The organism is Fusibacter sp. 3D3 (assembly GCF_001748365.1).
GTDB lineage: Bacteria > Bacillota > Clostridia > Peptostreptococcales > Acidaminobacteraceae > Fusibacter_A.
Genome location: NZ_BDHH01000001.1, coordinates 288,358 through 346,028 on the forward strand (window position 1 = coordinate 288,358; position 57,671 = coordinate 346,028).

Sequence of the window (57,671 nt, forward strand, 5' to 3'; positions counted from 1 at the left end):
TTACTGCATAAGAAGCTGCATCTAACTTAACTTCTGTAAAACTACCTTCTCCAACTTTAATTTTGAAAGTTGAATTGGCCTCAATTGAAAGTTTGCTAATCGCATCGCCAACATTTGTTGTATCAACATTAGCAGCATCTAATATTCCAAAATGATCTGAATCAGAGTCATAATTAAACTTCTGTTCAGATACAAATTTAATACCGCCGCCTTTATCATAACTTTCTAAAACATCATTAGCTTGAGCTTTAACAACATCCACACCAAACGTAGCATCAAGTTTACTATTGATGTACTCAATCATGCCATCAGCATTATCAAAATTCTGACCATTCAGATCAATTGTTGCTGTTTTTACCGCACCGTCTATAGTTGTTGAAATAGAGAATGCTGCAGCAGCAGTAAAGTTAAATGCATCATTTTTCCCAGCTGTTAAGCCAACTTCAGCAACATCACCACTTAATGTGATATCTTGATAAGCTTTATAAGATATTGTTGCGCCCGCAACAGTTACTTTAACAGCATTAACGCCTAGAGCTTGATCAATCTTACTTTGTAATGCCACGCCAAGTGCTGCAGTAGTTGCGTAGTCTTCATCAAGAACAATCTCTCTGTCATTAATTCTAAATGATGCAGAATTATCATCTGCAAAGTTTAGAGTCGCACCACTCACGCCTGTTGCTGCAAACGAAACCCCTGCAGAAGAAGCAGTAGCATAACCCATAGCAGTTCCCACTGTTGCTATAGCAAGTTTTGATTTATCAAGTGCTAAAGCAGCTTCATTCCCATACTTAGAAATGGTTGAAGATGCACCTGTTGCAGATGTTGTACCACCATTTGCTGATGTAAAAGTCAACACGTTAGCCGTATTGGGTTTGCCTACATCAACACTAATATTTGCAGTATCGCCAGTGCCTTTAGTCGTAAAGCTTAAAGTAGATCCAACAATTTCAATATCAATGACATCTGATAATTTTGTATCACCAGCAGTGACATTTTCAAGCGCAGCCTTAATATCTTTAATTGTGCCATCAGTGCCCGAACCATCAATATCAGTCCAGTCTTTGCTTAAAGCATCATGCAAGTCAAATGTCGTGTCGCCAACAGTGATTTTTGCAAATGCGCCTTCCTTAGAAAGGTCTGTCGCAACGAAATCTATAGTACCACTTACAGAAGCTGTTGTTGCTTTCGTTAAATTTTGGCTATCAGCAGAATCCGTACCACCATTCAAAACTTTCTTAGCATTGAACTCAGTTGTATTACCAATTCTATTGATTTCTGAAGTCAACTGGTTTAATTCTGATTGAAGTGCATCACGGTCGATTTCTTCATTTGTACCATTTGCTGATTGTACTGCAAGTTCTCTCATTCTTTGTAAGATCGAGTGAGACTCGTTTAAAGCGCCCTCAGCAGTTTGGATTAAAGAAATACCATCTTGAGCATTACTTGAAGCTTGATCCAAGCCTCTGATCTGTGCTCTCATTTTTTCGGAGATAGAAAGACCAGCAGCGTCATCGCCAGCGCGGTTGATTCTATAACCAGAAGACAATCTTTCGATTGATTTTGCCCCAGCATTAGAGTTGATGCCTAATTGTCTGTGGGTATTCATTGCCATCATATTATGATTAATTCTCATATCAATTCCTCCTTGAAATTTTAAATGTCATTGGCATCCTTGCCAAATCAGTATTTTCAGCCTTTACGCTTCTGCCGGCCGTCAGAAACGTTCTTGCCTCTAATTGTATTATCGGCGAAAATAGAAATTACTTAACCTTATTATAGAATATTTTAGAATATTTTAAAAACTTTTTTTTTATTCTGCGGATTTATTCTTAATCAAATCACTTAAAGCTTTTAACTGAGCGGGTGCCTCTTTTGCCATTCTGTTTTCCGCTTGAATCTTTTCAAAGACTTCTTTTCGATAAATCTCCACCTCTTTAGGGGCTTCTATCCCCAATTTTACCTTGCCATCTTCCGATGAGATGATTTTAATCTCAATATTGCCATTGATAATCAAGCTTTCATCCTTTTTCCTCGATAAAATCAACATTATTCAACCTCTTCATTGAGGCTCTTATCAAAGATAAAATGTTTGAGCCTAAATTTTTCATCCATTAAAACTTGTCTTGCCAATTTGGTTTTCATATTGATCACAAGAGGCGCTTTTAAATTAATTGAAGTCTTGAGCGTTTCAGCAGGAATCACCGTTAGACAATAAACCGTCACATCTTCAATCGCTTCAATTTTCAACTCATCAATCACGGATTGCGATAAATTAAAATCATAATCCTCAACGAAGAGATAAGGAGAAGTCGCTATAAACATAAGTTCATTGTCCTCTACGGACTGGAGATAGTGAAAAGGTAATGCTTCATCCGAATTCAACACAAAAATGTAGTCATGTAATTTTTCAAAACCTAAAATCCCCTCTTCAAAACGAATGATATCTTGAGATTCGTATTCCAAATCTCCTAAATAAGGTGTCTTAACTATCAAAATAAATGCCTCCTCTCAACGTACGGTGTATTTTTAAGCTTTTACATCTAAAGCATTTCCCGTAAAGGAAATACTAATGGATTGATATTGTTTCATAAAACGTTCCACTTTTCCTGGCGTGTAACTGACCTCTAGCTTTTTAAGTTGGGTTTCATTATTGACTTTCCCCTCTTGAAACTGTACATCTACCGTTCCCCTTGTAAAGTCAATTTGAGGACGCGATTTCGGAATTGTCGTATAGACAAATTCATGAACAAACAGATCATATGCATTAGAATACGCTTGATCTGGAATGGGATCATAGCCTGTCTCTATGGCAGCGAGCTCATTGCCTTGATCTACGATTCTAGCGATGCCCTCAGAAACTTTTTCTTGTGCATACGCCGCATTATCGGCGATCAAATCTGGGATGCTCATAAGACCCGCTTCAGCAAAACACTGTGATTGATCAATCTGAATCTGAGGTTTTTCTGTTTTCAAATTCACCACCGGTTTCGTCGTGGACATCTTCAGAATATGCGCTGCACCATTCCCGCTGATATTCACTTTTGCATTATGGGTATTCCAATCTAAAATGGCTCTCTGTGAGGTTATTTGAATCGACATATAATCACCTCCGCTTCAAAATTTATGCCGTCACAGCTTCAGCGATTAAAAACGTTTTAACCGCCTTGCAAATTTCATCAACTTCTGCCTCCGTTAAATAAGGATGCATCGGCAAAGAGAGCACTTGATCACATAAATCCGTGGTCACTGCACAGGACTCTTCGTCTGTCTGTAGCATTTTAAAAGCCTCTTGCTTATGCAGTGGCTTTATATAATAAACCATCGACGGAATACCAAGGGCACCTAAATACAGCTTGAGTCTTTCTCTCTGCTCTTTGGACTTAAGCTTTACCGTATACTGTGCGTAACTGGAGATATATTCCTCTGGAATATAGGGTGTCACCACCACCTCTTTGAGCCTGTCATCATAAAGCGCTTTGATGTGATTTACATCGGCAAGTTCACGATCAATAAACAAGTCTAATTTGACATTTAAAATCGCAGCTTGCAGGGTATCCAATCTAGAGTTAACACCGATTTGTATGTTATCGTATTTATTTATACCCTTTCCATGCACTTTTATAGATCTAATTTGATTTGCCAGCACATCGTCATCTGTGAAAATTGCACCACCGTCGCCATAAGCCCCCAAAGGTTTAGCTGGAAAAAAAGAAGTTGTTGCCACATGCCCAAAGCTACCCGCTTTTTTATCACCAATGCACCCGCCGAAGCCTTGGGCGGCATCTTCTAAAATCCTAAGATTATGCCGATCTGCAATCCGACCGATTTCGTTATGTGCTGCGGGTAGACCAAATAAATCCACAGGGATCACGACTTTTGGCGTCCACCTTTTTGCGTTCAAAACACTTTGAATACACGCCTCAAGTTTAATCGGATCCATATTAAAAGTGTTTGGATCCACATCTACGAAAATAGGGGTTGCACCTCGAAAGGCAACGATTTCTGCTGTGGAGAAAAACGTGAAATCAGGTACAAACACAGCATCCCCTTCGCCTATATCCCAAGCCATCATCACCATAGTCATGGCTTCTGTGCCATTCGCACATGTAATACAGTGTTTAACACCAACATAATCCTCTAAACGACGCTCCAATTTTTCAACCGCGTCACCACCTATAAAAACGCCTTCTTCCATGGTTTTAATCACAGCGCAGTCAAATCTTTCTTTATGCTTTTGATATTGTTTTTTGAGATCTCTAAATTCCATCCCAGCCTCCTGCTAATTGGCCATATGTTATCCCACATTCAGGACAAGTATACGCCTTAGATAAGGTCTTGCCGCATTCACAAACCCAGCCGATCTGCTGAGCAGGGACCCCCACCATCAAAGCGTGATCTGGCACATCCTTTGTGACCACAGCACCTGATGCGATCATGGCCCATCTTCCTATCGTATGACCACAGACAATAGTCGCATTAGCCCCGATTGAAGCGCCTTCCTTAACCTTTGTTCTAAGATAACCTTCTTGCCCTTTAGGGTATTTGCTTCTCGGCGTCAAATCATTGGTAAACACCATGGACGGCCCGCAGAATACATAGTCCTCAAGTTCTACACCCTCATACACAGATACATTGTTTTGTATTTTAACGCCATTGCCTATGATGACATTATTGCCAATGCTCACATTTTGGCCCAAAGAACAATTTGCACCAATAGAAGCGCCACCAAGCACATGTGTAAAGTGCCATATTTTTGTGCCATCCCCTATCTTTACACCTTCATCAATATAACTGCTTTCATGAACAAAATATTTCATAGGTTCTGCCTCTACTTATAATCCATAGTTTTTAAATGTTGAAGTGGCAATTTTACGGGCATCCCCCTTTTAGAGGATTCATAAATTGCAAGGACGAGCTCCAATGCTTTGCGCCCTTCAAGTGCCGATACATAGGGTTCTCGATCTTCTGCAATTGCGTTTATAACATCTAAATAGAGTCTGCTGTGCCCAAATCCATATACATCTGGTGGATTTTCCATACACGAGCGCATCACAGCCTGTGCATCATCAAGCCCATCCGCGAATCGCCATTCTTCAATGAGATTAACCGACTTGCCTCCTGCTTTAATCGTGCCCTTTTCCCCAAATAGATATAGTGTTTCTTCCAGATTACTCGGGAAAACATTCGTCGTCCCTTCTATGATACCCATGGCGCCATTTTTAAATCTAACAACTGCAACCCCGAGATCTTCAGCTTCAATATAGGGATGATTAAAGTTATCGGTCAACCCATAAACGGTATCAATTTCGTCCCCCATCATCCATCTCAAGAGATCAATATTGTGAATGCACTGGTTCATCAGAGCACCACCATCTTGCTCAAAAGTCCCCCTCCAAGGGGCTTGCTTGTAATACGACTCATCCCTGCACCATCTGATGTGTGCCGTCCCGTGAAAAAGTCTTCCGAAACGTTTCGCATCAACTGCTTTTCTGATTTCCTGAATCGATTTGTTAAAGCGATTTTGATGACAGGCGCTGACTTTTAAATTCAGTCCTCTTGATTTCTCAATGATGGCATCTGCTTCATCTAACGAAAGGGCTATGGGTTTTTCAATAATAAGGTTTGCCTCGTAATCCAAACACTTGAGCGCAATTTCCCCGTGTATGCCGCTTTCAGTTGCAATCGCGATTAAATCCAGGCGCTCATTTTTCAGCATTTCGTGGTAATCCGTATAAACCTTAACCGGCTCTGGCAAGTTAAAATCTTTTTTTATTTTTTCTGCTTTGGAAGCCTCTAAATCACAAAGTGCCACAATTTTGAGTTTGTTCTCCACTGCTGCCGCTATATGATTTACCGAAATTCGGCCACAGCCAATAATGGCGTAATTCAATAGCATTACGAATCTCCTTCATAAAAATATGTCTTTATAACAATTCAATGTTATCACGCATTTTGACATCTTTCATCGCATTTTTAGTATCGAATATAACGCGCGCCTGCTTTTGAACGTATTCATAATCCACAGTCGTATGTGCTGTGGTTATAACGACCACATCGGCTTCTTGAATCAAACTCGTGGTAAGCACCAACTCGCTTTTTTTCACAATACCGCTTTCTTCATACTCAGGTACAAAAGAATCAAAGTACTTGACTTTTGCCCCGAGTTTTTCAAGTTCATCGATCACTCGAATCGCAGGGCTCTCTCTGTAGTCTTCAATATCTTGCTTATAGGCAACACCCAGTGCCAAAATACGAGCCCCATTGAGCGCCTTCGCACTTTTGTTTAAGAGCTTCATAATACGTTCTACGCAATACGCCGGCATGCGATCATTGATCATCATCGAAGATTCAATCATGGACGTATGAAAGCCATATTCTCTGGCCTTCCAAGACAAATAATAAGGATCCAGCGGTATACAGTGTCCGCCAAGCCCTGGCCCTGGATAAAAGGCTTGGAAGCCATAAGGCTTTGACTTTGCAGCCTCAATGACTTCCCATATATTGATGTCCATTTTCTCGCAGAGCATCGCCAGCTCGTTGATCAAACCAATATTCACATTGCGGTAAGTATTCTCTAGTATCTTCTCCATCTCCGCGATCGCGGGAGATGAAACCTGCTTAATAGGGGCTTCCAATATGGCTTCATACAATGCTGCCGCAACTTCTGTGCACTTAGCCGTTACCCCGCCCACTACCTTGGGCGTATTCTTGGTTTTATAAATTAAGTTGCCTGGATCTACACGCTCTGGGGAAAACGCCAAATAGAAATCTTCACCGCATTTCATCCCTGTGGACTCAAGTATCGGTCTGAGCAATTCTTCTGTTGTTCCAGGATAAGTGGTCGATTCAAGGACAATGAGGATGCCCTTGTGCATATAGGGCAGAATACTCTCCGCAGAAGCTTTAACATAACTGATATCAGGCTGTTGGTGTCGGTCTAAAGGCGTCGGCACACAGATGCACACACAATCCGCACCTGCGACCTGACTGATCTCTGTGGTGGCTGTGAGCAAACCACTCTTAACAATTTCAGAGAGATCTTCGTTTACAACATCCCCAATGTAATTTTCACCCCTATTAACCTTGTTTACTTTTTCTTCTTGGACATCAAACCCTATGGTTTTATAACCTGCTTTAGCTTTTTCAACCGCTAGGGGTAGGCCCACATAACCGAGACCAATAACCCCGAGCACCGCTTCTTTGTTCTTAATTTTCTGTATGATTTTATTCATCGTTCCACCTGTCATCTGCTTTTATCCTACTGAATAAAATCCACTAAAGTAGGTTGAATCACTTTGGCGCCTACACTGAGCGACGCTTTGTATATGCTCTCTAAACTCTTGAAATAAAGAATTGTTTCTGCATAATCAATATCTTGCGTGTTGGAAAGCAGTTCTGTAAAAGACAATATATTTTCTTCTATTCTGGAGGAAATAAAGGTTAAGCGGTTTGTTTTGCCCCCGACCACGCTGGCCGATGTAATCACTTGATCTAAGTGCTTATCTAGCTTTGTGATCATACCCTCTATGATCGCATCGTCTTTATCATTAAGCCCTTTAATAAGATCTTCAAGATCAGTCATAAGCTTACTTTCAGTCGCCTGAACGCTATCCACTTCCAGTGTCGTCTTACTGCCATCATTGACACCTGTCGTCGTAAAATCAATCGTTGTACCATTATCCGCCTTTACGACGATGGTACCTGCTGGTGGAAATTTGGAGTCTAAGCTTGATTGCATTTCCGTTTTAAGCGCCGCCACAGTGGTGATGCCCTCCATGTTGATCTTTATCGTTTCAGAATGTCCATTGTATTTGACGACGAAAGTCTGAATGCCACTTTGCGCTGCAACATCTGCATCGTACACTGGATTCTTACCCGATAAAGCGATCCCATCTCCGTTTGTTCCCGCTGTAACCACTGGTGTGTACAAGGCTGAAGGTCCAGCCATGGAAACCGTTGAAGCCGATCCATACGCCTTAGGTTCAACGACCAAATTGCCACCGCTAAAATAGACCGTTGCCACATCGCTCAAATGACCACTGCCGTCTGTCGCATTGTGAAAAGCACTGATCACTTGTGCCTCCGTTAATGGTGTTGTGGTGCCGTCTAGCGTTGACACATCCACTGAGTAAGTAACACCATTCACTGTGATATCTAAATTATCCGCTGTATAATCCGCACTTAGGCCAAAAGCACCCGTTGCATTTGTTTTTGTACTGGTGGCTCCGTTGACGTTCACCCCCGCTGTAAAGCTTGGCGTATAGCCCGCCGAAACAGCGACTGCCATAGTCGATACGGTACCTGTGCCATAGCTCTTAGCTTCTATAACCAATTCATCTGATGTGTTAAAATAAACGTTAGCAACATCTCCTAATTTCACGGTCCCAAATTGAGCACTCTGATAGGCTTCGATGACGCTTTGTTTGGATATTGGTTTTAAAGCGGTCCCGACCAATTCTGTTGTATCCACCGCAAAAACGTCTGTTCCGTTTATCGTAACATCCAGATTAGTTGGCCCCACCGCATAGTCCAGCGTCAAATCAAAATTGCCCTTTAAGGCTGAATGTGTCGCTGGTTGATACGCTCCAGAAGCATATGAAATACCATTGGAGATCACAGTATCCAGCTGTACGATTCCAAAAACATCTGTCGGATACGTGCCTGTATCTAAAAACTCTCCTACGGCAACCTGAACTTTCATCGTGTCCTTATTCAAAAGCCTTTGACTGGTTAAATTAATGTTGTAAGTGCCATCCTCATTAAACAACTTCGAATCGGTTTCTAGTCCCGAAAACAGATACTTCCCCGCCATACTTGAATTTCCAGAAATGATGAGTTCTTTTTTGAGCTGTTCGACCTCTGCGGCCACCTTTGAGGTTTGTTCGTCAGTAAGTGTACCGTTCGCTGATTGTACAGCCAGTTCACGAATTCTTTGAAGCATGTCTTTAATCCCCGTAAGTGCACTTTCCGTCATATCCAAAACACCTTGCGCATCTTTAGCATTTGTTTTAAACATCTCAAGTTCAGAAATATCAGACTGATATTTTAAGACCTTGGTAATCCCAACTGGATCATCAGAGGGCCTGTGAATCCTTTTACCCGTTGACAGCTGTGTTTGTTTTTCAGACATTGAAACCAAGTTCCTGTTTGCATTCCAAAGCATATCTTTTATCAGCATTGTATTTGTTACTCTCATAATATATCACTCCAATTTTGGTAATAAACACATTCACCTTAGGAAGATGTGATTATCTTCCACCTGTTCCAAGTCTATTGACCACAAGATCTAACATCTCATCAAACATATTGACCATTCTGGCATTGGCATTATATGCGGTTTGAAATTTAATCATATTTGCCATCTCTTCATCTAACGAAACGCCCATGACAGAATCACGACTGGTTGAAAATTCGTTGAGCAACACCGCCTGATTCGTCGCCATCCTTTTAGCGGCGGCAGAATCCACCCCTAAATTGGAAACTAAAGATTTAATATAATCCTCTGGCGCCCCCCAGCTGTACATCGTTTCGTCATGACGCGTGTTGAGCATCTTTGTAATATTGCTTGCATCCCCCGTTAAATCTTCGGTTTTTGTTGCTGCTGCAATCTTATTGACATCCTCAAGATCTTTCGCGATCGTCATCTCTTCTGCTTTCATCCTATCCACAACCAAATACTGGTCATCTACTTTGCGTATAAACTTCTCCTCATACTGAGGATTGTTCGCAAATATCTTTGCCTTGTTTGCGCGTATGATGTCATCATTTTGTTCATCCGTATTGGTGTCTAAAACACCCTCTAACACACTTGTCGTAACATCTACGGCTTTTTTTCCATCTAGGCCTTCATTGATCAAGTGATTCTTGTATTCGGCAGTGGTCATATTGTTAATGGTGAACATGTAGTAGCCCGTATCCCCAGTTAGACCAAAGCCCTCTGAATGAATCTCGTTAAATGTATCTGAAAAAGTATCCACAAAATCATTCAACATGGAAACATAGTACGGAATACCCTTATTATCCCCCTCTATGTTGTCTCTTACATCCATTAAACCCTTAAGAGATCCCGAAGTAAGATTAACGGTATTGCCATCTTCCCATTTAAGATCCACAATTCGGTCCGAATCATTTGAATTGAGTTTTTCAGTTCTCTCCTCAAGTTTGAGGGTATCTCTTCTAAAATGCGACACTATATTGTGTCCTCCAATAGAAACATGCAGGCGCTTTTGATCATCTTCATAGTAATCTATATTGGTGAGTTCTGACATCTTATCGAGAATCAACGCTCTTTGATCTCTGACATCGTTCGCTGTGCTGCCTTCAAGTTCAGCTTCATAAATCACTTTATTTAGGGATACAACCTGCTCTGCATAGCCGTTGAGTTGATTGACGGAAGTTTTAAATTGGAAATTTAAATCAGATTGCATGTTTTTGAGTGCACTCGAGATGCTGTCTATGCCTTCTGAAAGCGAGATCGCGGTTTGTCTTACAAGCGTTCTTGCGGTTAAATTTTCTGGATTTTTAGAAAGTGTTTCTAAATTGGTATAAAAAGTGCTCATAAGTGTTGAAATACTGGAGGTCGATGGTTCATTAAAAATACTTTCAATCTGTGATAACACATCTCTTTTAGCATTCCACTCTTTTGAAAGCGACGTCTCGTCTCTAATTTTAAAATCAAGGTATGCATCCCTGATTTGCTTAACTGCTGTTACGTCAACACCTACGCCTAAAGTGCCCATGCCACCGGTTAAAACCTGTGGTTTGTAGGCCTGCATATTCATCACTTGTCGTGAATAACCTTCTGTATTTGCATTTGCAATGTTGTGAGAAACAACGCCAAGCGCTCTCTGATTGGCAAATAGTCCCGATAAAGATATGCTTAATCCCATAAAACCTGATGACATATGATCGCTCCTTTCATTGCCTCCCTGCAAATTAATCATCATCGTAATTTAATTGTCACTATAAAACGAAACTTTTGAAATCTCACAGAATTCAAAAGTTAAATCGCCTAAATTCTGGCATCAAAGATATTCTTTCTCTCCGAATCATCTGTGATTGCTTTTTTATTGTATTGCCCGCTTTCATCTGAAACTTGAGTCAACAGATCTAAATTGAAATTGATCATATTGAGTTTTTCTTCAATCAGTTTTGAATTGAATTTATTTTCGTCAGCCACATTTTTAACCAGTACAACCAAATTGTTTTTCGCCTCTAAAACCAGTTTTTTTTCATTAGGGTCTAAAAATTGTGCAAGTTGAGTTACATTTTCAACGAACTCCAAATTATGCTCTCGCATCACGAGATCCACAACTTTTTCGCGAATTTCCTCAAGTTTAAACAGAGTTACAACAAGACCCTGCTCTTCGCTCACAAATTTCTCAAGGTCAGAAATGCGCTGTTCCTTTATACTCGCTCTCTTTTTTTGAGATATTTCAAGGACATCCTGATATACTTCTCTCTCTTTTTCAAGCGTTATAATCAATTGCTCTACACTTTTACTCATTAAAACATCTCCTATTCCTTGCAAAAATTTGTGCTTTAAATCCAACTTCTGTGTACACACCTCTTTAGCGTTCTAATATAAGAACCGGACAAACGTCCGGCATATGTAGGGGCTAAGAAATCGGCGTTATTTTGTTAATCCCTTTAAAATATGGTCTGCAATTTGCTCTGCATTTGGTTTGTAGCTGCCAGAGCTAATTTGTTCTTTAATCGCATTGACTTTCTCGCTTCTCACTTCTGGAACCTCTTTAAGGGCCTGCATTGCCACTTGATAATCTCTCGCTGCACTTGAAATTTCAACTTTGTCGCTCTTAAAGCCAGTCTTTTCTGTTTCCTCAGTCTTCTTAACGTTCTTTCCATAAGTCTTTAGAACGTTTTGAATATTTGGACTACCTGTAATTCTCATATAAAAACACCCCCGTTCGTGCCGATTTCTCTACTAGAGCTATCGGCATAAACAGGGGTAAGTTTAGTACTTTTCTAAATTATTTTTTTTCTTTAATATGCATCCCTACTCGAGTTCTATACTGGTCGTTTTCACCAATACCCGCTTTAAGACCATCGGTGAGATTGCGAATACACTTAGGACAAAAACGGCCTCCACCTTCTGCAGGTTCTCCACAGCGTTCGCAAAATGCAATAATCGTATTTTCCCCGAGCACTATTTTACCATCGCGTATCCACTTGAGGATTGCTTCTGTTGAAATTCCAGTGCCTATACTGACATCTTTTACGCCTGAAGTTGGATTGTCGTAAATGTATTCTCTCACTTTTGTAAAACCATCGTCAATATCCTCATTGCATCTAGAACACAAAAAATCATGTCCATTTACAGCAGCAAACAAGCGATTACACTTCTTGCAGTTTTTTAAATTGCCCATTTTATTTTCTGTCATTCTTAAAGCCTCCCAAAATGGATCTATTGCCCCATGGCAAAAGTGATACAGTAAATTGCCTCGGCACCTGCCTCGTACAACACCTTCGAACATGTATTAACAGTTGTGCCCGTCGTATAGATATCATCTATTACAAGTACAACTTTGTTTTCAATCTTATGGCGTTCTTCTTGCTTTATTATTATAGCATCTTTTAACATCAGCTTCCTAGCTTCTTTGTCCAATTGCTTCAGTTTTTTTGTCCTCTTATGCCGCTTGAGCTGCACCATCTGAATGTCTCTCTCAAGCATTGTTTTTATCATCTTTGCAATCAATTCACTTTGATTAAACCCTCTAGCCCACTTTCTCGTCCAGTGAATCGGCGTGGGCACGACGACCTCAATTTTGTCTAAAATATGCTCTTCGATTAAGCGTTTGATCATGAGCTCAGCGATCCCCTTGCAATACTCCGTTTTGCCTTTGTATTTCAGTCCCAAAATCATCTTTTTGGCAAGCGTATCGTAATGTGCACAGGAAATATGCCTTGTGTAATAATGAAATTGCTCTTGGCAAGTCTTGCATTTATATTGATAAATGTCCAATTGATCGTAGATTATTTCAACAGGGCGATCACACTTTTGACATCTCGTGGTATCTATCTTAAGTTGTTCTAGACAGGCATTGCAAAAGAAAGATTCAGTCATTTGTGGATCATATTCTGCGTCACACCCAAGACAATTCAGTTTTTCTGGAAAAAATAGATCTGCTACATGCTCTAACATCTAAAAACACCACCTCTCAATGCCTCATTAAAATTTATACACCGCACCTAATCGCTTTGATCCGCAAGTGTCTCCCAAACCTTTTTAAAATGGACGAGCCGCCCTTTTAAGTTCGAGAGCCTGCGCTCTTCATGCGTTTGATGAATCATGTGATTTAGATATTTTTTATCCCCAACCAGCACGACCAGTTCCCGAGCCCGCGTTATTGCTGTATACAAGATATTTCGGCTCATGAGCATTGGCGGTCCGTAGCTCACAGGCATGATCACCACTTTAAACTCACTGCCCTGGCTCTTATGCACGGTCACCGCATAGGCTAACGCGAGCTCATCCAGAGATGCATAATCATAAACGACTTCTTTCTCTTGATCGAACACTACCGTAATTTCTCTATAGACCTCATCAATCATAGTAATAAAGCCAATATCGCCATTAAAGACCCCTTTGCCTTCTTCACCAAATCGGTTTGTCCAATCTATATTATAATTATTCTTAATCTGCATGACTTTATCGCCCCTTCTAAAGAGCTTATAGCCTATTTTCTTTTCACCTTTTTCTGGTGATTCCGGATTTAAAACACTTTGAAGCATCGTATTTAAGGCATCTACCCCCACACCAGTGCCCTTCATGGGTGCCAAAATCTGAAGATCTTCCATGGCATTAAACCCATAGTAATTGGGCAGGCGGTCTGTTACAAGTGCTTCAATCTCTTTTAAGATTTGATCTGCTTTCGTATGTGAAATAAAGAAAAAATCCTTGTCTTTTTTATTGAGGACAGGTGCTTCTCCACGATTGATTTTATGCGCATTTTCCGCGATCAACGAAGTTTCTGACTGCCTATAAATCTCATCCAGACATACCGAAGGAATCACACTAGACTCTAGGATCTCCTTTAGCACACTTCCAGGACCCACAGAAGGAAGCTGATCTGAATCGCCCACCAAGATCAAGTGACTCCCTTCCTTTATGGCGTCTAGTAGACGGTACATCAAAAGGATGTCCACCATGGAAATTTCATCTATGATGATCACATCTGCTTCAAGTGGATTCTGGTCATTTCTTTGAAATTCCATATCACCTTGAAACTCTAGGAGTCTATGAATCGTCTTGGATTCTCTTTGTGTGGCTTCTGTCATTCTCTTCGCAGCTCTACCAGTAGGTGCCGCAAGTAACACTTTTTTACCTTGCACTTCAAAGGCGTTTATCACCGTATTGATAATGGTTGTTTTTCCTGTTCCCGGCCCACCCGTTATAACGAAAACCCCGTTTTCAAGGGCTTTTGCCACAGCAAGCTTTTGCTTTTCACCTAAGAGGATGCCCCTTTCCTCCTGATATTCTTCAATAAAACCATCCACAAAGGTTTGAAGCGGCTGATTGTTCATCATCATGAGTTTGACAAGTTTAAGGGCAACTTGTTGCTCTGCGAAATACAATGTAGGCAAGTAAACTGCTAAATCAGTGATTTCATCCCCGCTACCATCAGCTTCTGGTTGAATCTGCTCCACTTGCACATCACCTTTGACTGCAAGTTCTGCAATCATTTGATCTACCAAGTCACTGGGAATGCCAAGTTCACGTTCCGTTAAATAACAAAGTGCTTTCTTGCCCAGAAAGCTGTTACCACTTCCCGCTTCTTTGTTCAGTATATAAAGTATCCCAGAGGCAATTCTAAAAGGAGACTTAGACTCAATGCCCATTTTTTGAGCCATTTGATCGGCAAATTTGAACCCGATACCGCTGATTTCATCCGCAAGAATGTAGGGATTTGTTTCAATTTTTTCTATGGCCTCAAGACCGTACTTCCGATAAATCTTCATAGCCATATGCACGGTTATATTGAGATTCTGAAAGTACATAATAAAATCTCTGAGTTCATATTGTTCTTTATACGACAAGACAATTTGCTCTAGTTTTTTAGGCCCAATGCCTGGAATTTCAAGTAGTCTTTCTGGATTTTCATGAATGACTTCAAGCGCTGAGTCCCCAAACGCTTGGATCATGAGTTGAGCGGTAGCTTCTCCGATCCCCTTAATCACACCAGAACTCAGATATTTATAAAGCTCTTCTCGTTCTTTAGGCTTCACATGTTCTAAATACTGAACCGTTAGCTGCTCGCCATAGATCGGGTGAATCTCAAGTTTTCCAGAAACGCGAAGCCTATCACCAGACTTAATAAATGGGAGGGTTCCTTTAATACAAATATAGTCTTCATGTGTATTGAGATTGGCAATCATAAAGCCCGTTTCATCATTTTGATAAATGATTTCCTCTATGACCCCTTCATATAATAAAGCCTCTGACATTTTATGTAGTCTCCCATTCTGTTTAGGTGCAATTAGAACTCACGTTCATAGTTTATCATAGTTTATCATAGTTTTTATAGTGACCGATATGATTTTTTCATAAAATCTATATTTCTCAATTTAATGCGGGTGCTATGCATTGCCCCTAAAGCATTTTACAAGTCTAATGTATAGCATTTTTGTTATTTACTTTCCAAGATACAAATACATTAATATTCTTTAGATTTTAGACAATATTATTAGTGCAATTATTATTCACAGATAGTAGAATTAAAAATGAACTATATTTAACAATTAACTTTGGGAGGTTATATGAGAAGACAATCTTTACTTGCGTTCATCATTATCTTAAGTCTATTTTTGACGGTTGGGTGTCAAAAAAGCGAAGCAGAAATCAGAGCAGAGCTCAAAGCCGAAATGGCATCAGAAACAAAATCAGCTGAAAATAATGCAGCGGATACAAATGCACTTTTAGGCACTGCAAAATCTGAAAACGATGAAATCGTATATCCGTATTTAAAATCAATTTATCCAGAATTAACACCTGAGGCATTTAATTTAAATTGGAATTTAACCTACTCAGATATTACCAGAGAAGGACATCTAGATGTTGCAATCGTTGATACATCAGGGTATTCCGCCGCGATCTTCTTAACTTCAGATTCTGGGAAAATTGAGCCCATAAAGTCTGATGAGATTTTTACAGAAAGTAACACCACAATTGAAATTAACGGTGACTTTATCATTATACACGGAACACCACATGGTTCAGGTCTTAATGGCAATTACATCGATATTGCTTATTTCGACGGAAACAAAGTTAAATTGTTAACGCATGAGTCACTCTATACTGACTATCGTGCCGGAAATCAAAGTTATCAAGAAGGTGCAGGGACTATTACACTTAATAATGGCTATTCTGATTTCAACTATAGCTATCAAGTTAAAAGTGTCGATGCCAATGGCGCAGAAAAAATTATCAGTGTGATCAATCTAAACTATGCCTTTAATCCAGACACTGCAGAATATGAGCGTGGCCAAATTGGGGAGAATTTTTCTGAACTCGATGCGAGTCCATCCACAACCTCTGAATCGACATCATCCACTTCTATTACAAACGATTACCATCAAGGTTATGATGTCCATGTAAAAAAGGATCAACTCTACATCACTTATCACAATACAGGAAACGAAGAAGTGCTTTTAACCCCTATTGAAATAGATTATGCAACACCTTCTTCATTTGATCCTTCAAGAATATATTTCACAACGAAAGCCAAGCCTTACCAAACTTATTATTACAATTTGAACAGCATGTCTACTGTCTATATAAATGATGGTCAGTACGTTACTGATTTAAAGGATTCACCATACGAGCATTTTGTAGTCCTCGCTCAGCTCAAAGACGGATCAACGGTTAGAGATGTATTTGATGATCGCGGACAATTTTACTGTACATTGGGCGTCCGACTAGATAAAGACTTAAACAATCAAATCAGCCTAGCCTATGAAACTGCAAATTCTGATTTAACATTAGGCAGCATGAAATTAACTGGCTTTGAAAATGAAATTGTCAATGACACCCCTCTATCTTATGAAAATTATAGTTTTGTGCTCATGCCATGGTATACAGGTATAAATCAATCTAAATTGACAACAAACAACATCAGTTTCAGCGATAATCCCAATAATACCAAAATTACTTTTGCTGTTTTAGGAACGCTTAAAAATGTAAGCATCACTTATTATGGCTCTATGGATTCAATCGGCGAAGTTGAAAACGTTGGCGACGTAAGCAATCAACTCATCAATGCCTTTGCACTTTATAGTTCAGATGTTTCCCACATAAAAATCAAAGGCACGGTAGATCTAGGCGAAGGATTTACAAGGGATGTTGATTATGTAATAGATACAGTCAGGGATTATGATCAATATGAAATCCTTGCATTTGAATAAGGGAGGTCTCTATATGAAGGCTCAATCAAAAATCATTTTATCCATTTTGCTCTGTTTAAGCCTGATACTCTTTTCTGGGTGTGCACGGAAATCAGAAGAAGTCATTCGTGCTGAAATTAAAGCTGAACTTGAAGCTGAAGCTGAAGCAAATCAATCCAACACAAATACTGAAATTAATACAGACGCTCAAGTCATCACAGGGCTCATCACGATTAACCCCAGTCCCTTTGAAGAGGGTATCCTACTGGATGAACCTATCGTCTTTAATGGAAAAAGTTACTCCGAGATAGGGTTTCAAGATGCATACTTTTCAAAATATTTAGATCGAACGCTTTTCGAATATTCTCCAGATGGCCCCATTTTATCAGGACAATATTATAACAATATCCCTATCTCCGTCTCAATAACAAAGGACTCCCTTCGATTAGATGACCGGAATCTCCTGAGCGCACAGATTGATAAAATCATTTCAATTAACAATCATTCCGATCTTATTGATCGTACTCAAGAAGATTATAGTCTTGAATTCTATGAAACTGTTTTCAACACAATGATAGAATTCAGTATGGATATAGCGACTTATCCTGAGGACATTCACGAATTTATACTCTATCAAACAGATTCAATGTTTAAAACTGCCGTTGATAAACTCATTGATTCTGGAAAATTTATCATCACTGATGGCGATCATTATGTTTTATCTGATGTATCTAATCCAAGCGAAGATCAAGGTCAGAGTATTGAATACAATCTTCAAGATCTTAAAAATGGCACTGCTATAGCTGGTTTAGTTGTAAAGGGGAATCAATTTAAAGCAGGCGATTCTACGGTTGATTATACACTAGAAGGTTCGACCAGTATAAGCGGTGAGTTATTTTATGATGCTGAGTTTTGGGAGGCTTATATATTTGTTTTTCAAGATACCGAGCTTTTGAATTATAAAATCAAAATTGAATTCCCAGATCAATATATTTTTGACCAAACTTTTTCTTCATGCGTCATTAGAAATCAAGAGGAACTTGAAGCAAATTTAACCGCTGAAGAAATTGAACTGATTAAATCAGGACAGTCTTTGAAGGTTACCATGCTCCTTAAAGACATTTCAACTTCCTATATGTATCAGTCAGAAGGTGGCATTGGTGCTGATTTTATAAGCCTAAGTAGAATACAATAAATTTTGATTTAAGATCCAACGCCAGTGTAGCTGTAAGGCATCAAAATCCAAAAGATAAGCAACCCTCTATCCTATGATGTCGTTTACGGGAAATTCGCGATACAGCATAGGGTAGAGGGGTAACTGTTTTTTTGACACTCTAATCTTATATATAATAGAAATTTCATTCATATTATGCTATTATTGTTAACATACGGATGATGCTCAATCATTTCCTATTCGGAATGGAAAAACTATTATAAGGAGGTCAAAACGCATGGAAGATATGAAAAAAGATTTTGACGACGTCAAGAAAGAACTCCAAAAGGAAGGGCTTGTCAAAACATTTCTAAGTTTTGATAAAATGATTACCCCTACTTTAATTAAAATTATTTTCTACATCGGCATTTTATTGTCTACCCTCACTGGACTAAGTATGATATTAAGCGGTATGAGATCACATTTTGGCGGCGGCATACAAGTGCTTTTAGGATTATTAACACTGGTGATATCGCCAATCGTCGTTAGAGTTTACTGTGAACTTTTAATTGTAATTTTCAAAATTCACGATTCTTTAAACGAAATAAAAAATAAGTAAAGCTATTATTAGACATATTTTGAATTGACATCTTTACATAAGGCATCGGGTTGACCATTCCCAACTCTGTGCCTTATTTTGCGTTTAAAATGGACGATGTCCATCAACCTGTAAAGTAATTTTATACACTACAAAGTTGAAATCCCCCCACCCTATATATATGCTGGATGAACAATCCGCAGGCGGAAACCGCCGAGGACTCTTGTTCAGGAAGCATATAGTCCATCAACCTGTAAAGTAATTTAATACACTATAAAGTTGAAATCCCCCCACCCTATATATATGCTGGATGAACAATCCGCAGGCGGGAACCGCCGAGGACTCTTGTTCAGTAAGCATATATATAGGGTGGGGGGATGCCCTTAATCTAGTGAATAAAATTACGCCCCAAAAGCGTCTTTCTTAATCGCTTCTGCTCTATCCGTTTTTTCCCAAGGTAAATCGATATCTGTTCTACCAAAGTGACCATAAGCAGCCGTTTGCTTGTAAATAGGTCTTCTGAGGTCAAGTTCTCTAATGATTGCACCTGGTCTTAAATCAAAGTGTTTTGCAACGAGCTCTATGATGCGCTCATCGTCAATTTTACCTGTACCAAAAGTTTCAACCATGATCGAAACAGGATGTGCAACGCCGATTGCGTAAGCAAGTTCAAGCTCACATTTATCCGCAACGCCAGCTGCAACAAGATTTTTTGCAACATACCTTGCTGCATAAGCAGCAGAACGGTCCACTTTTGTAGGGTCTTTTCCAGAAAAAGCACCACCGCCATGTCTAGAGTAACCACCGTAAGTATCTACAATGATTTTTCTACCCGTTAAGCCTGCATCTCCTTGAGGTCCACCAATTACAAATCGACCCGTTGGATTGACTAAAATTCGCGTATTGATCAAGAGTTCTGCTGGAATAATGGGGTTAATTACATGCTTAATCAAATCTGCTTCTATTTGATCTCTCTCAACCTCTGGTCCGTGCTGAGTCGAAATTAACACAGTATCCACTCTAGCGGGCTTTCCATTTTCATCATATTCAATGGTCACTTGCGTTTTACCGTCTGGTCTTAAATACTCCAAAGTGTTGTCTTTTCTAACATCAGTCAATCGCTTCGCAAGTTTATGAGCCAGTGAAATTGGAAGCGGCATTAATTCTGGTGTCTCATTACAAGCGAAACCGAACATAATCCCTTGATCTCCTGCACCCACTTCATCTTCCATATTGCCCTCTTTACTCTCAAGTGCTCTATCAACACCCATTGCAATATCATCAGATTGCTTATCTATCGCCACGAGCACACCACAGGTATCCCCGTCAAAACCAAACTTAGCTCTGTCGTAACCAATGCCCTTAATGGTTTCTCTAACCACATTTTGAATGTCTACATAACAGTTTGTTGTGATTTCTCCAGCAACCAAAACCAAACCTGTTGTCACAGATGTTTCACAAGCAACTCTTGCATTTGGATCTTGTGCAAAGATTGCGTCTAAAATTGAGTCGGAAATTTGGTCACAGATCTTATCTGGATGACCTTCAGTTACAGATTCAGAAGTAAATAATCTTCTTGCCATTCTACGACACCTCCATTAATCATTATAGTTTTGATAATCCTTTTATATCTCATTGATGAATTCTAGTCGCAAAAAAACCTCTTCATAAGAAGAGGCGAGCATTCTCACAACCTCATCTTCCAGATATTTATCATATCTGTAGGATTTAGCACCGTGTAAAACCGGTTGCTGGACTTCATAGGGCCTATTCCCTCCATCGCTCTTGATAAGGATTACTATTAAATTTACTAGATCATAATAGCACATGATTATCAATAACGCAATAGCTAAATTGCGAACAAAATTTAATTCACTTGAGACATTACAGCCATCTAGCCCCTCCAATTTTCTAAAAAGTCAAAAATATTGTCATAGGCACTGTTCATAAAAGAGTACAGGACAGGATGATCTGTTTTGACTTCGCATATAAACTGCATACTCTCCTCATAGACTAGATTGTCACTAAAAGCTTGATCTACCGCCGCTAAGGCTTCCTTATTCAACGCCCCCACAACGAGTTGTCCATCGCTTGTGAAAAAATAGAGCGCAAATAAATCGCCGTTTAAATAGTAGGGATTTTCACCGACATGGTCATTATGTGGATTAAACTCGCTGTAAAGCCTACCATTATAATACTCAAAACACATCATTTCTGGATTTTGATCGTGAAATCTTCTTTCAAAAAAAGCATCCTCAAGCGTTAAAATCATCATATATTCAGGCTTGTTTAGATTAAACGAAGCTTCAATACTAGAGATTTCCAAACTTTCAATAACCCCAGCCTTCTCAACCTTCATAACGGCTTTATCAATCTCAATTTCGATGACGACGATTTTATAACGCGTTTCAAAATCGATAAGCGCTTCACAGTGATAGATTGCTTTTTGATCCGTTTCAGACATACAAGTTGTAGTGTTTTTTAATAAGCTGCAGGGTTCATCCACAATTTCAAAAGCTTCATCTATTAGACCCTCTTTCCACAAAAGCATCGTAGGGGGATAATCACAGCCTACCGTCCGCATCACAAAGTAATTCAGAAGTGATATTTCATGCTCTACATCTGGGCAAAGTCTTTGATAAAGCTGAATCTCCTCATCTGTTGTAAGACCTGTATAAAGCGTTTCAAAATCCAATTTAAAGCTTTCAAAATCTACCAATAACTCAATTGAATTCGGATCTACAATATAGGCAGACTTAATCAAGAATACAAATTCTTCATAGTTTATCTCTACAAAGATACCCCCGAGCCCGCCTGTGACCCCTAAAATGGTATTTTGAATCTCTCTGGGGGCGCCTTCTAGAAAATGATAAAACCCATCAATGCCATAGGCCTCATAGTCCAGATGAAAGATTTGAGTAATCCGCTCATTTTGTGTATTTTGCCATTCGCACACAAGACCAACAACACCCATTAACCTGGTGTTGGTGGCCTTTGCATTTAGAAATTTTAATTTTGATCGATTCATTAAGAAACGACCTCGGCAACAATGAAGGATTTATAATATTCCAATTTTTGTTTTGCTTCCTCTGGTGTCTCCGCTTGAATTGAAAAATAAATTTTAAGCTTCGGTTCAGTTCCAGAAGGTCTTAAGACAAACCAAGAATCTTCATCTAAATAGTATTTAAGCACATCAGATTTCGGAAGCCCTGTATCATCATTTAAAAAGTCGATGATCCGCTCAAATTCAAAATGATCCGCCGCATGCGCTCTGAATCTCGCCATAATGGACATCATGACAGAATGTCCCTCTTTACCTTCAAACTTCTTAGAAATGGTCTCCTCTATGAAAAAACCATGTTTCTTATAAATTGAGTCGAGCTGCTCTAACAAAGAACACCCCTTTTGCTTAAAATATTCTGCCATTTCAATCGCAATGAGGGTTCCCATAACAGCATCTTTATCCCTCACATGTGGATCGAATAGATAACCGTAACTTTCTTCATAGCCCATGACAAAATGAGGTTCATCTTTTTCGATCTGTTCTCCTATAAATTTAAAACCTGTCAAAGTTTGAATCAATTTTACGCCATAATGATCAGCCTGTCTTTTGGCAAGATCTGATGAGACGATTGTATTGACCACATAATGTTCAGGCGTTAAATCGCCTCTTGATGAGAGCAAGTATTCCATGAAAAGAGCGCCGATTTGGTTGCCATTTAATACACGATACACGTTTTTATCTTTAACGAGCAAACCAATGCGATCACAATCTGGATCGGTTGCGATCACTAAATCTGCACCATGCTTTTCAGCATATTCTATCGCAACTTCAAAAGCCTCATACTCTTCTGGATTTGGTTTTTTACAGGTTGGAAACTCACCGTCTGGTTGCATCTGTGAACTCGCTTCTATCAAATTTGAAAAAGCCATTTCCTTGAGAACGCGTTTTATCGTTGCGCCGCCAGTCCCATGAAGAGGGGTGTACACCACTTTAAGCGTTGAGTTCTTTAGGAGCTCTGGTCTTACAGAAACCTTTTTGACCATTTCTATATAAGGCAAATCCACATCTTCACCGATCATTTTAAAAAGTCCCTCTGCAAGTGCCCTTTTCTTATCCGTTCGCTTAACTTGCTCAAAATCCGCTACTTGATTAACATGCTCTATAAGCGCATCTGCTAGATCCGGTACCAACTGACACCCTGTTTCATCATACACTTTGTAACCGTTGTATTCCGGTGGATTGTGACTTGCGGTAATCATGATGCCGCCTATGCAGCACAACTCTCTTACAGCAAATGACAGTTCCGGTGTAGTCCTAACTTCATCGAACAAATAAGCTTTTATGCCATTCCCTGCCATCACAAGTGCAGATTCCAGTGCAAACTCATACGATTTTCGTCTTGAATCATAGGCGATGACAATTGACTTTTCAAATTTACCCTTAAGGATTGCAGCATCTCTTTCAAGTAAAAAATTTGCAAATCCCTGAGTTGCTTTTCGCACAACGTATTCATTGATTCTATTTGTGCCTGCACCTATAACGCCTCTCATCCCTGCTGTTCCAAATTCCAAATCTCTGTAAAATCGATCATCAATTTCATTTGGACGATTTTCAATTGCCTTTAATTCCGCTCTAAAATCTGCATCAAAATAAGTATTTTCAAGCCACTGCTCGTATTTTTCTCTAACAGTCATATTCATCTCTCCCATCTTCTATTCAATCTACTTCGTTATATCTTATTATATCTCTTTTTATAAATCAAGCCATTGCGCTATGTTTCTATAGTGGGATTTCCCCATCTACTAAAAAGCCCGTCTCAAATAGCATAAAAAATAAGTGTTTTAAAGTTTCGGCCTTTAACTTATGAGGGAATAGGGCATTCGTTTTAACAGACAATATCCCAATCAATTTTTGAGTGAGTTCACCTCTTCCAGAAGATAAATCGATTTTATCTTCACGGTAACGTCTATGAACAAGGCCTACAAGTTGCTCAAACGACAAAATTCTAAATCGATCTATGCCGAGTTCTTGCGCTAAAAATTCATAAAGTGCCAGTGCGATTTCACCATAAGTCGCATTGTCACGGACACCTAAAAGTTGTTTAATCAACGGAATCACGTCTTCAAACAAAAGGCGTTTTGCGGGTTTATCAATGCCCAGAAGTTTCCCCACTTCCTTTAATGTGCGATCCGAAAGGCCAATTAATTCATTAAAGACTAAATCTTCATCAATATCGCCTTTGATATAATACATTTTGCCTTTAAGCGTCTTAAAAACGCGATACGTATCATAGTATCCCATTTTTATGTTATAGGCAGCCTTTTCTCTACTGACTTCTAATGTTTTGCCCAAATTCTCAGAAGGCTTGATCATGGTTATAGCCACATTTTTTTTGTTCTTAATTTTGCGCTGTCTGCCGAGTCCCATTACCCTTATGGCTATAATGTGCTCATACCCTTTTTCTATGAGCATATTGATGGGCAAGTTATCAAACATCCCACCATCCACAAACAGTTTATCATCCATTTTTTCAATTTTAAAAGCCGGAAAATTGGCAGATGCCATGATGTAGTCGTGAAGTTTGCCTTCAGGAATATCCTCAATAAAAATTTCAATCGGTTTTAAATCGCTTAAAGAAAGGGTTACAAGCCCGTATTCGATCTTCGAAGCCCTGACCTCTTGCTCATTAATGATTTCTTTAAGCAGTTTCTTGAGCGGCGTCACATCAAGGCCACCTTGCCTCAATGTCTCCATCAGAAAATTGCCGATTTTATTGATATCAAAATCAGATCCAAATTCAAATTTAGTCACTTTCTCGAGTAATTTCTCATCTCCCTTTATGATGTCCTCAACATTCATATTAAGCCATAGGGATTCGAGTTTCTCAAGGTCTCCCATTGCAATGAGTGCGCCGTTTATCGATCCTATTGAAGCCCCTACTACAGCATCATACTCAATTCCCATTTCTTTTAATGCCTTTACGGCCCCTACATGAAATGCGCCTTTTGCGCCACCACCTTCGAGCACTAATCCAGTCATTTAACACACCTCATTTACATATTTATCTTGTTTATATGTTTTATCTCATCTCACTTATTTATACCACTAAAATAAGAGCTCAATCCCAACTTATGATCCTCTTGTAAAGTCTCATAATTTGCAATTAACCTCTTATTGCGTTTTTCTCTAGCCTTTTACATCTAATGTTATTTTTTCTGCTGAATTATTTTCAGTTGGAACAGTTTCAGAACTTGGATCAGATGCTGCAGTCAATTCATATTGGCGCAAAAAATTCTTGACCATCATATCTGCTAATCCAATCCCACCTGCTTCAGTAATTTTCTTGGACATTTCCTCGTCAAGCAACCCTTCAAAAGTTTCCCTTGCGTTGCTTTTTTCAGTTAAACCACCTTCTTGAACCGTTTTGCGCATTTCCTTAAAAAGCATGTTCACAAAAAACGATTCAAATTGCTCTGCTGCTTCTCTGATTTTAGTTTCATCTTTTGTCTTTGTAGCCTCTTCAAGTTTTTTCTTAAAAGTATCTGTCTCTATCGAATTTTTTTGATCCGTCATTTGAGTCTGATAAACACTACTCAATCCTATATTATCAACTTTCATGTCCTGATCCCTTCTATTGTTAACTCATCTGGATAAGCCTTAACGCTTTAACCCATTTGCAATTTCAAGCATTCTATCTGCTGTCTGAATGGATTTTGAATTCATTTCATAAGCTCTTTCAGCTGTAATCAAGTTAATCATTTCATCGACCACTTCAACATTGCTGCTTTCTATAAAACCTTGTTTTACTTCAGTCGTGTCGCCCTCTTCTAAGCCTTCAATAGGTGTACCCGATGCACCCGTTGTTTTGTATAAATTTTTACCAACGCTCTCAAGTCCAGATGGATTGATGAATTTAGCCAACATAAAATCCCCTAAATCTTCATATTCCTCTTCGCCATTTCGCTTAATTTGTATATTTCCAGTGGCGCTGACATTTAATTCTGTTATATTTTCACCTAATACAATATCCCCGTCAGTCCCCTGTACAAAATAGCCTTCTGATGTAACGAGTTTAGCACCATCTTCTGTTGCCGCAATTTTAAAGTTACCATCTTTTGTAAACCTTTCGTTTCCATTTTGATCAATCACTTTAAAAAAGTGGTCGCCGTTGATGGCAAAGTCTAGGTCTCTTTCCGTCTGTTGCAGGCTACCGCCTTTAAAATCTCTCAAAGTTGCCGAAGTCATTACCCCATGTCCAATTTCAATTGGCACCGGACGGCCTTCACCGTCAATACGATCACTTTGAGTCATTCGCTCATACATAATATCTTTAAATTCAATGCGCTGACCTTTAAATCCCGTCGTATTGACATTGGCCAAGTTGTTAGAAATCGTATCTATTTTAAGTTGTAAATTTTTCATTCCCGATGCAGCGGACCACATAGCTTTCATCTCAAATACCCTCCTCTAAAAACACTTTATACAGCTGCAATATCGTTGACAGCTCTGCCGATCATGTCGTCAATTGTCGTCACTACTTTTTGACTGGATTCATAATTTCGATTCATCTCAATCAATCGAATCATTTCAGATATGGCATCTGTATTAGACCCTTCAATAAAGCCCTGTACAACCTCACCTGTAAACTCGGTCTTTTCCCCCGTCATTTCAGCTTCTGGCTTCTCTCTAAAATAGGAACCCCCAACTTTCTCAAGATCTGCAACGTTGGTATAATCTGTTATCAAAATTTTATCTGAAATTTCACCATCTTGAATCACTTCTCCAAATTCATTGACCGTGAAGCTATCACTTGTGATTTCTATGGGACCATTTAACCCCAGAACCCTGCTGCCATCAAAAGAAACCAGTTCTCCAGCATTATTTATTGTGAAAGCACCATCTCTTGTGAGTAAAGTGCCATTCTCTGTGCTCAAATTAAAATAACCTTGTCCTCTAAGCGCCAAGTCGAATTTGCCACTTGTCATCTCAAGCTGTCCTTGATCAAAATCCGTCATAACCGCGTAACCTCTAATACCAGCACTCATTGTGCCGATCACATTAGGTGACCCCTGTATCACGATATTATCTAGGGTTGCACCTCCAGAGGTAATATTCCCCGCTTCATCAAGCTCAAATTCATTGTCGCCTATATAAATCGGACCGTTCTTCCCAAGTACATAATCCCCTTGTAAGGGATTGACTTGCCCGCCTACATTTTTATAGAGGGTTCTTAAATAACCATCACTATCTTTAAAAAACTTTACAGATTTACTATAATCTATACCGTTTTCTGTATCCACTCTAAAAAAACCATGCTCTACTTGAGCCGTGTATTCTCCATTTCTAGATTCAGAAGACACTTTAGACGCCCCCGATTTATAGGGTAAATTCGACCCATTGATTCTGGTGAACAAACGATTGTTAAAGGATTCAACCTCTAGCGTATCCCTTTTGTAACCCGATGTATTGACATTCGCAAGGTTATTACTAATTACATCTATTTTATGTACATTTGTCATTAAACCTGTGCCTGCTACATATAATCCTTTTATCACATCAATACCTCCAGCTCTTTTACAATTAGAGTATCGGCACTCAGGTCTAAAAACTTTAGTCTTTATATGATATTTATAAAGGTTTCAAACCGCATTACTTTCTACTTAATAACGGTTCTTAATTAATTGTTGAGGATTCAACTATCAGCTATTTCTATAGGTTTTCACTTTTTTTTATATTTTCTTTGTTGTATGCCACGTTCAAAAATGTTATATTAAAAGTGGTTAAAATACCATACCCTTTATTAATTTCAATTTCCTCATTTTGGAATGCTCAAGCGTCGCTTGAACATTCCCTTTTTTTTTACTTCCTAAATCTGAGACTTAAGTCCAACGCCTTAACAGAATGTGTTAACGCCCCTACCGAAATCACATCCACACCCGTTTTGGCGATTTCACTTACACGATCCAAAGTCACATTCCCAGAAGCTTCTAAAATCACTCGCTTTGCCGTTATTGCCACAGCTGCCTGCATCTCTTCTAGACTCATATTGTCTAACATGATAATATCTGCACCTGCATCTATCGCTTCATTGAGTTCTTTTAGACTCTCAACCTCAATTTCTATCTTTGTAGTATGCGGAATATGTGCTCTAGCTCTTTTTACAGCCTCTTGAATACTCCCCACCGCTCTGATGTGATTGTCCTTTATCATAACAGCATCTGATAAATTGAAACGATGATTAAAGCCACCACCACATTTAACTGCGATTTTATCCAATATCCGTAATCCTGGCACAGTCTTACGAGTGTCTACAACTCTTGCATTATAAGGTTTTACCGCTTCAACATATCGACTTGTCAAAGTGGCAATCCCAGACATTCTTTGAAGCAGGTTTAAGGCCGTTCGTTCTGCTCTTAACAGATGAATCGAAAGCCCACGGATTACCGCAAGTTTCTGCCCCTTCTCAACCCCTTCTCCATTTGAAACAAACCACTCTATTTCGCAAGCTGCATCAACCATTCTAAAAGTGCTCTCAAAGACATCTATCCCCGAAATCACACCTGATTCTTTTGCGATGAGATCTGCAACGCTTTTTTCATGACCTGATAAGAGCGTTTCCGAGGTGATATCCCCGTAGTTCATATCTTCTATAAGTGCCTGCTTAATCATTTCCTCTATTTTAAGCTTAATCATTTTACTCAAACTCCTTTATAGCATCGCAAATCATTGCCCTCATCATGACCAAAGCATTATAAAGGCTGATATCTTCTATGCTAGACTCTTTTATAGTTGTTGCTTCTACAGTCTCACTGGAAACTGTTTTTGTATTTTCTATAATGGCACTCACGCGATCACAAAGCGCCTCTAGCGCAGCCTTATCACGATTGATTCCCATGTACATGTCCATCCAGCCTCGTAAAGTCTCTTGATCCAAATCAAACTTCGGTATTTTTGTCCCTTGATCTAAAGGCCGGTTGATGACGCCTTCTCCTTTTAGAGCCTTTTGTTCAATCGCCTTTGCCACGCGCCAGCCAAATACAACCGCTTCTAAAAGTGAATTACTGGCAAGTCTGTTCCTTCCATGAACCCCGGTATGTGCACACTCACCCACTGCAAATAAAGCGCCCATGGAGGTTTGCCCCAAAAGATCAGTCTGTACACCACCCATAAAATAATGTAATCTCGGCGCCACAGGAATCCAATCCTTTTCCATGAGTATGCCCTGTGTCTTACAGAACGCATAGATCGTCGGAAACCTTTCCATTAAAAATGATTTTGTTAAATGTGTCACATCCAGATAGACAAAGGGCACACTTTGGAGTGCTAATTCTCGCTCAATTGCTGAAGATACCACATCTCTAGGCGAAAGTTCCAACCGCTCATCATACTTAACCATAAACCGTTCTAAAGATGCATTTCTGAGAATTGCACCTTCCCCACGCACGGCTTCAGATATTAAAAATTGTCGGCCTTCCAATTCAGGCGTATAGAAAACAGTGGGGTGAAATTGCGTTAAGTGCATATGTGCCGTTTTCACCCCCGCTCTGATCGCCATTGCGATACCACTTCCATCTATGCCATTTGCATTACTGGTGAAACTATATAAATGTCCTATACCACCTGTCGCAAGCACCGTCCATTTGGATAAAATTTCGGTATAGTGTTGGTTTAAATATCCCCGAACACCAAAACACATTTCGCCATCCGTCATGAGTTCTGCTCCAAAAAAGGGCGTTTCCCATCTGATATTTTCAGATGCCTTCACCTGTTCAACGAGTACTTCCATGATGGATTTCCCTGTATGATCACCAATTCTTAGTATTCGGGCAACGCGATGCGCACCTTCCATACCCATAAGGTACTGACCGTTTGAATCACGATCAAAATGAACGCCTAAAATTTCAAGTCGATGCATATTGATTTCAGCTTCTTCTACCAAAACTTTCACACTTGCAGGGTCATTGGTATAATGGCCACTTTTTAGCGTATCTTCATAATGCATCGAGGGTGAATCATACGTTTTGATCATCGAAGCCGCAATACCACCCTGTGCTAAATAACTGTTCGTATTTTGACTGTCTGCTTTAGAAACAATCCATATTTTCATTTCTTTAGGCAACATCAGTGCTGTGTATAAACCCGCTATACCTGCCCCTATAATGACAACATCCGTTTCATAAGATTTCAATTCATCACCTTCTATTTCGATGCTTCAAGCATGGCATGGATTGAATTATAAGCCTTTTGGCTAATTTCAGGCTTAAGTATGATTTCATTGCCACCTGTTTCAAGCACTCTTAACACGTCTTCAAGTCTTGTCTTTTTCATATTTGGGCAAGTAAAGTGAGCATTCAAAAGGACAAATTTCTTCTCAGGGCTATCGGCCTTCAAGGTTTCCATAACGCCTTCTTCCGTGCCAATCACAAGCACCCTAGCATCAGACGTCTTTGCGTAATGGATAATCTGTGACGTTGAACCCACAAAATCCGCTTGATCTACAATTTCGGGTTTACATTCTGGATGCACCAAAATTTCGGCTTCTGGATATTGCGCTCTTATAGCTTCAATGTCTTTCATGCTAATTCTATGATGCGTCGGACAAAAGCCCTTCCATAAAATAACTTCTTTTTCTGGAACGTACTTCGATGTATAATGTCCAAGGTTTTGATCGGGCACAAAGATGATTTGTTCGGATGCTATGCTTTTCATGATTTTAACTGCATTTGAAGAAGTACAACATATATCGCTTTCAGCCTTTACTTCCGCAGATGAATTGACATAACAAACGACTTTGGCATTTGGATATTTATGTTTTTCTGCTCTTAACTGCTCTGCCGTAACCATATCTGCCATGGGGCAACCTGCTTCAAAATTTGGCAATATGACTTTTTTATCTGGTGATAGTAACTTGGCGGTTTCAGCCATAAAATACACCCCACAAAGTATAAGCGTCTCAGCTTCACACTCAGAGGCGATCTTTGCCAGCTCCAGTGAATCGCCAACGTAATCTGCAACTGCTTTTATGGCTTCTATTTGATAATGATGTGCCAGTACAATGGCTTTTCTCTCTATTTTAAGGGCCTTAATCTTTTCAACGATATCGGTATTCATGTTCATATTCGTGTTCGTGTTCGTGTTCCTATTCATGTTACGCCCCCTTCTATGACATTACATGTGTCTTGTCACATCTTCACCAGTAATATATCACAAAAAATGAGTGACTTCAACCATTATACAAAATATAAAAGGATTTCAACGACGCGTCTTTTTTTCAAAAAAACGTTGTGAAATCCTCTTTAGATACTCTTATTCAATTCGTATTTTTATCTTATAGGTAACGCTTCCGCGAAGATGTGGTCATCATATTCTTCTCAAGAATATCCAAATATTCAAGACTCATCCCTGTGCCTTTTGCAACACAACTCACCGCATCATCTGCTATGTAAGTTGGTATTCCTGTTCTCTTTTCAAGTTGTTTGTTAAGGCCGAATAAAAGCGACCCCCCACCTGTCATCACAATGCCTCTAGAACTGATATCTGAAGCAAGTTCCGGTGGCGTTTTTTCAAGTACTGCATGAACTGCATCGCAAATTGAGTTCACAGCTTCACTTAATGCTTCTAACATCTCATCACTTGAAATACTAATATTCTTAGGCAAACCCGTAATCAAATCTCGACCACGGCAATCCATTTTAACCATTTTCGTCCTTGGATATGCGGTTCCAATATTGATTTTAAGTTCCTCGGCTGTCCGCTCACCGATCAAAAGATTATGTCTTTTTCTCATATACCTTATAATGGCTTCGTCAAACTTGTCGCCAGCCACTTTAATGGAGTTGCTCACGACAATACCATCAAGAGAAATAACGGCTATATCAGCTGTTCCGCCACCAATATCAATCACCATGTTCCCATCAGGTTTTGTGATATCAAGGCCTGCTCCGATGGCAGCCGCAATGGGCTCTTCGATTAAAAACGTCTTGCCCCCACCCGCTTCAGTGGTTGCGTCAAGAACCGCTCGCTTTTCCACTTCTGTTACACCACTTGGAACACAAATGATAATCTTAGGTTTAAATAATCTTCTTTTTCCACATGTTTTGTTGATAAAATATCGGAGCATTCTTTCAGTAACATCGTAATCAGAAATAACCCCATCTTTCAGAGGCCTAATTGCGATAATATTTCCTGGTGTACGTCCTAACATTTTTCGTGCTTCGTTGCCGACTGCCAGTACACGATCTGTATTTTTATCAATGGCAACTACCGAAGGTTCTCTCAAAACGATTCCCTTGCCTTTAATATATACCAACACGCTGGCCGTTCCTAAATCTATTCCAATTTCAGCGCCGATTCCAAACATGAATTATCCACCTTCCACATCATTTCTTTATTGACAACTCAATCCTCTATGAATCATTGTCGGTCAAAACTGCGTTTTGCCCGACCCGTTCTCGTCTAACCGCTTAGAGCAGGTTGAAAATTCCTGCCTCTAAGCTGGACGAGAACTAATGATTGATCATTGTCGGTCAAAACTGCGTTTTGCCCGACCCGTTCTCGTCTAATCGCAAAGCGCAGGTTAAACATTCCCGCTCTTTGCTGGACGAAAACTAATGATTTATATAAAAAAATTGACCTTATTCGCCTTCAACTCGTCTGATTTTTGCACCTAGACTCACTAAATCTCTTTCAATCTGTGGATAGCCTCTATCAATATGATAAATATCATCCACTTCAGTAACGCCTTCAGCTATAAGACCTGCTAAAACAAGTGCTGCCCCTGCCCTTAAATCCGTTGCTTTGACTTGTGCCCCTTGAATCGCTTTGACACCTTGTATGACAGCACTATGCCCTTCGATCTTGACATTAGCACCCATTCTATTGATTTCAGCAACATGTCTAAAACGGTTTTCAAACACCGTTTCTGTAATCACGCTTGTGCCTTCTGAAATAGACAATAAAGCCATGAAAGGCGCTTGAACATCTGTTGGAAAACCTGGATATGGTAATGTCGTGATATCAACCGCTTTAAGTCCACCCGTTGAGGTCACTCTGATTCGATCATCATCATCTTCAACGATTACACCCATTTCTCTAAGTTTCGCTGTAATAGGCTTAACGTGGCTTGAAACTACATTTTCAATAGTGATATCCCCTTTAGTCATGGCTGCAGCAACCATGTAAGTTGCTGTAATAATTCGATCTGGCATAGTTTGATGTCTAGTCCCTTTAAGCGATGTCACGCCATTGATCCTAATCGTATCGGTCCCTGCACCCTTTACATTGGCGCCCATTTCATTTAGGAAATTGGCAAGATCAATGATCTCAGGTTCTTTTGCAGCATTCTGGATCGAAGTTTGACCTTTTGCCATAGTGGCAGCCATCATTATATTTTCTGTAGCACCAACACTTGGAAAATCAAGATAGATTTCTGAACCGACTAAGCCATGCTCCGCTTTAGCTTCGATATAACCATGTCCTAAAGTCACTTCTGCACCGAGTGCTTGGAAGCCTTTTAAATGAAGATCAATAGGTCTCGCACCAATCGCACAACCTCCAGGCATTGAAACTTTGGCAATCCCCTTTTTTGCAAGCAAAGGACCCATCACCAAAAATGAAGCGCGCATCTTCTGAATTAATTCATATGGCGCTTCACATCTTAAAACCTTACCTGGCTTAATTTCGATCGTCTCTTCCACTCTATCATAATGAACCACTTGACCTAATGATTCAAGTAATGTAATCATAACTTCTACATCTAACAACTCTGGAACACTTTCTATTACACAAGCCTCTTCCGCTAGCAAAGATGCTGCCATAAGTTTAAGAACAGAATTTTTTGCGCCGTTTATTCTAACTGTTCCTACTAAAGGCCCACTTTTTTCAACTAATAATTTAGCCAATTGTATCCTCCTGATTACTACCCAAAATTTATTTTATATAAAGTATTTACGCATATTCCAACTCAATTTTGTAAACCTGTTAAAACACTCATACACATTTACTATTATATATAAAAACGATGTATCATTCTACATTATTTTTTTTTTTTTTTATTTTTTTGATTCTAAGGGGGTGATTTTGCATCATTTCATGTCAGCTAGAGTCTCGGGCGACAAAAGTTGATCAACCTTCTACCCCCATTAGGTTCCATGAAATTACTTGTTGCATTTACATCTATAGTCATTAATGGCGTTTCTAAGTGCAACAGTTCCAAGCAAAGAGCAATGTATTTTCTCTTTCGGTAAGTGGTCCAATGCCGTTACGATATCATTTTCATTAATCGTATAGGCCACAAGGATGTGCTTGCCTTTTGCAAGTTCTGTGAGCACACTGCTTGTTGCGATCGCACCTGCACAGCCGTGCACCATGAATTTAATATCCACTATAATTGAATGCTCAACTTGAATTGTAATTTCTAAATAATCACCACACTCTGGATCGCCCGCACTTCCTTCGCCATCTGGATCTTGTATCATACCGACATTCCTTGGATTCATAAAATGATCCAGTACTTTTTCAGAATACATAGTAGATTCCCTCACTTTATTTTATTGGCGTATGCCAGTTTCAATTTTACTATTTTTTTGACATAAGTCAATATAACCCTTGAGGAATATATCCCCCTACTCAAAGTGGGGGGATATATTCCTAATTCAGTGGGAGTCCAAACTCCCACCGAATGCAATCCAATAGGATTGCACAAGGGTTACGAAGGTAGCAAAGCGGACTGAGTATACGCTTTGATCCACAAAATCTCTATGAAGTTAATCACTTTCTGCTAAATTTTAAGATGAATGTCCTCATTTTTTTAGTATAATAATAGTAGTTAGAGTGTCAAAACTTTATTTTATCTCAAGAGGGAGGACCATATGATTAACCAAATACGTCTTGTTGAAGCGTTTATGCAATATGTTCAAATTTCCAGTCCTACAAAAAGTGAGGGTGCTTTTGCAAATTTTATTAAGGTTGAACTTGAAAAATTAGGTCTTGAAGTTTCAATTGATGATGCAGGTGAAAAAGTAGGTAGCGATACAGGTAATGTCATCGCCAAATTAAACGGGACATGTAATGGGGATCCCATTTTATTGAGTTGCCATATGGATACGGTCTCGCCTAGCATCGATATCAAACCGGTCATCAAAGACCATGTTATCTATAGCGATGGCACGACAATTCTCGGCGCAGATGATAAAGCAGGTATCGCAGCCATAATAGAAGCCTTAACCGTTATAAAAGAAAATGACATCCCACATGGTCCCATTGAAATCTCATTGAGTATCTTTGAAGAAGGCGGTCTACACGGTGCCAAGAATTTAGACTTCAAAAAGTTTGAATCTCAAAGCGCCTTCGTTTTAGACAGCGGTGGTGACCCTGGTCAAATCATAATCCAAGGTCCTGCACAAGATAAAATTCATGCTAGAATCACAGGGAAATCTGCTCATGCAGGTGTGTGTCCTGAAGAAGGCATCAGCGCTATTATGGTTGCGGCAAATGCCATAGATCAAATGAAGCTTTTGAGAATAGACTCTGAAACCACCGCCAATATAGGCACAATTCAAGGTGGCAGTGTTACCAATATCGTTGCATCCGAAGTTGAAATCCTAGCTGAAGCAAGATCTCTAAATAACGATAAATTGAAGGCACAATCCGACCATATGAAAGCATGCTTTGAAAATGCTGCCGCAAAGTTCGGTGCAAAAGTTGAAGTTGAAATCAATCGTATGTATAATGCTTTTAAGGTAGATGCCACTGAAGATATTGTCAAAATAGCGGAAATGGCTTGTACCAATATTGGGATCAAACCTTTTACGGCAGCCTCTGGTGGCGGGAGTGACACCAACATCTTTAATGCAAATGGGATTAAAGCCATCAACCTCGGCATTGGCGAGCGAAAACCACACACGCTTGAAGAGCATATCCACATCAAAGATCTAGTGAAAGTTGCAGAGCTTGTATTGGAAATTATTAAACTTCACGGCTGCTAGAGCGCGTATGAAAAGCCATGCCTAAAAGTGTTGTGTGTACAAGTAAAACTAGAGAAGGCTGATCAGCCTTCTCTAGTTTTACTAAGGGGATTATATTTACCATAATATATAAGGAAAATAACATTAAAATGGCTGTTCAAAGTAGCAGGCATATTCATTATGAACCTTCTCATTCAGTCTTGAAATACCACCTTCTAAATGCTTCAAAAAATGTTTTTCAAGTTGTTCTATATGTCCTGATTTTATTGATTCTACTATTTGTTTATGTTCTTCATAGAGCACATCAAAATTTTTATCTATCAAGATATCGAGCATTCGGAATCTTGTATAATGTATCTGGGATTTTTGAATTTGTTCCCAAATAGCGAGTTTATCAGCATATTGAAACCCAATTTTATGAAATTGGCTGTCCATTTGGTAAAAATCCTCTGGTAAAAAATTGGATTTTAACAATTGTGCTTGTTGTTCTAAGCTAAATTCAAGATCACAAATCATTTGCTCATGTTTTATTGGCAATAGGTCTTTCACAATATTAACTTCTAGGATATGCCTCATATAAATAATTTGTTGAATATAGTCATAATTCAGCAAGGCCACATAATGCGCTTTATAAGGAATCGCCACCACAAGCCCCTCATTTCGCAATCGCTTCAACACATCGCGACTCGGTGTTCTTGAAATGATAAACTGATCACAAATTTCTTGCTCTGTCAAAGTCTGTCCTGGTTTTACCTTTAGAGTCAATATATCCTGCTTTAAGATTTCATAAACATCATCGCTCAGAACGCTTGCTGCTTTACTTGGCCGTCTAAGGGGGTCACCTTGCACGCATTGCCCTCTATCTTAGATCTTTGATATCGACATGGTCCATATCTGTAAATTCAATATTTTCGCCGCACATGCCCCAGATAAAAGTGTAACTACCAGTACCCACGCCACTGTGAATTGACCAGCTCGGCGAAATAACCGCTTGCTCATTGTCAACAACGATATGTCGTGTCTCTGACGGCTGGCCCATCAAATGGAAAACTCTTGTATCTTCTGACATATCAAAATAAAGATAAACTTCCATTCTTCTCTCATGTGTATGACAAGGCATTGTATTCCATACGCTGCCCTCTTTTAGAGTTGTCATTCCCATGACCAACTGGCACGTTTCAAGAACCGCAGGATGCACATATTGATTGATAGTACGCACATTTAAACTTTTTGGATCTCCTAAATCTACTTTATTTGCCTGCTCTAGAGTAATTATTCTCGACTGAAACGCTTGGTGTGCTGGACAACTGTTGATGTAAAATTTAGGTGGATTTGAGCCATCAACACTCTCAAATTTTACTTCTTTAGCGCCCATGCCGATATAGAAGCCATCACGAGGCCCCATTTCGTAAATCGTTCCATCAAGCGTGATCTTACCAGGACCACCAATGTTGATAATCCCCGCCTCTCTTCTTTCAAAAAAAGTTTTTACGCCAAGTTCTTTACCCGCATTGAGTTCAAGTATTTCTTTAACAGGCATGATTCCACCCGCAATGATGCGATCGTTGTGCGAATAAACAAGTGTTGCCTGATCTTCTATAAAGAGCTTCTCAATTAAATAATGTGCTCTAAGCTCTTCTGTTGTATAGTATTTTGAATCCTCTGGATGATTGGAATATCTCGTTTCTAAACTCATATTGCGCTCCTAATCTTTTGTTAAATTACAGGTTGTTTTGACACTCTAGCCTTTGATTATTGCCCTCAAATTTATCGCGCTAACCAACCACCATCAACTGCTATTGTAAAGCCATTGATATAGTTGGAAGCTTCAGATGCTAAAAACACTGCTGTACCACCAACATCTTTAGGCGTTCCCCATCTTGAAGCAGGAATTCTACTCAAGATTTCTGCACTTCTATCTTCGTCTGCTCTTAAAGCGGCTGTATTATCCGTTGCCATATAACCTGGTGCGATTGCATTTGCGTTGATATTGTGTTTAGCCCATTCATTTGCCATGAGCATAGTAATCCCTTTAACGCCAGATTTACTTGCCGTATAAGAAGGCACTCTGATCCCGCCTTGGAAAGAAAGCATCGATGCGATGTTTATGATTTTACCACCTGTGCCTTGCTTTATGAATTGTTTTGCCACAGCTTGGCTGAAGAAAAATACGGTTTTAACGTTAATATTCATAACATCATCCCAATCTTTCTCCGTAAAATCAACAGAGTCTTCTCGTCTTATAATGCCGGCATTGTTAACCAAAATGTCCACTTTGCCAAATTTTTCCAAAGTTTTTCCCATAATGCCCTCTATTGGTGCAATAGAGAGTAAGTCCGCATTGATGCCAAAGTAAGTTCTACCTAAAGCCTTCACCTTTTGCTCAGTTTCAGTCGCCTCAACGTGATTGACACCCACGATATCTGCACCTGCTTCTGCTAAACTCAATGCGATCCCTTGACCTAGACCTGTATTGCAACCTGTGACGATTGCAACTTTTCCATTTAATGAAAACATAACCATTCACTCTCCTCTTTTTTTTAAGTTTATGAGTCTCATGTCCAAAATGAATTGAGTTTCTCAATTCATTATTAAATTTTTATAATAATCGTATACATTGTATACAACGTATACGATTATTATAGTTTTTTATTCACGTGCCGTCAATGGTCAATTTTAATCGCCGATACACCTTTCTCTAAAACGCTATAATGTGATATAATTTGACTCAAATAGATTCGTAAGGAGAATATCATGTCAGATTCTGTCCAGTCCATTGTTCGGGCTTTTAACATTATAGAAACCATCGCGGAACACAACAATAGTATGACGATTACTGAGCTTTCTCAAAAGGTAGCACTTCATAAGAGTACCGTACACAGGCTCTTAAATACACTTATTCAGATCGGCTATGTCAAGCAAAATACTCAGACAAGTCAATATGAGCTCACTTTAAAGTGTTTCGAAATCGGGGTCTCCATCGTCAAGCAAAATGACTTGATCAGTGTTGCAAGACCTTATCTAGAAGCCATGAGAGATCTAAGCGGCGAAGTGGTGCATTTGGTCATACCCGATGATAAAGAGATTATTTACATCGATAAAGTCGAATCAAATCACACTTTAAGAATGCATTCCTTTGTGGGCAAGAGAGCACCATTATACTGTACCGCTGTGGGCAAAGCGATTTTAGCAGAACAATCGCCTCAAGCCATAGAGCATTATTGGAACTCTATTGATCCCATTAAATACACCTCCAACACCATTGTCACTCTAGATGCTTTTTACAATGAGCTCTCTGAAATAAAAGTAAACGAAGTTGCCTTTGACAACGAAGAGCAAGAAACGGGTATCCGCTGTATTGCGATTTCACTTAAGAATTATTCTGGTGAAACCATTGGCGCACTTTCTATCTCAGGACCACTTGGGCGGATGACCGATGACAAAATGGCCCTTATAAAACCTGAACTTTTAAAAATAAAATTGCAGATTTCAAAGCAAATGGGTAAATTCTAAAGCCGTTTTAATCAAAGCGTATACTCAGTCCACTTCGCTACCTTTGTAACACTTGCACAATCCTATCTCCTCAAGGGTTATATACAGCCTATAATGATCAGCATTTCCTTTTAATTTATTTTTTAAGGAAATGTTTTTATTTTTTTGTTGATTAAATTCCAATAGTTCTGTATAATGAAATCAAATTCCACATTGTGATATTGAGTTTTGCAATGTGAAACTCTCTAGGAGGATTTATGTTTAAGCATTGGCAGGTAATAGAAAAAATTAGCGCCGTGGGCGTGGTTGCTGTTGTTAGAGCAAAAGATGAAAATGAAGCCATACTCATTGCAGAAGCTTGTTTAAAAGGTGGTATCACCGCGATAGAAATTACATTTACAGTCCCAAAGGCACATAAAGTTATCGATAAATTGAGTGACCATTTTAAAAATGGCGAAATGATCATTGGCGCAGGTACGGTTATGGATGCAACAACAGCACGCTTAGCCATTTTATCAGGCGCCGAGTACATTGTAAGTCCACATTTTGATAAAGAAATTGCACTGATGTGCAATCTATACAAGATTCCATATATGGCAGGTTGTATGACGATTACCGAAGTTAAAGAAGCGCTTTCATATGGCGTTGAAGTAGTGAAGCTCTTCCCAGGAAGTGCATTTGGACCGAGCTTTGTAAGTGCTGTAAAGGCGCCATTACCACAAGCTCAAATCATGCCAACAGGTGGCGTTTCGCTTGACAATATTGATCAGTGGTTCGCAAATGGCGTTGTCGCTGTAGGTGTTGGCGGCGACTTAACAAAGGGTTTAAAAGACGGTAATTATGAAGTCGTCACTGCAAAGGCTGCAGAATATGTCAATAAAGTTAAGGCTTTTAGAGCAAAAAAAGCCTAAGATAAAAGGAAAATATGAAAGCTCAATTAAATTTCGAAGGAGTAATGTTATGAAAAAAGTTGTAACACTTGGAGAGATCATGCTCAGATTGTCGACACCCCTTACAGACCGTTTCGTTCAAAGTAAAACCTTTGATATCAATTACGGTGGTGGTGAAGCCAATGTCACTGTTTCACTTGCAAACTATGGCCTTGACACTTACTTTGTAAGTAAATTGCCAACACACGAAATTGGACAATCTGCTGTGAATGCCCTTAGACAATACGGCGTTCATACGGATTATATCGCAAGAGGCGGAGACCGAGTGGGCATCTATTTCTTAGAAACTGGGGCTTCAATGAGACCTTCTAAAGTCATCTACGATCGCGCAGGTTCTTCAATCGCCACTGCTACTGCAGAAGACTTTAATTTTGATGAAATCTTTAAAGACGCGGATTGGTTCCATTTTTCTGGCATCACACCTGCACTTAGCGATTCAGCAGCACAGCTTACAGAACAAGCACTGATCGCCGCTAAAAAAAATAACGTCACCGTCAGTGTGGACCTCAACTTCCGTAAGAAATTATGGACTTCTGAGAAAGCGCAATCCATCATGCGTCCCCTTATGCAATATGTTGATGTATGTATTGGCAACGAAGAAGATGCAGATAAAGTTTTAGGCTTTAAACCTAAAAATACGGACGTCACAAAAGGTGCTCTTGAAATTGATAACTACAAGGCAATCTTCGAAGAAATGAAAGCCGAATTTGGATTCAAATACGTTGTATCTTCACTTAGAGTGAGCCATTCCGCTTCAGATAACGGTTGGTCAGGCATCATCTGTGATGAAACCGATTTTTACCAATCTAAATCGTATGAGATTAGAATTGTGGACCGTGTTGGTGCAGGCGACTCGTTTGCATCAGGTGTTATCTATGGTTTAATTTCAGGCATGTCTACAAAAGACACCATTGAATTTGGTGCTGCCGCATCTGCATTAAAGCATACGATTCCAGGAGATTTCAATCTCGTTTCATTGGAAGAAGTAATGACTTTGGTAAACGGAGATGCCTCTGGCCGAGTTCAACGATAATCGCCCACAATTATTTTATATATATAAAGAACGAGAACGCTCCTCCTCACAGTTGCGTTCTCGTTCTTTTTTTGCTATAAATTCACGGTTAAAATGTTAAATTCCAGTTTCGTATAAAGCTTTTTCTCCCTATGCCTATGCCTTAATCTTAACGACAATCTTCTTCACCGTTTCCGAATTTTCAACTTGACACAGGGGTCTATGCACATCCTCAGGATAAAAAACGGCATAATCGCCAGCACTTAAAATTGCAAAAGATTCATTCATAATTTCATTTTCAAAAAGAACAACATCTTTTTCAACTAATTTATCTTCTTTAATAACGGGCTGATCGCTTAAAACGGCAAAGCCCATTTTCTCAGTTCCCGAAATGACAAATTGAATATCAATATATTTTACGTGCGCTTCAGGTGCCCTTTTTTCAATGGGTTCTGTCGTCTTTTCCATCACCATGGCATACACTGCTTTACCATCGATCTCGTAAGTGTCGTTTTCAATAGACCCCGCCACATTTTTCTCTAAAAATGCAAAGGCTTTTACAAATGCGTCTTGATGAAAAATACCGTTCTTTTTCCAATCTTTAATGTTTCCAAATATCATAGCCTTCTCCCTAAAATAAAATCTCCACAACTATTTTAAAGGCACACTTTCGCATATGTGAACATCTTTTGAGCGCTACATAAAATACTCAGCATATTCACTGTAAATTTGATCGCCTAATCTGGAAATACCGCCATTAAAGTGTCTTTCTAAGTGCTTTTCAATACCCTCTATATCTTTCGCTTTAATTAAATGCACCAGTTTAATATGTTCCTCAAAAATGGCTTTAAAGTTTTTAACCATCACAATGTCCAGCATTCTAAACCTTGTATAGTTTATTTGTGATTTTTGAATCATTTCCCATACAGCAAGTTTTTTAGCTTCTTCAAACCAGATTCGGTGAAATTCGCTGTCGATCTCATAAAAAGCTTCTACTTCAAAATCTGATGCCAAAAGGTACTCTTGCCTCTTAAGATTATTTTCCAGCGCATGGATGAAGGCTTCTGAGTCCAGCTCAATAACATCTTTGATCACTTGCACTTCTAAGACCAAGCGCATGTAGATCAACTGCTTAATTTTATCAAAGTCCAAAAGTGAAACATAATTGGCTTTATAGGGAATCGATATGATCAGACCATCGTTTTTAAGGCGCTGTAGGACATCTCTACTAGGCGTCCTTGAGATTTGATATTGCTCGCAAATTTCTTGCTCGGTTAATACTTGTCCAGGTTTTATGGTCAAATTGAGTATTTCTTTCTTTAAAAGTTCATATACATCATCACTTATGGTATTGCTATTATAAAATCTGTTAACGGACATGCTTTGCTCCTTGTATTGTATTCACTTCACATATATGAAAGTATACTCTTTAGAAAAATAATACGCAAGTCACAATTTGTAAGGACACTCGGTCCGCTTCGCTACCCTCGTGACTCTAGCGCAAGCCCGAAGGGGCTTGACGCCACCAATGGGACACTCGGTCCGCTTCGCTACCCTCGTGACTCTAGCACAAGCCCGAAGGGGCTTGACGCCACCAATGGGACACTCGGTCCGCTTCGCTACCCTCGTGGCTCTAGCACAAGCCCGAAGGGGCTTGACGCCACCAATGGGACACTCGGTCCGCTTCGCTACCCTCGTGACTCTAGCGCAAGCCCGAAGGGGCTTGACGCCACCAATAGGACACTCGGTCCGCTTCGCTACCCTCGTGACTCTAGCACAAGCCCGAAGGGGCTTGACGCCACCAATAGGACACTCGGTCCGCTTCGCTACCCTCGTGACTCTAGCGCAAGCCCGAAGGGGCTTGCAATCAGTGGGCGATTGCCCACTGATTTAAAAGAGACACCCACTAAAGTGGGTGTCTCTTTGCTAGAGTCATGTTATTTATTTTCGTAAAGTCTCATACGATTGATCGCTCTTTCAAGCGCTGCTTTTGCTCTTGCGACGTCAACGTCTTTGTTTTCCACTTTGTGAATATGAAGTCTGTGTTCTGCACGTTCTTTGGCTTTTGCAGCACGATCGACATCAATCTCATCTGACCATTCAGCAGAATCTGTGATAATCGTCACCTTTTCATCATTTACGATGACAAAGCCTTCAGTACAAGCAGCCCATCTAAATGCGCCATTTTCCTGCTTCACACGGATGCTTCCTACTCTCAGTGGCGCGACAAGAGGCTCGTGGTCATGTAAAATTCCAAAATCTCCTTCAGTTGTTCTCACAATCGCCATCTCTGTTGCATCTGCAAAAAAGACACGGTCAGGTGTCACAACTTCAAGATTGAATTTTTTGCCCATTCGCTACACCTCCATTACGCTCTACTGCTTTTGAATTTTTCAACAACTTCTTCAATTGAACCGCATAAGAAGAACATATGCTCTGGGATTTCATCATGAAGTCCATCTAGGATCTCTCTAAAGCCGCGTATCGTATCTTTAACAGGTACATATTTGCCTTCAATACCTGTAAATTGTTCTGCAACGTTGAAAGGTTGAGATAAAAATCTTTGAACCTTACGCGCTCTTGTAACCACGAGCTTATCTTCATCTGAAAGTTCATCCATCCCAAGGATTGCAATGATATCTTGAAGTTCATTGTATCTTTGGAGCATTTCTTGAACTTCACGCGCCACATTGTAATGCTCATGACCAACAACATCTGGTGTTAAAATTCTAGAAGTTGAATCCAGTGGATCAACTGCAGGATAAATACCGAGCTCTGAAATCTTTCTAGAAAGAACCGTGGTCGCATCCAGATGCGAGAACGTCGTCGCTGGTGCTGGATCCGTTAAGTCATCCGCAGGTACGTATACCGCTTGAACCGAAGTGATAGAACCCTTCGTCGTAGATGTGATACGTTCTTGCAAAGCACCCATATCGGTTGCAAGTGTCGGTTGGTAACCAACGGCACTTGGCATACGACCGAGTAACGCCGAAACCTCAGAACCCGCTTGTGTAAATCTGAATATATTGTCGATGAAGAGCAATACATCCTTACCTTCTTGATCCCTGAAATATTCTGCCATTGTAAGGCCTGTTAGCCCAACACGCATTCTCGCTCCAGGGGGTTCATTCATCTGTCCAAATACAAGCGTCGTCTTATCCAAAACGCCTGATTCTTTCATCTCATGATAGAGGTCATTACCCTCTCTCGTTCTCTCGCCAACACCAGCAAATACAGATAAGCCACCATGATTTGTCGCGATGTTGTTGATGAGCTCTTGAATAATAACCGTTTTACCAACACCGGCACCTCCGAAGAGACCGATTTTACCACCTTTAGAATAAGGTGCGATTAAGTCGATAACTTTAATGCCTGTCTCAAGCATTTCTGCTGTCGTATTTTGTTCAACAAAAGGTGGTGCTTCTCTATGAATCGGCCAAAATTCAGCATCTTCACGCGTAATCTGACCCGCTTCATCTATGGTCTCACCAAGAACATTGATCAGTCTGCCCAGTGTTGCCTTGCCAACTGGAACGGATATAGGTGCACCTGTGGCAACCGCATCAATACCTCTAATTAACCCATCTGTTGAACTCATAGCAACAGCTCTAACAGTATTATCTCCAGTATGTTGCATAACTTCTGCAACAACACGGATCTTATTAAAATCTATTGTTACCGCATCATAAATATTAGGAAGCTGATCTGCTTCGAATCTAATATCGAGTACAGGTCCAATAATTTGCACGATTTTCCCAATCGCTTGAGCCATACTCTTTCACTCCCTTTCAATCGAATTTCGAGTTATTTAAGTGCCTCTGCACCACTTACGATTTCTGAAATCTCTTGCGTAATAGCTGCCTGACGAGCTTGGTTGTAAAAGAGTGATAATTCATCGATAATGTCTACTGCATTATCTGATGCACTTTCCATTGCAACTCTACGAGCTGCTTGCTCCGAGGCTGACGACTCTATTAGTCCACCATAAATTGTACTCTCAACGTATTTGGGAATCACGTATTTAAGCACTTCTTCAGCAGATGGTTCATAGTTGATAAATTCATCAGATGTTACTTTTTCACTTGAGTGATCGTGCTCAATTGGCAATAATTGAATCAATTCAGGTGCTTGTGAAATCGTACTTACAAATCTTGTATATATAAATTTCACTGCATCGACTTCTCCAGAATCAAACATACTCATGGCTTTTTTTGAAATTTGAGCTGCATCAAAATACTCAGGTTTCTCTGATATGCCTAAAAAATAATCTTCAATCTCATAACCGTAACGGTTAATGATGTCAAATGCTTTTTTACCAATTGTGATGAATTTGGCATCTTTTATATCTTCTACTTCACTTATCGCTTTTTTGATAGCATTGATATTATAGCCACCACATAAACCGCGGTCACCAGCAATGACAATATATAATGTCTTTTTGATTTCGCGACCTGCCACATAGCTCATGCGAATACTCTTGTCTTCGCTGAGAATATCTTGAACCGCTTGCTTAACCGTTTCAAAATAGGGCTTCGTGATGTCCATTTTACTTCTTGCTCTTCTAAGCTTTGCAGTCGATACTAATTCCATTGCCTTGGTGATCTGCATGGTGCTATTAACGCTTCGTATCTTACGCTTAATATCGCGCATGTTACCTGCCATTATTAGTCCCTCCTACAAGGAAGTTTACTCTACTTCAAAGCTCGCTTTGAACTCTGCAATTGCAGCTTTAAGTTTCTCTTCCATTTCATCTGATAAAGCGCCAGCTTCAACGATGCTTTTACCGATTTCAGGATAATTTGTATCGAGGAAATCAATATATTCAGATTCAAAACGCCTGATATCTTTAACTTCTACATCCATCAAATACTTATTAACCACGGCATAAATCATCATAACTTGGTGCTGAACTGACATTGGTTTATATTGTGGTTGTTTTAGAATTTCCATTAATCTCACACCATGATCCAGTGTCGCTTTTGTATCTTTATCCAGTTCAGATCCGAACTGAGCAAATGCTGCAAGCTCTCTGTATTGTGCAAGCTCAAGTTTAATTCTACCAGCTACTTTTTTCATGGCCTTAATCTGTGCAGAACCACCAACCCTTGAAACCGAAATACCTGGGTTTACTGCAGGTCTCTGTCCAGCGTTAAAGAGTTCTGTTTCAAGATAAATCTGTCCATCTGTGATGGAGATAACGTTTGTCGGAATATACGCCGATACGTCACCTGCTTGTGTCTCAATTACAGGAAGTGCTGTGATAGAACCGCCACCGAGCTTGTCGCTAAGTTTAGCCGCTCTTTCAAGCAATCTACTGTGAAGATAGAAAACGTCTCCAGGGAATGCTTCACGTCCTGGTGGTCTCCTAAGAAGTAAGGACATTGCACGGTAAGCCACAGCATGTTTAGATAAATCATCATAGACGATGAGTACGTGCTTGCCAGCATACATCAACTCTTCAGCCATTGTAACACCTGAATAAGGTGCAATGTATTGAAGGGGTGCTGGATCTGCTGCAGATGCTGAAACCACACAAGTGTATGCCATAGCACCATGGTCTTCAAGTTGCTTTACGATCTGAGCCACTGTAGATTGCTTTTGACCAATCGCAACATAAATACAGTAAACATCTGTTTCTTTTTGATTGATAATGGTATCGATTGCAATCGCTGTTTTACCCGTTTGTCTATCTCCGATGATGAGTTCACGTTGACCTCGACCAATTGGAATCATGGAGTCAATGGATTTAATACCCGTTTGAAGGGGTTCGTTTACAGATTTACGCTCGATAACGCCTGTTGCCCTTGCTTCAATCGGTCTAAATTTATCCGATGGAATTGGACCTTTACCGTCGATTGGTTGTCCTAGTGCATTAACAACACGTCCAAAGACATGTTCTCCAACAGGTACTTCTACGACTCTTTCAGTTCTCTTCACTAAGTCGCCTTCATTAATATATTGATCTGATCCAAATAAAACGACACCGACACTATCTTCTTCAAGGTTGAGAACCATTCCAAAAACTTCCTGTGGAAATTCTAGCAGCTCCCCAGCCATACACTTTTGTAGGCCATGTACTCTAGCAATACCATCGCCAACTTGAATTACAGTACCGGTATCCTCTACTTGAAGCTTAGACTCATATTTTTTAATCTGTGACTTGATCACAGAACTAATTTCTTCTGGTCTTAGATTCATGTCTAACACTCTCCCATTAAACTATTATTTGCGTTAAACCTTCAAGCATACCTTCTAGCTTGTACTTAACAGATCCATCAATAACTTGATCTCCCATTTTGATTACCATGCCACCCACAAGGCTTTTATTGATAATCGCATTCAGTACCACTTGCTTGCCAGTCTTAATGGCAAGTTTTTCAGTGATATCTGAGCGTTGAGATTCAGTTAATGGCACGACTGTTTCCACAGTCACTTTTGCAATCCCTTTGTAATCATCCACTCTTTGATCAAAAGCCGATTTGATTTCAAGGATATCCGACCCTCTTTTTTTATCTAAAATCACATAGATGAAATTCAGAAGATTTTCTGAAATTTTATCACTAAAAATCTCATGAATCATTTTTTTCTTCTCTTCAAAATCAATTTTAGGTGTTTTAAAAATTTCAAAAAAATCTGGATAATCATTGAAACTTGAAACAACAAACTCAAACTCCGCTTGGAATGAGTCAATCATTTTCATTTCCTTTGCGACTTCAAATAGAGCTTCAGAATACGTTTTACTAACTAATTCTGCCATTGAACTTCACCCACTTCATTGATGAACTTATTAATAAGTTCTCGATGGTCGGCTTCGTTAAGATCCTTTTCAACTACTCTTGAAGCTGCCATGATCGTAAGTTCAGATATTTGATCTTTTAACTCATTCACCGCTTTAATTCTTTCTCTTTCAAGCTCTCTATGTGCATTTAACTTCATTGCATCCACTTCAGTTTCTGCTGTTTTAACGATTTCAAAGGCTCTGTTTTCAGCACGTAAAGTATGCTTCTTGACAATTTCCTTCCCTTCATCTTCAGCTGTTTGAAGTCTTGCTTCGTAGTCTGCTTTAAGCTGATTAGCTTCATCTTCCAGACGCTGAGCAACCGCAATCTGTTCTTTGATTTCCGCTTCTCGGTTCTGCATAAAAGCCGTCACAGGACCAAATAAAAACTTTCTGAGAATTAAAAATAGGATGAATGTATTGATTAACTGAAACCAAAATGTCGCGCTGATCTCGACAAGACCAAGGCGCAAATTTGCAGTTACGAGTTCTATACCCATGTTGATCCTCCTTTACAAGGATTTTAATCCTATTTTTTTGATTATAACAATTTTACCAATGGATTTGCAAATAATAAAATTAATGCGATAACAAGGCCATAGATACCTGTTGTCTCTGCAACAGCTGCTCCAAGTAACATGGTTCTAACGATATCTCCTTGTGCTTCTGGTTGTCTACCAACGCCCTCTGCACCTTTACCAGCTGCATACCCCTGTCCAATACCAGGGCCTATACCTGCGATCATTGCAAGACCTGCTCCAATTGCTGAACATGCTAATACTAATGCTTTACCTGTAATCGGTTCCATAAAAAAATCCTCCTTAACGTTTAAAGAATTTAAACTCATATTTAATTTTTTATGCTTCCACTATCTATAATTTAATTAATGGATTAGCAAACAATAAAACGAGCGATATTACTAATGCATAAATTCCTGTTGTCTGAGCAACAGCTTGCCCTACAAGCATTGTTCTGACAATTTGCGACTGAAGCTTCGGTCTTTTGCCGACTGCTTCTGTTCCCTTTCCAGCAGCATACCCTTGTCCAACTCCAGGGCCTATACCTGCTATCATAGAAAGGCCAGCTCCAATTGCTGAAGCCATAATAATGAGTGCCGCGCCCTCTAAATCCACAAGTGGATTTCCGAAGAGCATGATTAAAGCCACTACAAGTGCTAAAATACCAGAAGTTTCTGCAACAGCCGCTCCAAGGAGCATAACCATTGTGGTCTCTCTCTGACTTTTAGGATTTCTTGAAACTGCTTCAGCACCCTTTCCAGCCGCATATCCTTGTCCAATACCAGGGCCTATACCAGCGATCATTGCAAACCCTGCGCCGATAGCTGATGCAGATAAGATCAGAGCTTTTGGCTCAAAGCTCATCAACCATTCTAAAAAGTTTAAAACAAAATTGGTTGATTCCATACGTACACCCTTTCTCCAGTTTTACTCCATTGCACCTGAAATAAATACCATGGTTAGCATTGTAAAGATAAATGACTGAAGTAATCCAGCAAATAAATCAAAATAAATATGAAGTACAGCTGGTACACCTGCTTGCAAAAGCGGCACAGTCAAGCCGAGCAGTGAGTTTGTAAACGCGCCTAACGCACCATAGAGCAAAGTCATTATAATGACGCCTGCTGTTATGTTACCAAATAGACGGAAACCAAGAGATATTGGATTTGCAAGTTCACCAATGATATTAAGTGGTAATAAAAACGGCATTGGCTCTAAAAATCCCTTTCCATATCCCCCTAGTCCTTTTGATTTCATCCCGAAAAACTGCGTGAGTACAAATGTTGCGATCGATAGACACATGGTCGTGTTAAGATCAGCAGTTGGCGGTCTAAATCCGAATAATCCAATGATGTTAGAGATGCCAATAAAGAGTAACAAAGTTCCTACATAAGGTGCAAATGCTGCATTTTTCTCCCCCATGTTTTGCTTCGTCATATTATTGATGATTCCAACCAGTTGTTCTACCACGAGTTGTATGCCTGATGCTTCTCTCTTCATGTTGCGCGTCACTGCAATTGAAAATACAAGAAGTACAAACATGATAAACCAGGTAACTGTTACTGTTTCAGTAACGGATATACCCATAATGTCAAATACAATGCGTGGTCCAAAACCTTCATCGCCCACTAGGTTCATCCTCCTTTCTTTTAAAAATGTTTTGGTAATAGTGCTTATCATTAAAAAGATTGGTAGCTAAGATGATAAATTTGATCATTATAAGACCCACTATGGTCCCAATGACATTTATATAAGGTGCAACAATGGAGACGAAAATCACCACAGCTGTCACGATATATCTAAGGAAGTATTTTGTGGTTGCAAAAGTTTGTGCTTTTGCAGGGGGCATTGTAACCGCCCTTTTAAGCGTTACTGCGAGTTCTTTAAAATTAAGTGCGCTCACGGCAGAACCAAAGACGAGTCCTACTATAAAGGGTATGGGCTCGTCCACTAAAAAAAAGCTTAAAATCATAATGGCTATATCAGCAAATAGCATATACTTAATAATACTATTTTCTAAGTTTTTCAATGTCTTTTGCGTGTTCAACATTTAAAATCCCCTATCTCAAGTTCAAATCACCATTTTATTATATCACTATTCAAAATAAATGTAACACTCACAATGACATAAATATTATTCTTTCTGTTTTGAAATTTCCTCTTGATCGGCATTAGCCTCATCTGCTTCTAAAGTGTCTAGGTCAAGCTCTTGTTCCAAATGCCGTTGCTCTTGATGCTTTTCTTTGGCATACTGCTCTACCTGTGTGCGTGCAGTGTAATCATTTTTATATTCCTTTGACTTCGTCGTTGCAAGTTTCATCAAGTTTCTAAACGATGCTCCTACACCCAGAACAATCATAATGATTAAAAATAGGGGGGTAGTGCCAAAATGGTCATCCAAAAAATCACCTGCAAAGACCCCAAATCCAATGGGCACAATCATCATGATCCCCACTTGTGAAATAAGCGCTAGATTTTCCATTGTACTTTTCGTCGTCTTTTTCATATAGACCTCCAATGGCTTCATTATACCCAAACACCTAAAATCTTAGACAATTATATCACAAATTATTACTGTTCGTTAATATTTTAATAATAAAATGGGCACAATACTAGTATCGCGCCCATAGAATTTAAAAACACTCTCAAAAATTCATCATTTTCTGTCTTTATCTGTAATTGCTTGACAAACTATAAACACATTTTTTTGAGATCAGGCGCAATAATGAGTTTTGCAGAGGTCGCCGCTTGGACTTCCTCAACCGATAAATCGGGATGGATTTCTTTTAAAACCAACCCTTTTGCCGTCACTTCCATTACACCCATTTCAGTTATAATTAAGTTAACTTGCCCTTTAGCCGTAAGTGGCAAAGTACATTCTTCTAGTATTTTAATATCACCTTTAGCCGTATGCGTCATGGCAACGATTACTTTTTTGGCCCCAGTGACAAGGTCCATAGCGCCACCCATGCCAGGCACTTTCTTACCAGGAATCATCCAATTCGCAAGATTTCCCTTTGCATCTACCTGTAACGCACCTAGTACAGTACAATCCAAGTGTCCGCCTCTGATGATGGCGAAACTCATAGCACTGTCGAAAAATGCAGCACCCGGTAACACTGATGAAGGTAAGCCTCCAGCATTTACTAGGTTTTCAATTTCTGCGCCCGTTTCTGGTGCATTTCCCATGCCTATGAAACCATTTTCAGATTGAAACGTGACATCAATGCCCTCTGGTACGAAGTTTGCAACAAGTGTTGGCAGTCCAATTCCAAGATTCACGAGATCACCATCATTTAATTCCATAGCGACTCTTTTTGCAATAATCGTTTTAACATCAGCCATTATTTCGCCCCCTTTACAATATAGTTGACGAAAATATGAGGTGTCATGACCTGATCTGGGTCAATGCTGCCCACTTCAACGATTTCATCAGCCTCCACAATCACAGTATCTGCTGCCATCGCCATTAAAGGATTGAAATTACGTGCAGCCTTATCGAAAACACAATTGCCTTTTCGATCGACTTTTGATGCTCTTATGATTGCAATATCGGCTCTTATTGGTTTTTCAAGGATAAAAGTTTTACCATCCACAACCACTTTCTCTTTGCCTTCTTCTACAATCGTTCCAAGGCCCGTTGGCGTTAATACGCCACCAAGACCCGCACCGCCAGCTCTCACTTGCTCTGCTAATGTCCCCTGTGGCACCAGCACAACATCAAGCTCGCCTGCATTCATTTGTCTTCCAGTTTCAGGATTTGTTCCAATGTGAGAAACAATGACCTTACTTACATTTTTTCCAACTACGAGCTTTCCGATATTTTGATCTGGAAAACTGGTGTCATTGGCAACCACCGCTAAATTGCGTATGCCCTTTTCAATGATTTTGTCTACAAGTAAATCCGGAGAACCGGTTCCCAAGAAGCCACCTATCATGACAGTCATACCATCACTAATTTTGGATACTGCTTCTTCAAGCGTAATTATTTTCTCCAAAACTTACACCTCCCTATAAAGTTTTGAGTGTTTGACCACTCTTAAAATCCCTATGCTTAGGATACCATAAATTTTGAAGAAATTAAATTATAACTTATAAGAAAATTGTGCTTTTATTGCATCGACGATGCGCAAACAGGCCTTGCCATCACCATATGGATTCACTGCTTCTGCCATTTTTAAATAAGCACTTTCATCTAAGAGCAGTTTTTCTGTGAGCTCTATGATGGCGTTTTTATCCACGCCCGCAATGATCACTGTCCCCGCTTCCACAGCTTCTGGCCTCTCTGTCTCTGTCCTGAGCACCACCACAGGCTTGCCGAGTGCTGGCGCTTCTTCTTGAATACCACCTGAATCTGTCAAGATGATATCTACTTTGGCCTGTAGATTTGCAAAGGGTTCGTAATCGAGTGGTTCGATCATGTGAATTCTCTCCACATCTTTTAGATGTTTATTGGCAATTGCTCTGACCGCTGGATTGAGATGAATCGGAAATATAACTTGTATGCCCTCATTGCGATCTACAATCGCTCTAATGGCACCAAAAATATTTTCCATGGGCTCACCTAAATTTTCTCTTCGATGTGCAGTCAGTAAAATGGTTTTATAGCGCTCATAATCCATCTGATTGAGGACATCATCTTCAAATCGGTAATCCTCTTTTATAACCATTTTTAGAGCATCTATAACCGTATTCCCTGTTTTCACGATTAGGGTTTCATCAACGCCTTCATTTTTTAAATTCACCACATTGCCCTCAGTTGCAGCGAAATGCATGACTGCAATTCGGCTCGTTAAGCTTCTATTCATCTCTTCAGGAAAAGGGCTGTAAATGTTATGACTTCTGAGACCAGCTTCTACATGCCCCACAGGAATTTGTGCATAAAATGCTGCAAGCGCACCTGCAAATGTGGTCGTTGTATCCCCATGCACCAAGATGAGATCAGGCGTTTCTGATTTGAGAACAGATTCAATCCCCTTTAATACTCTTGATGTGATGTCGCTCAATGTTTGACCCTTGGCCATGATGTTCAAATCATGCTTAGGCGTGATCTGGAAAAGTTCAAGCACTTGATCTAGCATCTCTCTATGCTGGGCGGTCACACATACGATGGATTCGATTTGAGCATCTGCCTCTAGTGCTTTTACAAGCGGTGCCATTTTAATGGCTTCTGGTCTTGTTCCGAAAATAGTCATTACTTTAATCATATGTCCTCCAATATAAAGTCATCGTCTGCGCATTATTTTGTGAAGTCGTGCACGCCTTTGATCTGAACGAAACGCACGATATGGATTAAAAGCCTCCGATGCACTCGAAGGCTTATTAATAAATGATTCTCATAAGTTATTTTTTATTTAGATTCCACTGTGACCTGTTCAGCTTCTTTCTCAATTTCTTTCACTTTATTCAGAGGGATAAAGACCACCACTGCTGCAAGCGTCAAAAGAATACCCGCGCCAATGAGCTCCCCTTTGAGTAGAGCAATCGCACCGGCTCCCATAAGGGCACCGATTAAGTAGATCGACAACACTGCTTTTCTTTGATTGTAACCAATTGAAAGAAAGCGATGGTGCAAATGGCCCTTATCTGCCTCCATGATCGGTCTCTTGTTGATCAACCGTCTCACAATGGCAAAAGCCGTATCGAATATAGGCACCCCTAGAGCAATGATAGGAACGACAACCGTAAGTGCAGTTGCCCCTTTAAGGGCACCCTCAATCGAAATCGCCGACAAAACAAGGCCAAGGAAAAGTGCGCCAGCATCCCCCATAAAAATCTTAGCGGGATTAAAGTTGTAAGGTAAAAACCCTAAAGAACTGCCCGCTAAAATTAAAGTGATGGTTGCCGCATCATATCTATGATTGATGAAGGCAATATAACCCAGTGTGATCGCCGCAATAGCGGATATGCCTGCCGCAAGACCATCTAATCCATCAATGAGGTTCACCGTATTTGTAACGCCTACGATCCATATGATGGATACAGGAATTGAAAACATACCAAAATAAATATACTCTGACGAGCCAAAAAAGTTCGTCAAAAAGTTAATTTCAAAACCAGAAAAAACGAGTATTGAAGCTGCAACGAACTGCATAAAAAGCTTTGTCTTTGCGCCAAGTGGTCTGACATCATCCACCATACCTGTTACAAGCACAACAATAGAGCCCATAAATAATCCAAACAGTTTAGTTGTATGAATATCTGAAAACAGAAACATACTGACAAAAAAACCTGTAAAAATAGCAACCCCACCCCATAGTGGAATAGGTTTATTATGCACACGTCGATCATCTTTAGGAATATCTATCGCACCAAATCTATGTGCCATTTTAATGACGAGTGGCGTACATAGAAAACTAATAACGCCTGCTAACAAAGCTGATATATACATATCCATTACACCTCTTTTTAAAAGACCCTTTCTGGATAATTAAACTAATATCCAACATGATTTTCAAGGGAATCATCATAGTAGATCCAATCACACACATCAATTGCCCTAAATGTATTGACATCATCCCTAATGACAACTCTTTTGATACCTGAATTTATAATCAATTTCTTACACATTGCACATGAATTGGCTTCCATCACATAATTTTTGTGAGTTCTTTCCATACCGACCAAATACAGCGTTGCACCTATCATGTCCCGTCTTGAAGCGGATATAATCGCATTAGCCTCAGCATGAACTGACCTACATTTTTCATAGCGCTCACCTCTGGGAATATTGAGCTTTTCTCTAACGCAAACACCCACATCAATACAATTTTTACGATCTCTCGGTGCACCCGAATAGCCTGTAGCAATGATCTCATCTTCATTTACGATAATGGCTCCAAAATTTCTTCTAAGGCAAGTCCCACGTTCAGCAACTGCCTGTGCAATGTCGAGGTAGTAGTTCATTTTATCTTTTCTAAGCATAATGTCCCCAACTTTCATGGACTACTTCGTACCAAACAATCTATCTCCAGCATCGCCAAGACCTGGGACGATATAAGCGTGGTCATTTAATTTTTCATCAATCGCTGCAATGTAGATGTCCACATCAGGATGAGTCTTTTGAACTGCGGCAATACCTTCTGGACAACCGATTAGGCAAACCAATTTGATACTTGCTGCACCTTTATTTTTAATAAATTGGATAGCAGCATTTGCAGAACCGCCTGTAGCAAGCATAGGATCCACAACAATCAAATCTCTTTCATTGACATCTGTTGGGAGCTTACAATAGTATTCAACAGGTTCCAAAGTTTCTGGGTCTCTATAGAGCCCTATATGACCCACCTTAGCTGCTGGTAAAAGATTTAAGAAGCCATCCACCATGCCTAAGCCCGCTCTTAAGATTGGAATAATCCCCACTTTCCTACCCGATAACATTTTTGTAACCATGTTGCAGATAGGCGTTTCAATTTCAACCTCTTGTAGAGGCAAATCACGTGTTACCTCAAATGCCATCAACATCGAAATTTCTTTTACAAGTTCTCTAAACTCTTTTGAACCTGTATTTTTATCTCTAATCAAGCTCAGCTTATGCTGTATTAAGGGATGATTCATCTCGAATACTTTACTCATTTTCCACCTCTTTATAATTTTTCTGATTCTATTTTCTTAATTTTACCAACTCTAAGCGCATGTCTTCCGCCTTCGAATTCTGAATCAAAGAAGGCATCAATAATCTTAAGGGCTAACCCTTCACCAACCACACGTGCACCCAGTGCTACGATATTGGCATTATTGTGCTTTCTTGCCATCTCCGCACTGAAAGTATCACTTACAGGTGCTGCAATAATACCTCTCACCTTATTGGCCGCAATGGAAATTCCAAGTCCCGTGCCACAAATCAGAACACCTAGTTCAAAGTCTCCCTCTACAATTGCTTCTGATACTTTAAGCGCATAATCTGGATAATCGCAAGAGTCTGCTGTATACGCTCCGAAATCCTTCACTTCATATCCTTTAGATTGCAAATGCTTAATGACTGCATCTTTTAAGATCAAACCACCATGATCTGAACCGACTGCCACCTTCATGAGGCACCTCCATTTTTATTCCTATCTATTATAAGATTTTGAATACTAAATTGCAAATTAAATTCTCGTTACTTTCCCACTTGCCGCTTTTTTAAGTCGATTCATAATCGCATGACCAATACCAGCTTCCGAAACGCCTCTTATGATAATCTTACCACATTTTGCCTCATCACACCGCCTTAAATTTTGAAATAATTGTCGCGCAAACTCTTCCATGTTTTTAACACTCCCGTGAGAGCATAAAAAAACATGTTTTTTTATGTCTTTAAGGTCATACTTTGTCTGCAAAATTTTTTCGAGTACCAACAAATCTTCTTCAAAGCCCATAATGCCAAGCCTATCGTTTTGCTCAATTGCAGAATCCACTGCTTTTTCAAACGCCAAGATAATTTTAGAAGCTTCACCTATAACGACTTCGACCTCCGCTTCAGGCGCATAATGCTTATATTTCATCCCTGGCGATCTCGGCGCAAGACCTTCAACATCACCTTCTGTAATCGCAGGATCCACTAGGCAACTGCCCACGACACCGGCAATCATTTCCACAGTGATCTTACCAGGTCTGAGAATCACGGGAATGTCCCCTGTAACATCGAGTACTGTCGATTCAAGTCCTACTTGAGCATCAGGCCCTTCAATTATAAAATCGACTTTTCCCATTAAATCTTCAATCACATGTTTTGCCTTTGTTGGGCTTGGTTTGCCCGAAAGATTTGCAGAGGGTGCTGCCACAGGCACACCCGATAATTCGATCAACCGAAGCGCT

58 protein-coding genes, 1 pseudogene and 1 riboswitch (1 of these 60 running past the window's edge) are annotated in these 57,671 nt (G+C 39.7%); of the genes and pseudogenes, 7 read left to right on the forward strand and 52 right to left on the reverse strand.

Annotated features, from left to right (window positions below; genetic code table 11):
• Positions 1-1,279 precede the first annotated feature (1,279 nt).
• The 15 genes and pseudogenes from F3D3_RS25085 to F3D3_RS01295 all read right to left on the reverse strand — a co-directional run.
• Positions 1,280-1,636, reverse strand: a pseudogene (locus F3D3_RS25085) (flagellin); the annotation flags it as partial.
• A gap of 177 nt (positions 1,637-1,813) precedes the next feature.
• The gene (csrA, locus tag F3D3_RS01230) at positions 1,814-2,050 is read right to left on the reverse strand and encodes a carbon storage regulator CsrA (RefSeq protein WP_069870418.1); all 237 of its coding nucleotides are present in this window, start codon (positions 2,048-2,050) and stop codon (positions 1,814-1,816) included.
• Positions 2,050-2,496 (reverse strand): flagellar assembly protein FliW, encoded by a 447-nt coding sequence (locus F3D3_RS01235; RefSeq protein WP_069870420.1) that lies wholly within the window; start codon positions 2,494-2,496, stop codon positions 2,050-2,052. The genes csrA and F3D3_RS01235 overlap by 1 nt, the downstream gene beginning before the upstream one ends.
• Before the next feature lie 33 nt (positions 2,497-2,529).
• The gene (locus tag F3D3_RS01240) at positions 2,530-3,102 is read right to left on the reverse strand and encodes a DUF6470 family protein (RefSeq protein WP_084388747.1); all 573 of its coding nucleotides are present in this window, start codon (positions 3,100-3,102) and stop codon (positions 2,530-2,532) included.
• Between the two features lie 22 nt (positions 3,103-3,124).
• Positions 3,125-4,270 (reverse strand): DegT/DnrJ/EryC1/StrS aminotransferase family protein, encoded by a 1,146-nt coding sequence (locus F3D3_RS01245; RefSeq protein ID WP_069870422.1) that lies wholly within the window; start codon positions 4,268-4,270, stop codon positions 3,125-3,127.
• Entirely contained in the window at positions 4,260-4,820 is a 561-nt protein-coding gene (locus F3D3_RS01250) for an acyltransferase (RefSeq protein WP_069870424.1), read from the reverse strand. Before F3D3_RS01250 ends, F3D3_RS01245 begins: the two co-directional genes overlap by 11 nt.
• 11 nt (positions 4,821-4,831) lie before the next feature.
• The gene (locus F3D3_RS01255; protein ID WP_069870426.1) at positions 4,832-5,899 is read right to left on the reverse strand and encodes a Gfo/Idh/MocA family protein; all 1,068 of its coding nucleotides are present in this window, start codon (positions 5,897-5,899) and stop codon (positions 4,832-4,834) included.
• Between the two features lie 28 nt (positions 5,900-5,927).
• Positions 5,928-7,235, reverse strand: coding sequence for a nucleotide sugar dehydrogenase (locus F3D3_RS01260; protein WP_069870428.1), 1,308 nt, complete (start codon positions 7,233-7,235; stop codon positions 5,928-5,930).
• Positions 7,236-7,261: 26 nt separating this feature from the next.
• Positions 7,262-9,199, reverse strand: coding sequence for a flagellar hook-associated protein FlgL (gene flgL, locus F3D3_RS01265; protein ID WP_069870430.1), 1,938 nt, complete (start codon positions 9,197-9,199; stop codon positions 7,262-7,264).
• Positions 9,200-9,251: 52 nt separating this feature from the next.
• Entirely contained in the window at positions 9,252-10,907 is a 1,656-nt protein-coding gene (flgK, locus tag F3D3_RS01270; protein ID WP_069870432.1) for a flagellar hook-associated protein FlgK, read from the reverse strand.
• Between the two features lie 107 nt (positions 10,908-11,014).
• On the reverse strand, positions 11,015-11,509 hold the full coding sequence (locus tag F3D3_RS01275; protein WP_069870433.1) for a flagellar protein FlgN: 495 nt from the start codon (positions 11,507-11,509) through the stop codon (positions 11,015-11,017).
• Between the two features lie 126 nt (positions 11,510-11,635).
• Positions 11,636-11,914, reverse strand: coding sequence for a flagellar biosynthesis anti-sigma factor FlgM (flgM, locus tag F3D3_RS01280; RefSeq protein WP_069870435.1), 279 nt, complete (start codon positions 11,912-11,914; stop codon positions 11,636-11,638).
• A gap of 79 nt (positions 11,915-11,993) precedes the next feature.
• Positions 11,994-12,404, reverse strand: coding sequence for a hypothetical protein (locus F3D3_RS01285; protein ID WP_069870437.1), 411 nt, complete (start codon positions 12,402-12,404; stop codon positions 11,994-11,996).
• Between the two features lie 23 nt (positions 12,405-12,427).
• Entirely contained in the window at positions 12,428-13,165 is a 738-nt protein-coding gene (locus F3D3_RS01290; protein ID WP_069870439.1) for a ComF family protein, read from the reverse strand.
• Positions 13,166-13,212: 47 nt separating this feature from the next.
• Positions 13,213-15,468 carry an ATP-dependent RecD-like DNA helicase gene (locus tag F3D3_RS01295; protein WP_069870441.1) on the reverse strand — a complete coding sequence of 752 codons (2,256 nt, stop codon included), beginning with the start codon at positions 15,466-15,468 and terminating at the stop codon, positions 13,213-13,215.
• 312 nt (positions 15,469-15,780) lie between these two features.
• Here F3D3_RS01295 and F3D3_RS01300 point away from each other — a divergent pair, with 312 nt between their 5' ends.
• The 3 genes from F3D3_RS01300 to F3D3_RS01310 all read left to right on the forward strand — a co-directional run bounded on the left by F3D3_RS01300 (position 15,781) and on the right by F3D3_RS01310 (position 19,175).
• On the forward strand, positions 15,781-17,424 hold the full coding sequence (locus F3D3_RS01300; RefSeq protein ID WP_069870443.1) for a hypothetical protein: 1,644 nt from the start codon (positions 15,781-15,783) through the stop codon (positions 17,422-17,424).
• Between the two features lie 13 nt (positions 17,425-17,437).
• Complete coding sequence (locus tag F3D3_RS01305; protein WP_069870445.1) at positions 17,438-18,598, forward strand: hypothetical protein; 1,161 nt, start codon at positions 17,438-17,440, stop codon at positions 18,596-18,598.
• A 256-nt stretch (positions 18,599-18,854) separates the two neighbouring features.
• Positions 18,855-19,175, forward strand: coding sequence for a DUF4282 domain-containing protein (locus F3D3_RS01310; protein ID WP_207645333.1), 321 nt, complete (start codon positions 18,855-18,857; stop codon positions 19,173-19,175).
• A gap of 380 nt (positions 19,176-19,555) precedes the next feature.
• Here F3D3_RS01310 and metK read toward each other — a convergent pair whose 3' ends face one another.
• The 13 genes from metK to F3D3_RS01375 form a co-directional block, all read right to left on the reverse strand.
• Positions 19,556-20,737, reverse strand: coding sequence for a methionine adenosyltransferase (gene metK, locus F3D3_RS01315; RefSeq protein WP_069870448.1), 1,182 nt, complete (start codon positions 20,735-20,737; stop codon positions 19,556-19,558).
• Positions 20,738-20,846: 109 nt separating this feature from the next.
• A riboswitch (SAM riboswitch) is annotated at positions 20,847-20,949 on the reverse strand.
• Between the two features lie 99 nt (positions 20,950-21,048).
• Positions 21,049-22,182 (reverse strand): hypothetical protein, encoded by a 1,134-nt coding sequence (locus tag F3D3_RS01320; protein WP_069870450.1) that lies wholly within the window; start codon positions 22,180-22,182, stop codon positions 21,049-21,051.
• A complete protein-coding gene (locus F3D3_RS01325; protein WP_069870452.1) occupies positions 22,182-23,852 on the reverse strand; it encodes a phospho-sugar mutase in 1,671 nt (556 codons plus the stop codon). Before F3D3_RS01325 ends, F3D3_RS01320 begins: the two co-directional genes overlap by 1 nt.
• Before the next feature lie 85 nt (positions 23,853-23,937).
• The gene (locus tag F3D3_RS01330; RefSeq protein ID WP_069870453.1) at positions 23,938-25,197 is read right to left on the reverse strand and encodes a patatin-like phospholipase family protein; all 1,260 of its coding nucleotides are present in this window, start codon (positions 25,195-25,197) and stop codon (positions 23,938-23,940) included.
• Between the two features lie 147 nt (positions 25,198-25,344).
• Entirely contained in the window at positions 25,345-25,776 is a 432-nt protein-coding gene (locus tag F3D3_RS01335) for a rod-binding protein (protein WP_069870456.1), read from the reverse strand.
• Between the two features lie 39 nt (positions 25,777-25,815).
• Positions 25,816-26,610, reverse strand: coding sequence for a flagellar basal-body rod protein FlgG (gene flgG, locus F3D3_RS01340; protein WP_069870458.1), 795 nt, complete (start codon positions 26,608-26,610; stop codon positions 25,816-25,818).
• Between the two features lie 26 nt (positions 26,611-26,636).
• Positions 26,637-27,713 (reverse strand): flagellar hook-basal body protein, encoded by a 1,077-nt coding sequence (locus F3D3_RS01345; protein WP_069870460.1) that lies wholly within the window; start codon positions 27,711-27,713, stop codon positions 26,637-26,639.
• Between the two features lie 304 nt (positions 27,714-28,017).
• On the reverse strand, positions 28,018-28,851 hold the full coding sequence (nadC, locus tag F3D3_RS01350) for a carboxylating nicotinate-nucleotide diphosphorylase (protein WP_069870462.1): 834 nt from the start codon (positions 28,849-28,851) through the stop codon (positions 28,018-28,020).
• Position 28,852: 1 nt separating this feature from the next.
• Complete coding sequence (locus F3D3_RS01355; RefSeq protein ID WP_069870464.1) at positions 28,853-30,346, reverse strand: L-aspartate oxidase; 1,494 nt, start codon at positions 30,344-30,346, stop codon at positions 28,853-28,855.
• An 11-nt stretch (positions 30,347-30,357) separates the two neighbouring features.
• On the reverse strand, positions 30,358-31,305 hold the full coding sequence (gene nadA, locus F3D3_RS01360; RefSeq protein WP_242877056.1) for a quinolinate synthase NadA: 948 nt from the start codon (positions 31,303-31,305) through the stop codon (positions 30,358-30,360).
• Between the two features lie 181 nt (positions 31,306-31,486).
• A complete protein-coding gene (locus tag F3D3_RS01365) occupies positions 31,487-32,518 on the reverse strand; it encodes a rod shape-determining protein (RefSeq protein WP_069870466.1) in 1,032 nt (343 codons plus the stop codon).
• A 274-nt stretch (positions 32,519-32,792) separates the two neighbouring features.
• Positions 32,793-34,058, reverse strand: a complete 1,266-nt coding sequence (gene murA / locus F3D3_RS01370; protein ID WP_069870468.1) for a UDP-N-acetylglucosamine 1-carboxyvinyltransferase — start codon at positions 34,056-34,058, stop codon at positions 32,793-32,795.
• A gap of 255 nt (positions 34,059-34,313) precedes the next feature.
• On the reverse strand, positions 34,314-34,685 hold the full coding sequence (locus F3D3_RS01375) for an iron-sulfur cluster assembly scaffold protein (protein ID WP_069870470.1): 372 nt from the start codon (positions 34,683-34,685) through the stop codon (positions 34,314-34,316).
• A gap of 342 nt (positions 34,686-35,027) precedes the next feature.
• Between F3D3_RS01375 and F3D3_RS01380 the strand changes: the two genes are divergently transcribed.
• On the forward strand, positions 35,028-36,143 hold the full coding sequence (locus tag F3D3_RS01380; protein WP_069870473.1) for a M20/M25/M40 family metallo-hydrolase: 1,116 nt from the start codon (positions 35,028-35,030) through the stop codon (positions 36,141-36,143).
• Positions 36,144-36,266: 123 nt separating this feature from the next.
• Here F3D3_RS01380 and F3D3_RS01385 read toward each other — a convergent pair whose 3' ends face one another.
• The 3 genes from F3D3_RS01385 to kduD form a co-directional block, all read right to left on the reverse strand.
• Entirely contained in the window at positions 36,267-36,971 is a 705-nt protein-coding gene (locus F3D3_RS01385; RefSeq protein ID WP_139131982.1) for a GntR family transcriptional regulator, read from the reverse strand.
• Positions 36,972-36,981: 10 nt separating this feature from the next.
• Entirely contained in the window at positions 36,982-37,818 is an 837-nt protein-coding gene (kduI, locus tag F3D3_RS01390) for a 5-dehydro-4-deoxy-D-glucuronate isomerase (protein ID WP_069870476.1), read from the reverse strand.
• A 71-nt stretch (positions 37,819-37,889) separates the two neighbouring features.
• Positions 37,890-38,645: a 2-dehydro-3-deoxy-D-gluconate 5-dehydrogenase KduD gene (gene kduD, locus F3D3_RS01395; protein ID WP_069870478.1), complete on the reverse strand. Its 756-nt coding sequence runs from the start codon at positions 38,643-38,645 to the stop codon at positions 37,890-37,892.
• Positions 38,646-38,876: 231 nt separating this feature from the next.
• On the opposite strand from kduD, the gene F3D3_RS01400 reads away from it, so the two are divergent.
• The 3 genes from F3D3_RS01400 (at position 38,877) to F3D3_RS01410 (ending at position 41,597) form a co-directional block, all read left to right on the forward strand.
• Complete coding sequence (locus F3D3_RS01400; RefSeq protein ID WP_069870480.1) at positions 38,877-39,635, forward strand: IclR family transcriptional regulator; 759 nt, start codon at positions 38,877-38,879, stop codon at positions 39,633-39,635.
• Between the two features lie 236 nt (positions 39,636-39,871).
• A complete protein-coding gene (locus F3D3_RS01405; protein ID WP_069870482.1) occupies positions 39,872-40,525 on the forward strand; it encodes a bifunctional 2-keto-4-hydroxyglutarate aldolase/2-keto-3-deoxy-6-phosphogluconate aldolase in 654 nt (217 codons plus the stop codon).
• A 49-nt stretch (positions 40,526-40,574) separates the two neighbouring features.
• A complete protein-coding gene (locus F3D3_RS01410; protein WP_069870484.1) occupies positions 40,575-41,597 on the forward strand; it encodes a sugar kinase in 1,023 nt (340 codons plus the stop codon).
• A gap of 135 nt (positions 41,598-41,732) precedes the next feature.
• On the opposite strand, the gene F3D3_RS01415 is transcribed toward F3D3_RS01410, so the two are convergent.
• The 21 genes from F3D3_RS01415 to F3D3_RS01515 all read right to left on the reverse strand — a co-directional run.
• Positions 41,733-42,197: a YhcH/YjgK/YiaL family protein gene (locus F3D3_RS01415; protein ID WP_069870486.1), complete on the reverse strand. Its 465-nt coding sequence runs from the start codon at positions 42,195-42,197 to the stop codon at positions 41,733-41,735.
• 75 nt (positions 42,198-42,272) lie between these two features.
• Entirely contained in the window at positions 42,273-42,956 is a 684-nt protein-coding gene (locus tag F3D3_RS01420; protein ID WP_069870488.1) for a GntR family transcriptional regulator, read from the reverse strand.
• A 557-nt stretch (positions 42,957-43,513) separates the two neighbouring features.
• Positions 43,514-43,930 carry a F0F1 ATP synthase subunit epsilon gene (locus F3D3_RS01425; protein WP_069870490.1) on the reverse strand — a complete coding sequence of 139 codons (417 nt, stop codon included), beginning with the start codon at positions 43,928-43,930 and terminating at the stop codon, positions 43,514-43,516.
• A 14-nt stretch (positions 43,931-43,944) separates the two neighbouring features.
• Complete coding sequence (gene atpD, locus F3D3_RS01430) at positions 43,945-45,348, reverse strand: F0F1 ATP synthase subunit beta (RefSeq protein WP_069870492.1); 1,404 nt, start codon at positions 45,346-45,348, stop codon at positions 43,945-43,947.
• Between the two features lie 32 nt (positions 45,349-45,380).
• Positions 45,381-46,238 carry an ATP synthase F1 subunit gamma gene (gene atpG / locus F3D3_RS01435; protein WP_069870494.1) on the reverse strand — a complete coding sequence of 286 codons (858 nt, stop codon included), beginning with the start codon at positions 46,236-46,238 and terminating at the stop codon, positions 45,381-45,383.
• A gap of 24 nt (positions 46,239-46,262) precedes the next feature.
• Positions 46,263-47,774, reverse strand: coding sequence for a F0F1 ATP synthase subunit alpha (gene atpA, locus F3D3_RS01440; protein WP_069870496.1), 1,512 nt, complete (start codon positions 47,772-47,774; stop codon positions 46,263-46,265).
• A 16-nt stretch (positions 47,775-47,790) separates the two neighbouring features.
• Positions 47,791-48,333: a F0F1 ATP synthase subunit delta gene (locus F3D3_RS01445; RefSeq protein WP_069870498.1), complete on the reverse strand. Its 543-nt coding sequence runs from the start codon at positions 48,331-48,333 to the stop codon at positions 47,791-47,793.
• Positions 48,321-48,854: a F0F1 ATP synthase subunit B gene (atpF, locus tag F3D3_RS01450; protein ID WP_069870500.1), complete on the reverse strand. Its 534-nt coding sequence runs from the start codon at positions 48,852-48,854 to the stop codon at positions 48,321-48,323. Before atpF ends, F3D3_RS01445 begins: the two co-directional genes overlap by 13 nt.
• Positions 48,855-48,895: 41 nt before the next feature.
• Positions 48,896-49,162 carry an ATP synthase F0 subunit C gene (gene atpE, locus F3D3_RS01455; protein ID WP_069870502.1) on the reverse strand — a complete coding sequence of 89 codons (267 nt, stop codon included), beginning with the start codon at positions 49,160-49,162 and terminating at the stop codon, positions 48,896-48,898.
• A 64-nt stretch (positions 49,163-49,226) separates the two neighbouring features.
• A complete protein-coding gene (gene atpE / locus F3D3_RS01460; protein ID WP_069870504.1) occupies positions 49,227-49,778 on the reverse strand; it encodes an ATP synthase F0 subunit C in 552 nt (183 codons plus the stop codon).
• A 21-nt stretch (positions 49,779-49,799) separates the two neighbouring features.
• Positions 49,800-50,501: a F0F1 ATP synthase subunit A gene (atpB, locus tag F3D3_RS01465; protein ID WP_242877057.1), complete on the reverse strand. Its 702-nt coding sequence runs from the start codon at positions 50,499-50,501 to the stop codon at positions 49,800-49,802.
• The gene (locus F3D3_RS01470) at positions 50,491-50,922 is read right to left on the reverse strand and encodes an ATP synthase subunit I (protein WP_069870509.1); all 432 of its coding nucleotides are present in this window, start codon (positions 50,920-50,922) and stop codon (positions 50,491-50,493) included. The genes atpB and F3D3_RS01470 overlap by 11 nt, the downstream gene beginning before the upstream one ends.
• A gap of 84 nt (positions 50,923-51,006) precedes the next feature.
• Positions 51,007-51,378, reverse strand: a complete 372-nt coding sequence (locus F3D3_RS01475) for an AtpZ/AtpI family protein (protein ID WP_069870511.1) — start codon at positions 51,376-51,378, stop codon at positions 51,007-51,009.
• Between the two features lie 185 nt (positions 51,379-51,563).
• Complete coding sequence (locus F3D3_RS01480) at positions 51,564-52,217, reverse strand: 3-oxoacid CoA-transferase subunit B (RefSeq protein WP_069870513.1); 654 nt, start codon at positions 52,215-52,217, stop codon at positions 51,564-51,566.
• The gene (locus F3D3_RS01485; protein ID WP_069870514.1) at positions 52,217-52,870 is read right to left on the reverse strand and encodes a CoA transferase subunit A; all 654 of its coding nucleotides are present in this window, start codon (positions 52,868-52,870) and stop codon (positions 52,217-52,219) included. Before F3D3_RS01485 ends, F3D3_RS01480 begins: the two co-directional genes overlap by 1 nt.
• 87 nt (positions 52,871-52,957) lie before the next feature.
• Positions 52,958-54,079 (reverse strand): non-hydrolyzing UDP-N-acetylglucosamine 2-epimerase, encoded by a 1,122-nt coding sequence (gene wecB / locus F3D3_RS01490; protein ID WP_069870516.1) that lies wholly within the window; start codon positions 54,077-54,079, stop codon positions 52,958-52,960.
• A 143-nt stretch (positions 54,080-54,222) separates the two neighbouring features.
• Entirely contained in the window at positions 54,223-55,269 is a 1,047-nt protein-coding gene (locus tag F3D3_RS01495) for an MraY family glycosyltransferase (protein WP_069870518.1), read from the reverse strand.
• 38 nt (positions 55,270-55,307) lie between these two features.
• Positions 55,308-55,796 (reverse strand): deaminase, encoded by a 489-nt coding sequence (locus F3D3_RS01500; RefSeq protein WP_069870715.1) that lies wholly within the window; start codon positions 55,794-55,796, stop codon positions 55,308-55,310.
• 21 nt (positions 55,797-55,817) lie between these two features.
• Entirely contained in the window at positions 55,818-56,447 is a 630-nt protein-coding gene (upp, locus tag F3D3_RS01505; RefSeq protein WP_069870520.1) for a uracil phosphoribosyltransferase, read from the reverse strand.
• A gap of 11 nt (positions 56,448-56,458) precedes the next feature.
• Positions 56,459-56,905 (reverse strand): ribose 5-phosphate isomerase B, encoded by a 447-nt coding sequence (rpiB, locus tag F3D3_RS01510; protein WP_069870521.1) that lies wholly within the window; start codon positions 56,903-56,905, stop codon positions 56,459-56,461.
• A 57-nt stretch (positions 56,906-56,962) separates the two neighbouring features.
• A protein-coding gene (locus tag F3D3_RS01515) for an L-threonylcarbamoyladenylate synthase (RefSeq protein WP_069870523.1) crosses the window boundary here: on the reverse strand, positions 56,963-57,671 show its 3' portion. The gene runs 395 nt beyond the window's last position; only the last 709 of its 1,104 coding nucleotides appear in the window; its start codon lies beyond the right edge, outside the window — the gene reads right to left on this strand; it ends in the stop codon at positions 56,963-56,965.

What these genes read in the sequence shown, in the direction of transcription:
- flgM (WP_069870435.1), bottom strand. Translation starts at nt 11,914, where the DNA reads ATGAGAATTACAGGTAGTCCAAATATTCAAAACGTTCTAAAGACTTAT.
- flgK (WP_069870432.1), bottom strand. Translation starts at nt 10,907, where the DNA reads ATGTCATCAGGTTTTATGGGATTAAGCATATCTTTATCGGGACTATTT.
- F3D3_RS01470 (WP_069870509.1), bottom strand. Translation starts at nt 50,922, where the DNA reads ATGTTGAACACGCAAAAGACATTGAAAAACTTAGAAAATAGTATTATT.
- F3D3_RS01320 (WP_069870450.1), bottom strand. Translation starts at nt 22,182, where the DNA reads ATGAATCGATCAAAATTAAAATTTCTAAATGCAAAGGCCACCAACACC.
- F3D3_RS01285 (WP_069870437.1), bottom strand. Translation starts at nt 12,404, where the DNA reads ATGACAGAAAATAAAATGGGCAATTTAAAAAACTGCAAGAAGTGTAAT.
- F3D3_RS01240 (WP_084388747.1), bottom strand. Translation starts at nt 3,102, where the DNA reads ATGTCGATTCAAATAACCTCACAGAGAGCCATTTTAGATTGGAATACC.
- F3D3_RS01400 (WP_069870480.1), top strand. Translation starts at nt 38,877, where the DNA reads ATGTCAGATTCTGTCCAGTCCATTGTTCGGGCTTTTAACATTATAGAA.
- F3D3_RS01380 (WP_069870473.1), top strand. Translation starts at nt 35,028, where the DNA reads ATGATTAACCAAATACGTCTTGTTGAAGCGTTTATGCAATATGTTCAA.
- F3D3_RS01500 (WP_069870715.1), bottom strand. Translation starts at nt 55,796, where the DNA reads ATGCTTAGAAAAGATAAAATGAACTACTACCTCGACATTGCACAGGCA.
- F3D3_RS01330 (WP_069870453.1), bottom strand. Translation starts at nt 25,197, where the DNA reads ATGACTGGATTAGTGCTCGAAGGTGGTGGCGCAAAAGGCGCATTTCAT.
- F3D3_RS01475 (WP_069870511.1), bottom strand. Translation starts at nt 51,378, where the DNA reads ATGAAAAAGACGACGAAAAGTACAATGGAAAATCTAGCGCTTATTTCA.
- F3D3_RS01495 (WP_069870518.1), bottom strand. Translation starts at nt 55,269, where the DNA reads ATGGATATGTATATATCAGCTTTGTTAGCAGGCGTTATTAGTTTTCTA.
- F3D3_RS01300 (WP_069870443.1), top strand. Translation starts at nt 15,781, where the DNA reads ATGAGAAGACAATCTTTACTTGCGTTCATCATTATCTTAAGTCTATTT.
- F3D3_RS01305 (WP_069870445.1), top strand. Translation starts at nt 17,438, where the DNA reads ATGAAGGCTCAATCAAAAATCATTTTATCCATTTTGCTCTGTTTAAGC.
- F3D3_RS01365 (WP_069870466.1), bottom strand. Translation starts at nt 32,518, where the DNA reads ATGTTTGGAATCGGCGCTGAAATTGGAATAGATTTAGGAACGGCCAGC.
- nadA (WP_242877056.1), bottom strand. Translation starts at nt 31,305, where the DNA reads ATGAATAGGAACACGAACACGAACACGAATATGAACATGAATACCGAT.
- kduD (WP_069870478.1), bottom strand. Translation starts at nt 38,645, where the DNA reads ATGGTTATGTTTTCATTAAATGGAAAAGTTGCAATCGTCACAGGTTGC.
- F3D3_RS01425 (WP_069870490.1), bottom strand. Translation starts at nt 43,930, where the DNA reads ATGGGCAAAAAATTCAATCTTGAAGTTGTGACACCTGACCGTGTCTTT.
- flgL (WP_069870430.1), bottom strand. Translation starts at nt 9,199, where the DNA reads ATGAGAGTAACAAATACAATGCTGATAAAAGATATGCTTTGGAATGCA.
- flgG (WP_069870458.1), bottom strand. Translation starts at nt 26,610, where the DNA reads ATGAAAGCTATGTGGTCCGCTGCATCGGGAATGAAAAATTTACAACTT.
- metK (WP_069870448.1), bottom strand. Translation starts at nt 20,737, where the DNA reads ATGGCAAGAAGATTATTTACTTCTGAATCTGTAACTGAAGGTCATCCA.
- nadC (WP_069870462.1), bottom strand. Translation starts at nt 28,851, where the DNA reads ATGATTAAGCTTAAAATAGAGGAAATGATTAAGCAGGCACTTATAGAA.
- F3D3_RS01275 (WP_069870433.1), bottom strand. Translation starts at nt 11,509, where the DNA reads ATGAGTAAAAGTGTAGAGCAATTGATTATAACGCTTGAAAAAGAGAGA.
- F3D3_RS01410 (WP_069870484.1), top strand. Translation starts at nt 40,575, where the DNA reads ATGAAAAAAGTTGTAACACTTGGAGAGATCATGCTCAGATTGTCGACA.
- wecB (WP_069870516.1), bottom strand. Translation starts at nt 54,079, where the DNA reads ATGATTAAAGTAATGACTATTTTCGGAACAAGACCAGAAGCCATTAAA.
- F3D3_RS01295 (WP_069870441.1), bottom strand. Translation starts at nt 15,468, where the DNA reads ATGTCAGAGGCTTTATTATATGAAGGGGTCATAGAGGAAATCATTTAT.
- F3D3_RS01420 (WP_069870488.1), bottom strand. Translation starts at nt 42,956, where the DNA reads ATGTCCGTTAACAGATTTTATAATAGCAATACCATAAGTGATGATGTA.
- F3D3_RS01480 (WP_069870513.1), bottom strand. Translation starts at nt 52,217, where the DNA reads ATGGCTGATGTTAAAACGATTATTGCAAAAAGAGTCGCTATGGAATTA.
- F3D3_RS01325 (WP_069870452.1), bottom strand. Translation starts at nt 23,852, where the DNA reads ATGACTGTTAGAGAAAAATACGAGCAGTGGCTTGAAAATACTTATTTT.
- F3D3_RS01375 (WP_069870470.1), bottom strand. Translation starts at nt 34,685, where the DNA reads ATGTATTCTGAAAAAGTACTGGATCATTTTATGAATCCAAGGAATGTC.
- F3D3_RS01260 (WP_069870428.1), bottom strand. Translation starts at nt 7,235, where the DNA reads ATGAATAAAATCATACAGAAAATTAAGAACAAAGAAGCGGTGCTCGGG.
- atpG (WP_069870494.1), bottom strand. Translation starts at nt 46,238, where the DNA reads ATGGCAGGTAACATGCGCGATATTAAGCGTAAGATACGAAGCGTTAAT.
- F3D3_RS01255 (WP_069870426.1), bottom strand. Translation starts at nt 5,899, where the DNA reads ATGCTATTGAATTACGCCATTATTGGCTGTGGCCGAATTTCGGTAAAT.
- atpE (WP_069870502.1), bottom strand. Translation starts at nt 49,162, where the DNA reads ATGGAACCGATTACAGGTAAAGCATTAGTATTAGCATGTTCAGCAATT.
- F3D3_RS01250 (WP_069870424.1), bottom strand. Translation starts at nt 4,820, where the DNA reads ATGAAATATTTTGTTCATGAAAGCAGTTATATTGATGAAGGTGTAAAG.
- upp (WP_069870520.1), bottom strand. Translation starts at nt 56,447, where the DNA reads ATGAGTAAAGTATTCGAGATGAATCATCCCTTAATACAGCATAAGCTG.
- csrA (WP_069870418.1), bottom strand. Translation starts at nt 2,050, where the DNA reads ATGTTGATTTTATCGAGGAAAAAGGATGAAAGCTTGATTATCAATGGC.
- kduI (WP_069870476.1), bottom strand. Translation starts at nt 37,818, where the DNA reads ATGAGTTTAGAAACGAGATATTCCAATCATCCAGAGGATTCAAAATAC.
- F3D3_RS01245 (WP_069870422.1), bottom strand. Translation starts at nt 4,270, where the DNA reads ATGGAATTTAGAGATCTCAAAAAACAATATCAAAAGCATAAAGAAAGA.
- atpA (WP_069870496.1), bottom strand. Translation starts at nt 47,774, where the DNA reads ATGAATCTAAGACCAGAAGAAATTAGTTCTGTGATCAAGTCACAGATT.
- atpF (WP_069870500.1), bottom strand. Translation starts at nt 48,854, where the DNA reads ATGGGTATAGAACTCGTAACTGCAAATTTGCGCCTTGGTCTTGTCGAG.
- F3D3_RS01290 (WP_069870439.1), bottom strand. Translation starts at nt 13,165, where the DNA reads ATGTTAGAGCATGTAGCAGATCTATTTTTTCCAGAAAAACTGAATTGT.
- atpD (WP_069870492.1), bottom strand. Translation starts at nt 45,348, where the DNA reads ATGGCTCAAGCGATTGGGAAAATCGTGCAAATTATTGGACCTGTACTC.
- rpiB (WP_069870521.1), bottom strand. Translation starts at nt 56,905, where the DNA reads ATGAAGGTGGCAGTCGGTTCAGATCATGGTGGTTTGATCTTAAAAGAT.
- F3D3_RS01445 (WP_069870498.1), bottom strand. Translation starts at nt 48,333, where the DNA reads ATGGCAGAATTAGTTAGTAAAACGTATTCTGAAGCTCTATTTGAAGTC.
- F3D3_RS01405 (WP_069870482.1), top strand. Translation starts at nt 39,872, where the DNA reads ATGTTTAAGCATTGGCAGGTAATAGAAAAAATTAGCGCCGTGGGCGTG.
- atpE (WP_069870504.1), bottom strand. Translation starts at nt 49,778, where the DNA reads ATGGAATCAACCAATTTTGTTTTAAACTTTTTAGAATGGTTGATGAGC.
- F3D3_RS01415 (WP_069870486.1), bottom strand. Translation starts at nt 42,197, where the DNA reads ATGATATTTGGAAACATTAAAGATTGGAAAAAGAACGGTATTTTTCAT.
- F3D3_RS01310 (WP_207645333.1), top strand. Translation starts at nt 18,855, where the DNA reads ATGGAAGATATGAAAAAAGATTTTGACGACGTCAAGAAAGAACTCCAA.
- F3D3_RS01335 (WP_069870456.1), bottom strand. Translation starts at nt 25,776, where the DNA reads ATGAAAGTTGATAATATAGGATTGAGTAGTGTTTATCAGACTCAAATG.